This is a genomic window from Klebsiella sp. JN_Kp122, from assembly GCF_040062085.1.
Classification (GTDB): domain Bacteria; phylum Pseudomonadota; class Gammaproteobacteria; order Enterobacterales; family Enterobacteriaceae; genus Klebsiella; species Klebsiella aerogenes.
The window spans coordinates 1-56854 of sequence record NZ_JBEAHW010000020.1 but is presented as its reverse complement, the minus strand read 5'-3'; the positions used below and the strand labels follow the sequence as shown (position 1 = coordinate 56854).

58 protein-coding genes (1 of these 58 cut by a window edge) are annotated in these 56854 nt (G+C 55.7%); 22 read left to right on the top strand and 36 right to left on the bottom strand.

Annotated features, from left to right (window positions below; translation table 11 throughout):
- The 3 genes in view from panE to ABLU78_RS08920 are tightly spaced (at most 50 nt apart) and all read left to right on the top strand, a layout consistent with a single transcriptional unit that may run on beyond the window.
- Positions 1-251 carry the final stretch of a 2-dehydropantoate 2-reductase gene (gene panE / locus ABLU78_RS08930; protein WP_015704565.1) on the top strand. It extends 661 nt beyond the left edge of the window, so the window shows 251 of its 912 coding nt (coding positions 662-912); the start codon falls outside the window, past its left edge; its stop codon occupies positions 249-251.
- The gene (gene yajL, locus ABLU78_RS08925; protein WP_047058570.1) at positions 214-807 is read left to right on the top strand and encodes a protein deglycase YajL; all 594 of its coding nucleotides are present in this window, start codon (positions 214-216) and stop codon (positions 805-807) included. Before panE ends, yajL begins: the two co-directional genes overlap by 38 nt.
- 50 nt (positions 808-857) lie before the next feature.
- The gene (locus ABLU78_RS08920; protein ID WP_047064199.1) at positions 858-1334 is read left to right on the top strand and encodes an SRPBCC family protein; all 477 of its coding nucleotides are present in this window, start codon (positions 858-860) and stop codon (positions 1332-1334) included.
- A 56-nt stretch (positions 1335-1390) separates the two neighbouring features.
- Here the strand turns inward: ABLU78_RS08920 and thiI are convergent, their stop codons facing one another.
- Positions 1391-2839 carry a tRNA uracil 4-sulfurtransferase ThiI gene (gene thiI / locus ABLU78_RS08915; protein WP_015367986.1) on the bottom strand — a complete coding sequence of 483 codons (1449 nt, stop codon included), beginning with the start codon at positions 2837-2839 and terminating at the stop codon, positions 1391-1393.
- A gap of 234 nt (positions 2840-3073) precedes the next feature.
- Here thiI and xseB point away from each other — a divergent pair, with 234 nt between their 5' ends.
- The 4 genes from xseB to ABLU78_RS08895 are packed head-to-tail and all read left to right on the top strand — an operon-like array spanning position 3074 to position 7131.
- Positions 3074-3316 carry an exodeoxyribonuclease VII small subunit gene (gene xseB, locus ABLU78_RS08910; RefSeq protein WP_048228421.1) on the top strand — a complete coding sequence of 81 codons (243 nt, stop codon included), beginning with the start codon at positions 3074-3076 and terminating at the stop codon, positions 3314-3316.
- On the top strand, positions 3317-4216 hold the full coding sequence (gene ispA / locus ABLU78_RS08905) for a (2E,6E)-farnesyl diphosphate synthase (protein ID WP_015367988.1): 900 nt from the start codon (positions 3317-3319) through the stop codon (positions 4214-4216).
- 18 nt (positions 4217-4234) lie between these two features.
- A complete protein-coding gene (dxs, locus tag ABLU78_RS08900; RefSeq protein WP_015367989.1) occupies positions 4235-6097 on the top strand; it encodes a 1-deoxy-D-xylulose-5-phosphate synthase in 1863 nt (620 codons plus the stop codon).
- Between the two features lie 59 nt (positions 6098-6156).
- Complete coding sequence (locus ABLU78_RS08895) at positions 6157-7131, top strand: aldo/keto reductase (protein WP_020079496.1); 975 nt, start codon at positions 6157-6159, stop codon at positions 7129-7131.
- Positions 7132-7169: 38 nt separating this feature from the next.
- Here the strand turns inward: ABLU78_RS08895 and pgpA are convergent, their stop codons facing one another.
- The 6 genes from pgpA to nrdR form a co-directional block, all read right to left on the bottom strand.
- On the bottom strand, positions 7170-7682 hold the full coding sequence (gene pgpA / locus ABLU78_RS08890; protein WP_257393917.1) for a phosphatidylglycerophosphatase A: 513 nt from the start codon (positions 7680-7682) through the stop codon (positions 7170-7172).
- The gene (thiL, locus tag ABLU78_RS08885; protein ID WP_047053312.1) at positions 7663-8640 is read right to left on the bottom strand and encodes a thiamine-phosphate kinase; all 978 of its coding nucleotides are present in this window, start codon (positions 8638-8640) and stop codon (positions 7663-7665) included. The genes pgpA and thiL overlap by 20 nt, the downstream gene beginning before the upstream one ends.
- Before the next feature lie 73 nt (positions 8641-8713).
- Positions 8714-9133 carry a transcription antitermination factor NusB gene (gene nusB, locus ABLU78_RS08880; protein WP_015367993.1) on the bottom strand — a complete coding sequence of 140 codons (420 nt, stop codon included), beginning with the start codon at positions 9131-9133 and terminating at the stop codon, positions 8714-8716.
- Between the two features lie 20 nt (positions 9134-9153).
- Positions 9154-9624 (bottom strand): 6,7-dimethyl-8-ribityllumazine synthase, encoded by a 471-nt coding sequence (gene ribE, locus ABLU78_RS08875; protein ID WP_001021161.1) that lies wholly within the window; start codon positions 9622-9624, stop codon positions 9154-9156.
- 86 nt (positions 9625-9710) lie between these two features.
- Positions 9711-10814, bottom strand: coding sequence for a bifunctional diaminohydroxyphosphoribosylaminopyrimidine deaminase/5-amino-6-(5-phosphoribosylamino)uracil reductase RibD (gene ribD, locus ABLU78_RS08870; RefSeq protein ID WP_047053310.1), 1104 nt, complete (start codon positions 10812-10814; stop codon positions 9711-9713).
- Between the two features lie 3 nt (positions 10815-10817).
- Positions 10818-11267: a transcriptional regulator NrdR gene (gene nrdR / locus ABLU78_RS08865; protein ID WP_002890417.1), complete on the bottom strand. Its 450-nt coding sequence runs from the start codon at positions 11265-11267 to the stop codon at positions 10818-10820.
- A 147-nt stretch (positions 11268-11414) separates the two neighbouring features.
- Between nrdR and ABLU78_RS08860 the strand changes: the two genes are divergently transcribed.
- A complete protein-coding gene (locus ABLU78_RS08860) occupies positions 11415-11954 on the top strand; it encodes a DUF3251 domain-containing protein (protein ID WP_015367995.1) in 540 nt (179 codons plus the stop codon).
- 301 nt (positions 11955-12255) lie between these two features.
- The gene (locus tag ABLU78_RS08855; protein ID WP_015367996.1) at positions 12256-13140 is read left to right on the top strand and encodes a nucleoside-specific channel-forming protein Tsx; all 885 of its coding nucleotides are present in this window, start codon (positions 12256-12258) and stop codon (positions 13138-13140) included.
- Positions 13141-13196: 56 nt separating this feature from the next.
- Here ABLU78_RS08855 and ABLU78_RS08850 read toward each other — a convergent pair whose 3' ends face one another.
- The 7 genes from ABLU78_RS08850 to queA all read right to left on the bottom strand — a co-directional run bounded on the left by ABLU78_RS08850 (position 13197) and on the right by queA (position 19924).
- Positions 13197-13886, bottom strand: coding sequence for a YafY family protein (locus ABLU78_RS08850; RefSeq protein WP_020079501.1), 690 nt, complete (start codon positions 13884-13886; stop codon positions 13197-13199).
- A 24-nt stretch (positions 13887-13910) separates the two neighbouring features.
- A complete protein-coding gene (locus ABLU78_RS08845; RefSeq protein ID WP_015367998.1) occupies positions 13911-14276 on the bottom strand; it encodes a VOC family protein in 366 nt (121 codons plus the stop codon).
- Between the two features lie 136 nt (positions 14277-14412).
- Complete coding sequence (gene secF, locus ABLU78_RS08840) at positions 14413-15384, bottom strand: protein translocase subunit SecF (protein WP_015367999.1); 972 nt, start codon at positions 15382-15384, stop codon at positions 14413-14415.
- A 10-nt stretch (positions 15385-15394) separates the two neighbouring features.
- Positions 15395-17242 (bottom strand): protein translocase subunit SecD, encoded by a 1848-nt coding sequence (gene secD, locus ABLU78_RS08835; RefSeq protein ID WP_015704558.1) that lies wholly within the window; start codon positions 17240-17242, stop codon positions 15395-15397.
- A 26-nt stretch (positions 17243-17268) separates the two neighbouring features.
- Positions 17269-17601 carry a preprotein translocase subunit YajC gene (gene yajC / locus ABLU78_RS08830; protein WP_003859109.1) on the bottom strand — a complete coding sequence of 111 codons (333 nt, stop codon included), beginning with the start codon at positions 17599-17601 and terminating at the stop codon, positions 17269-17271.
- 22 nt (positions 17602-17623) lie between these two features.
- Positions 17624-18751 (bottom strand): tRNA guanosine(34) transglycosylase Tgt, encoded by a 1128-nt coding sequence (gene tgt / locus ABLU78_RS08825; protein WP_015368001.1) that lies wholly within the window; start codon positions 18749-18751, stop codon positions 17624-17626.
- Positions 18752-18859: 108 nt separating this feature from the next.
- A complete protein-coding gene (gene queA, locus ABLU78_RS08820; RefSeq protein WP_015368002.1) occupies positions 18860-19924 on the bottom strand; it encodes a tRNA preQ1(34) S-adenosylmethionine ribosyltransferase-isomerase QueA in 1065 nt (354 codons plus the stop codon).
- Between the two features lie 150 nt (positions 19925-20074).
- Between queA and acpH the strand changes: the two genes are divergently transcribed.
- Positions 20075-20656: an ACP phosphodiesterase gene (gene acpH / locus ABLU78_RS08815; RefSeq protein WP_015704556.1), complete on the top strand. Its 582-nt coding sequence runs from the start codon at positions 20075-20077 to the stop codon at positions 20654-20656.
- Positions 20657-20825: 169 nt separating this feature from the next.
- Positions 20826-21428 carry a peroxiredoxin gene (locus tag ABLU78_RS08810; protein WP_015368004.1) on the top strand — a complete coding sequence of 201 codons (603 nt, stop codon included), beginning with the start codon at positions 20826-20828 and terminating at the stop codon, positions 21426-21428.
- A gap of 102 nt (positions 21429-21530) precedes the next feature.
- Here the strand turns inward: ABLU78_RS08810 and ABLU78_RS08805 are convergent, their stop codons facing one another.
- The 3 genes from ABLU78_RS08805 to ABLU78_RS08795 form a co-directional block, all read right to left on the bottom strand.
- The gene (locus ABLU78_RS08805; protein WP_032712727.1) at positions 21531-23399 is read right to left on the bottom strand and encodes an amidohydrolase; all 1869 of its coding nucleotides are present in this window, start codon (positions 23397-23399) and stop codon (positions 21531-21533) included.
- A 25-nt stretch (positions 23400-23424) separates the two neighbouring features.
- Positions 23425-23970: an antibiotic biosynthesis monooxygenase gene (locus ABLU78_RS08800; RefSeq protein ID WP_048228418.1), complete on the bottom strand. Its 546-nt coding sequence runs from the start codon at positions 23968-23970 to the stop codon at positions 23425-23427.
- A gap of 184 nt (positions 23971-24154) precedes the next feature.
- The gene (locus tag ABLU78_RS08795) at positions 24155-24796 is read right to left on the bottom strand and encodes a hydrolase (protein ID WP_015368007.1); all 642 of its coding nucleotides are present in this window, start codon (positions 24794-24796) and stop codon (positions 24155-24157) included.
- Between the two features lie 278 nt (positions 24797-25074).
- Here ABLU78_RS08795 and ABLU78_RS08790 point away from each other — a divergent pair, with 278 nt between their 5' ends.
- The gene (locus ABLU78_RS08790; protein ID WP_015704553.1) at positions 25075-25977 is read left to right on the top strand and encodes a LysR family transcriptional regulator; all 903 of its coding nucleotides are present in this window, start codon (positions 25075-25077) and stop codon (positions 25975-25977) included.
- Here ABLU78_RS08790 and malZ read toward each other — a convergent pair.
- The 5 genes from malZ to phoB all read right to left on the bottom strand — a co-directional run bounded on the left by malZ (position 25974) and on the right by phoB (position 33175).
- The gene (malZ, locus tag ABLU78_RS08785) at positions 25974-27791 is read right to left on the bottom strand and encodes a maltodextrin glucosidase (RefSeq protein WP_048228417.1); all 1818 of its coding nucleotides are present in this window, start codon (positions 27789-27791) and stop codon (positions 25974-25976) included. The two genes, ABLU78_RS08790 and malZ, sit on opposite strands and share 4 nt — an antisense overlap.
- 147 nt (positions 27792-27938) lie before the next feature.
- Complete coding sequence (proY, locus tag ABLU78_RS08780; protein WP_015368010.1) at positions 27939-29312, bottom strand: proline-specific permease ProY; 1374 nt, start codon at positions 29310-29312, stop codon at positions 27939-27941.
- A 123-nt stretch (positions 29313-29435) separates the two neighbouring features.
- Positions 29436-30755, bottom strand: coding sequence for a branched-chain amino acid transporter carrier protein BrnQ (gene brnQ / locus ABLU78_RS08775; RefSeq protein WP_015368011.1), 1320 nt, complete (start codon positions 30753-30755; stop codon positions 29436-29438).
- Positions 30756-31168: 413 nt separating this feature from the next.
- Positions 31169-32464 carry a phosphate regulon sensor histidine kinase PhoR gene (gene phoR, locus ABLU78_RS08770; protein ID WP_047076830.1) on the bottom strand — a complete coding sequence of 432 codons (1296 nt, stop codon included), beginning with the start codon at positions 32462-32464 and terminating at the stop codon, positions 31169-31171.
- A 21-nt stretch (positions 32465-32485) separates the two neighbouring features.
- Positions 32486-33175, bottom strand: a complete 690-nt coding sequence (phoB, locus tag ABLU78_RS08765; protein WP_048228416.1) for a phosphate response regulator transcription factor PhoB — start codon at positions 33173-33175, stop codon at positions 32486-32488.
- 219 nt (positions 33176-33394) lie between these two features.
- On the opposite strand from phoB, the gene sbcD reads away from it, so the two are divergent.
- Together sbcD and sbcC are read left to right on the top strand one after the other, a co-directional pair.
- Complete coding sequence (sbcD, locus tag ABLU78_RS08760; RefSeq protein WP_048228415.1) at positions 33395-34597, top strand: exonuclease subunit SbcD; 1203 nt, start codon at positions 33395-33397, stop codon at positions 34595-34597.
- Entirely contained in the window at positions 34594-37728 is a 3135-nt protein-coding gene (gene sbcC, locus ABLU78_RS08755; RefSeq protein ID WP_116328457.1) for an exonuclease subunit SbcC, read from the top strand. The genes sbcD and sbcC overlap by 4 nt, the downstream gene beginning before the upstream one ends.
- A 36-nt stretch (positions 37729-37764) precedes the next feature.
- On the opposite strand, the gene mak is transcribed toward sbcC, so the two are convergent.
- The gene (gene mak, locus ABLU78_RS08750) at positions 37765-38670 is read right to left on the bottom strand and encodes a fructokinase (RefSeq protein ID WP_032712719.1); all 906 of its coding nucleotides are present in this window, start codon (positions 38668-38670) and stop codon (positions 37765-37767) included.
- Between the two features lie 91 nt (positions 38671-38761).
- Here mak and rdgC point away from each other — a divergent pair, with 91 nt between their 5' ends.
- Positions 38762-39673, top strand: coding sequence for a recombination-associated protein RdgC (rdgC, locus tag ABLU78_RS08745; RefSeq protein ID WP_015368016.1), 912 nt, complete (start codon positions 38762-38764; stop codon positions 39671-39673).
- Between the two features lie 54 nt (positions 39674-39727).
- Here rdgC and ppnP read toward each other — a convergent pair whose 3' ends face one another.
- The 4 genes from ppnP to aroL form a co-directional block, all read right to left on the bottom strand.
- Positions 39728-40012, bottom strand: a complete 285-nt coding sequence (ppnP, locus tag ABLU78_RS08740) for a pyrimidine/purine nucleoside phosphorylase (protein ID WP_015368017.1) — start codon at positions 40010-40012, stop codon at positions 39728-39730.
- A gap of 87 nt (positions 40013-40099) precedes the next feature.
- The gene (locus ABLU78_RS08735; protein ID WP_015704547.1) at positions 40100-40777 is read right to left on the bottom strand and encodes an AroM family protein; all 678 of its coding nucleotides are present in this window, start codon (positions 40775-40777) and stop codon (positions 40100-40102) included.
- Positions 40778-41028: 251 nt separating this feature from the next.
- Positions 41029-41220: a YaiA family protein gene (locus ABLU78_RS08730; RefSeq protein ID WP_015368019.1), complete on the bottom strand. Its 192-nt coding sequence runs from the start codon at positions 41218-41220 to the stop codon at positions 41029-41031.
- A gap of 71 nt (positions 41221-41291) precedes the next feature.
- Positions 41292-41816, bottom strand: coding sequence for a shikimate kinase AroL (gene aroL, locus ABLU78_RS08725; RefSeq protein ID WP_032707531.1), 525 nt, complete (start codon positions 41814-41816; stop codon positions 41292-41294).
- A gap of 334 nt (positions 41817-42150) precedes the next feature.
- Here aroL and ABLU78_RS08720 point away from each other — a divergent pair, with 334 nt between their 5' ends.
- Positions 42151-42858 carry a DUF2076 domain-containing protein gene (locus ABLU78_RS08720; protein WP_020079511.1) on the top strand — a complete coding sequence of 236 codons (708 nt, stop codon included), beginning with the start codon at positions 42151-42153 and terminating at the stop codon, positions 42856-42858.
- Here the strand turns inward: ABLU78_RS08720 and ABLU78_RS08715 are convergent.
- Positions 42855-43313, bottom strand: a complete 459-nt coding sequence (locus tag ABLU78_RS08715; protein WP_015368022.1) for a YaiI/YqxD family protein — start codon at positions 43311-43313, stop codon at positions 42855-42857. The two genes, ABLU78_RS08720 and ABLU78_RS08715, sit on opposite strands and share 4 nt — an antisense overlap.
- Before the next feature lie 115 nt (positions 43314-43428).
- On the opposite strand from ABLU78_RS08715, the gene proC reads away from it, so the two are divergent.
- Positions 43429-44238: a pyrroline-5-carboxylate reductase gene (gene proC, locus ABLU78_RS08710; protein ID WP_015704543.1), complete on the top strand. Its 810-nt coding sequence runs from the start codon at positions 43429-43431 to the stop codon at positions 44236-44238.
- A 49-nt stretch (positions 44239-44287) separates the two neighbouring features.
- Here proC and ABLU78_RS08705 read toward each other — a convergent pair whose 3' ends face one another.
- The 4 genes from ABLU78_RS08705 to ABLU78_RS08690 all read right to left on the bottom strand — a co-directional run bounded on the left by ABLU78_RS08705 (position 44288) and on the right by ABLU78_RS08690 (position 47977).
- The gene (locus ABLU78_RS08705) at positions 44288-44599 is read right to left on the bottom strand and encodes a PsiF family protein (RefSeq protein WP_020079512.1); all 312 of its coding nucleotides are present in this window, start codon (positions 44597-44599) and stop codon (positions 44288-44290) included.
- A 91-nt stretch (positions 44600-44690) separates the two neighbouring features.
- Positions 44691-46106 carry an alkaline phosphatase gene (gene phoA, locus ABLU78_RS08700; RefSeq protein WP_015368025.1) on the bottom strand — a complete coding sequence of 472 codons (1416 nt, stop codon included), beginning with the start codon at positions 46104-46106 and terminating at the stop codon, positions 44691-44693.
- Between the two features lie 100 nt (positions 46107-46206).
- Positions 46207-46467, bottom strand: coding sequence for an anti-adapter protein IraP (iraP, locus tag ABLU78_RS08695; protein ID WP_015368026.1), 261 nt, complete (start codon positions 46465-46467; stop codon positions 46207-46209).
- A gap of 310 nt (positions 46468-46777) precedes the next feature.
- The gene (locus ABLU78_RS08690) at positions 46778-47977 is read right to left on the bottom strand and encodes a multidrug efflux MFS transporter (RefSeq protein ID WP_020079514.1); all 1200 of its coding nucleotides are present in this window, start codon (positions 47975-47977) and stop codon (positions 46778-46780) included.
- A 302-nt stretch (positions 47978-48279) separates the two neighbouring features.
- Between ABLU78_RS08690 and ddlA the strand changes: the two genes are divergently transcribed.
- Positions 48280-49377, top strand: coding sequence for a D-alanine--D-alanine ligase (gene ddlA, locus ABLU78_RS08685; RefSeq protein ID WP_047080988.1), 1098 nt, complete (start codon positions 48280-48282; stop codon positions 49375-49377).
- A gap of 416 nt (positions 49378-49793) precedes the next feature.
- Here the strand turns inward: ddlA and ABLU78_RS08680 are convergent, their stop codons facing one another.
- On the bottom strand, positions 49794-49997 hold the full coding sequence (locus ABLU78_RS08680; RefSeq protein WP_015368030.1) for a DUF2754 family protein: 204 nt from the start codon (positions 49995-49997) through the stop codon (positions 49794-49796).
- Between the two features lie 242 nt (positions 49998-50239).
- Between ABLU78_RS08680 and ABLU78_RS08675 the strand changes: the two genes are divergently transcribed.
- Positions 50240-50545 carry a DUF2755 family protein gene (locus ABLU78_RS08675; RefSeq protein ID WP_015368031.1) on the top strand — a complete coding sequence of 102 codons (306 nt, stop codon included), beginning with the start codon at positions 50240-50242 and terminating at the stop codon, positions 50543-50545.
- Here the strand turns inward: ABLU78_RS08675 and ABLU78_RS08670 are convergent.
- The 3 genes from ABLU78_RS08670 to ABLU78_RS08660 form a co-directional block, all read right to left on the bottom strand.
- Positions 50542-51645 (bottom strand): DUF1615 domain-containing protein, encoded by a 1104-nt coding sequence (locus ABLU78_RS08670; protein ID WP_032712716.1) that lies wholly within the window; start codon positions 51643-51645, stop codon positions 50542-50544. The two genes, ABLU78_RS08675 and ABLU78_RS08670, sit on opposite strands and share 4 nt — an antisense overlap.
- Before the next feature lie 18 nt (positions 51646-51663).
- Positions 51664-52884: a peptide antibiotic transporter SbmA gene (gene sbmA / locus ABLU78_RS08665; protein WP_032712715.1), complete on the bottom strand. Its 1221-nt coding sequence runs from the start codon at positions 52882-52884 to the stop codon at positions 51664-51666.
- A gap of 116 nt (positions 52885-53000) precedes the next feature.
- Complete coding sequence (locus tag ABLU78_RS08660; protein ID WP_162866914.1) at positions 53001-53513, bottom strand: isochorismatase family protein; 513 nt, start codon at positions 53511-53513, stop codon at positions 53001-53003.
- A 220-nt stretch (positions 53514-53733) separates the two neighbouring features.
- On the opposite strand from ABLU78_RS08660, the gene ampH reads away from it, so the two are divergent.
- The 3 genes from ampH (at position 53734) to ABLU78_RS08645 (ending at position 56671) form a co-directional block, all read left to right on the top strand.
- Positions 53734-54894, top strand: coding sequence for a D-alanyl-D-alanine-carboxypeptidase/endopeptidase AmpH (ampH, locus tag ABLU78_RS08655; protein WP_020079517.1), 1161 nt, complete (start codon positions 53734-53736; stop codon positions 54892-54894).
- 107 nt (positions 54895-55001) lie between these two features.
- Positions 55002-55976, top strand: a complete 975-nt coding sequence (gene hemB / locus ABLU78_RS08650; protein ID WP_015704537.1) for a porphobilinogen synthase — start codon at positions 55002-55004, stop codon at positions 55974-55976.
- 203 nt (positions 55977-56179) lie between these two features.
- Complete coding sequence (locus ABLU78_RS08645) at positions 56180-56671, top strand: transposase (protein ID WP_072060192.1); 492 nt, start codon at positions 56180-56182, stop codon at positions 56669-56671.
- Positions 56672-56854 lie beyond the last annotated feature (183 nt).

Sequence of the window (56854 nt, the reverse complement as noted above, 5' to 3'; positions counted from 1 at the left end):
ATACATCTGCGGAAAACCTGTTATTGTATGTAAATCAGGTAATTGAAAGTACAGCAGACAATATCTCATCTATGTTGCAGGATATTCGCGCGCAGCGGCATACGGAAATCGACTACATCACCGGTTTTCTGCTTAATCGCGCCCGGGCCCACGGTCTGTCAGTGCCAGAAAATGCCCGTTTATTTGAACAGGTAAAGCGGAAGGAGAATACTTATGAGCGCGTCGGCACTGATTTGCCTCGCCCCTGGTAGTGAAGAGACCGAAGCGGTCACCACTATCGATTTATTAGCGCGCGGCGGCGTGAAAGTGACTACCGCCAGCGTCGCCAGTGATGGCAATCTGACCATCGTTTGCTCGCGCGGCGTGAAGCTACTTGCGGATGCGCCGCTGGTCGAAGTCGCTGATGGCGATTTTGATATCATTGTTTTACCTGGCGGTATTAAAGGTGCCGAGTGCTTTCGCGACAGCCCTTTGCTGGTAGAAACCGTAAGACAATTTCATTTATCCGGGCGCATCGTGGCGGCTATCTGCGCCGCGCCAGCGACCGTCCTGGTGCCACATAATCTGTTCCCCATCGGCAACATCACCGGTTTCCCGGCGCTGAAAGAGCAAATCCCCGCCGAACAGTGGCAGGATAAACGCGTCGTCTGGGACCCAAGGGTTAATCTGTTAACCAGCCAGGGTCCGGGAACCTCTATTGATTTCGCGCTAAAAATGATTGACCTGCTGATCGGTCGCGAAAAAGCATACGAGGTGGCTTCGCAGTTGGTCATGGCTGCTGGCATCTATAATTACTACGAATCCTGATAGCCGGTCCGCGCCGCGGGCTGGTTCCCCCCTTCTTGAGGAGCCGTAGCATGTCCCGTAGCGCAACCGATTCTCGTGATCTCGTCATCAGCCGCCTACTCAGCGCCCCCACGACAGCCCTCTGGCGCGCGTGGGCCGACCCGGCTTTACTCAAAACCTGGTGGTGTCCTAAGCCATGGTATACCGACGTTCTGGCCTTTGATTTGCGTCCCGGAGGGGCTTTTCACACCGTGATGCACGGCCCTGACGGTGAACGTAGCGATAATCCCGGCTGCTTTCTTGAGGTCATTCCGCAGCAAAAGTTAGTCATGACCTCAATGCTGACCGCAGACTTTCGCCCTGCCGTTTCCCCGTTTGCCATGACGGCTATTATCACCTTTGCGGATGAAAACGACGGCTGTCGCTATACGGCAACGGTACTGCATGCAGATAATGAAACCCGTGAGCAACACGAAAAGATGGGATTTTTTGAAGGCTGGAATATCGTTATCGATCAGTTGAATGCCCTGGCGATGACGCTACGCTAAACCCAGATGTAAAAAAGCCTTCCCTAAGGGAAGGCTTTTTCATCAGTACAGGTGAATTACGGACGATACACTTTCACGTTAGTAAAGCCCTGCTCACGCAGGTACAGCGCCTGCAGACGGCTCATTACGCCGCGCTCACACCACAACAGCCAGGTTTTACTCTGATCGAGGTTGCCAAATTGGGTGCTCAGTTTATAGAACGGCAGCGAAACAACATCGACGCCTTCCACTTTCAATGGCTTATCATCCTGCTCATCGACAGAACGAATATCGAGAATCACGTCATTCGCGCTGAAGCCGCTGACGGTTTCGACTTCCACCACGTCCTGCTGCGTTTGCTGAGCGATGTCGCGAATGTCGATGTTATTCGCTTCCTCAACCACTTTATCCAGAATGCTAAAATCGAAGTTTTCTTCTTCCGCTTCGATCTTCGCTTTTACCGCTTTTATGGTTGGGCTCTTCGAGATAACGCCGCAGTATTCCGGCATGGTGCGGGCAAAATCTTCAGTGCCGATTTCGCGCGCAAGATTGATAATGTGTTCTTTATCGTGAGAAATCAGCGGGCGCAGGATCAGCGTGTCTGAGACATTATCGATAAGACGCAGGTTAGTCAGCGTCTGGCTGGATACCTGGCCCAAGGCTTCGCCGGTCACCAGTGCCTGCACGCCATAACGCTCAGCGACTTTCGATGCCGCACGCACCATCATACGTTTGAGCACCACGCCCATCTGGCCATCCTCGACTTTCTCAAGGATTTCGCCAACCACCGGCTCGAAATTGATTGCCACGAAGCGAACGCGATGGGAGCTGCCGAAGCGGTTCCACAAATAGTGCGCCACCTGACGAACGCCAATTTCATGCGCGGCGCCGCCGAGGTTGAAGAAGCAGTAGTGTACGCGGCAGCCGCGACGCATCAGCATATAGCTGGAGACGCCGGAGTCGAAGCCGCCGGAAATAAGCGACAGCACATCTTCCTGAGTACCAATGGGGAAGCCGCCAATACCTTCATAGCGCCCTTTCACCAGCAACAGACGATCGTTTTCGATTTCCAGGTTAACCGTCACGTCCGGATCGGTGAGCTTCACGCGCGCCGATTCGATATGCTGGTTCAGGCCGCCGCCAACGTAGCGCTCAACCTCAATTGAGGTGAATTCATGTTTACCCCGGCGCTTCACACGCACGCAGAAGCTTTTGCCTTCGAGCTGTTCACGCCACAGCGGTAGCGTCTGTTCAAAAATGTTATGCAGAGAAGTGAAAGGTACGTCCTCCACTTCCAGAATATGGTGAATGCCAGGGATACGGGTCAGCGCATCGCGAATAACCGGCCGCTGGTTTTCGTCTTTCGCGCGAACTTCGATATGATCCCAATGACGAACGACGGCGAGCGTCTCATCATAGTTTTTGAGAACGTTACGAATGTTCCCGGTTAAGATTTTAATAAAGCGCAACCGCACAGATTGGCTTTTGATGGTGATTTCCGGGAACAATTTAATGATAAACTTCATGGCGACAATAGTTCGTTGGCAAGCCCGACGGGGCTTTAAGCAAAAAAGTTGTACAGGCGCGATACAGCGTCTGCATCCAGGGCGCGGAGTATACCATCATTGTTCGCTTTTCGCCTGGCATTGCGCATTTTCGCAAAAATGTATCCGTAGGGTGAATGCCGCGAGTTTGCTTAACCGCCCGACTCCGTTACCATACTGATAGCCATCGAGACATAACAAGAGTCTATATTCACTATGCCAAAGAAAAATGTGGCCCCGGCCAGCTTTGAGAGCGCTTTAGGCGAACTCGAGCAGATCGTTAATCGTCTGGAAAGCGGCTCACTACCGCTGGAAGAAGCGCTCAGCGAATTTGAACGCGGCGTGCAGCTCGCGCGCCAGGGCCAGACGAAACTGCAACAGGCCGAGCAGCGTGTCCAAATCCTGCTGGCCGATAGCGAAGATGCGCCGTTGACTCCCTTTACGCCGGACGCTGAATAAATGGACTTCCCGCAACAATTACAGACCTGTGTCACCCAGGCCAATGACGCGCTGCGCCGTTTTATCTCTCCGCTGCCATTTCAGAACACTCCGCTGGTTGAAGCCATGCACTATGGCGCATTATTAGGCGGCAAACGCCTGCGCCCTTTCCTGGTTTACGCCACCGGCGAGATGTTCGGCGTTAGCCGTTCCACGCTGGATGCCCCAGCCGCTGCCGTCGAATGCATTCATGCCTACTCGCTGATGCATGACGATCTGCCGGCGATGGACGACGACGATCTGCGCCGCGGTCAACCCACGTGCCACATCAAGTTTGGCGAAGCGAACGCTATTCTTGCCGGTGACGCCCTGCAAACGCTGGCATTTTCTATACTGAGTGATACGCCGATGCCGGAAGTACCGGATCGCGACCGTCTGGCGATGGTTTCCGAACTGGCTCAGGCCAGCGGCGTCGCCGGAATGTGCGGCGGTCAGGCGTTGGATCTCGAGGCGGAAGGCAAGCAGGTCGATCTACAGGCGCTGGAGCGAATTCACCGCCATAAGACCGGAGCGCTTATTCGCGCGGCGGTTCGTCTTGGCGCGCTGAGCGCCGGCGAGCGTGGCCGTCAGGCGCTACCAGCACTCGATCGCTTTGCGGAGAATATCGGTCTCGCCTTCCAGGTGCAGGATGACATTCTGGATGTGGTAGGTGATACTGCGACTCTTGGCAAACGTCAGGGTGCCGACCAACAGTTAGGCAAAAGTACCTATCCGGCGCTTTTGGGTCTTGAGCAAGCCCAGCAGAAAGCGCGCGATCTGATTGCCGACGCCCGCCAGGCTTTAGATGAACTGGCTGCGCAATCGCTGGATACCACGGCACTGGAAGCGCTCGCGAATTACATTATTCAGCGCGATAAATAAACAATAAATGAGTCTCTGATGAGTTTTGATATTGCCAAATACCCAACCCTGGCGCTGGTAGATTCCACCCAGGAGTTGCGACTGCTGCCAAAAGATAGCCTGCCTAAGCTTTGCGATGAGCTGCGCCGCTATCTTCTGGACAGCGTGAGCCGCTCAAGCGGCCATTTTGCCTCTGGCCTTGGCACGGTTGAACTGACCGTGGCGCTGCACTATGTCTACAACACGCCGTTCGACCGCTTAATTTGGGATGTCGGCCATCAGGCCTACCCGCACAAAATTCTCACCGGCCGCCGCGATAAAATCGGCACTATCCGCCAGAAAGGCGGCCTGCATCCGTTCCCGTGGCGCGGCGAAAGCGAATATGACGTACTGAGCGTTGGCCACTCTTCTACCTCTATCTCCGCAGGTATTGGGGTCGCTATTGCCGCCGAAAAAGAAGGCAAACAGCGGCGCACCGTTTGCGTCATCGGCGATGGGGCTATCACCGCCGGGATGGCGTTTGAGGCGATGAACCACGCGGGCGATATCAAACCAGACATGCTGGTCGTGCTGAACGACAATGAAATGTCGATTTCAGAAAACGTCGGGGCGCTGAATAATCACCTGGCGCAGCTGCTGTCCGGCAAGCTGTATTCCTCGCTGCGTGAAGGTGGCAAAAAAGTCTTCTCCGGCGTACCGCCGATTAAAGAACTGCTTAAGCGTACCGAAGAGCATATTAAAGGTATGGTGGTGCCCGGCACGCTGTTTGAAGAGATGGGCTTTAACTACATCGGCCCGGTAGATGGCCACGATGTGCTGGGTCTGGTTAATACGCTGAAGAATATGCGCGACCTGAAAGGGCCGCAGTTCCTGCATATCATGACCAAAAAAGGCCGTGGATATGAACCGGCGGAAAAAGATCCCATCACCTTCCACGCGGTACCGAAATTCGATCACACCAGCGGCGTGCTGCCGAAAAGCAGCGGCGGCCTGCCTTCCTATTCGAAAATATTTGGCGACTGGCTGTGCGAAACCGCGGCCAAAGACGACAAACTGATGGCCGTCACCCCGGCGATGCGTGAAGGATCCGGGATGGTCGAGTTCTCGAAAAAATTCCCCGATCGCTATTTCGATGTCGCGATTGCCGAACAGCACGCGGTGACCTTTGCCGCCGGGATGGCGATTGGCGGCTATAAGCCGATCGTGGCGATCTATTCCACCTTCCTGCAGCGCGCTTACGATCAGGTGATCCATGACGTCGCCATTCAAAAGCTGCCGGTGCTGTTTGCAATCGATCGTGCGGGCATCGTCGGCGCCGACGGTCAGACCCACCAGGGAGCGTTCGATCTCTCCTTCCTGCGCTGCATTCCGGAAATGGTGATCATGACCCCGAGCGACGAAAATGAATGTCGCCAGATGCTCTACACCGGATACCACTATAACGATGGCCCTAGCGCGGTACGCTATCCGCGCGGCACAGGTACCGGCGCGGAACTGGAACCACTGGCGCCGCTGCCGCTCGGGAAAGGCGTGGTGAAAAGAAACGGCGAGAAGCTGGCGATCCTTAACTTCGGGACTTTACTGCCGGAAGCCGCTCAGGTCGCGGAAAAACTCAATGCGACGCTGGTCGATATGCGCTTTGTGAAGCCGCTTGATGAGGCGCTTATCCTGCAGCTTGCCGCCGATCACGAGGTGCTGGTCACCCTTGAAGAGAACGCCATCATGGGCGGGGCAGGCAGCGGCGTAAACGAGCTGTTGATGGCCCACCGTCGCGCGGTGCCGGTGCTGAATATCGGTCTGCCGGACTTCTTTATCCCGCAGGGGACTCAGGAAGAAGTTCGCGCCGACCTCGGCCTGGATGCCGCCGGTATCGAAGCCAAAATCCGCGACTGGTTGGCATAATTGCCCATACCGCTCCTGCTATGCTTAAAGGATACCTTTTAAAGTAGCAGGAGCGTCTTATGCACTACATTCCTCTTGGCGATACCCATCTTCGCGTTTCCCGACTCTGTCTCGGCTGCATGACCTTCGGCGAACCTGACCGCGGCAATCATGCCTGGACGCTGCCAGAAGAGAGTAGCCGTCCGCTGATTAAACGTGCGCTGGAAGGCGGAATTAACTTCTTCGATACCTCGAACAACTACTCCGACGGCAGCAGCGAAGAGATCCTCGGCCGCGCGCTGCGGGAGTACGCTCGCCGCGATTCGGTGATCGTCGCCACCAAAGTTTATCATCAGGTCGGCGATCTGCCGCAGGGGCTGTCTCGCGCGCAAATCATGCGATCCATTGACGATAGCCTGCGCCGTCTGGGAATGGACTATGTCGACCTGTTGCAGATCCACCGCTGGGATTACTCCACGCCCATCGAAGAGACGCTGGAGGCGCTCAGCGACGTCGTACGCGCCGGGAAAGCGCGCTATATCGGCGCATCATCAATGCATGCCCGCCAGTTCGCCCAGGCGCTCGCTCTGCAGGAACAGAACAATTGGGCGCGCTTCGTCACCATGCAGGATCACTACAACCTGATTTATCGCGAAGAAGAAAACGAGATGCTGCCGCTATGCCAGCGCAAAGGGATTGCGGTCATGCCGTGGAGCCCGTTGGCGCGCGGCCGACTAACACGACCATGGGGAGAAACCACCGCGCGTCTCGTCTCCGATGAGTTCGGCAAATCGCTGTATAGCGCCACCGACGCTAATGATGAGCAGATAGCACAGAAGCTGGAGGAGGTGGCTGAAGAATTAGATGCCAACCGCGCGCAGGTGGCGCTGGCCTGGCTATTAAGCAAGCCCGGCGTGGCTGCGCCGATTATTGGCGCCTCGCGGCAGGAACAGCTGGATGAGCTCCTGCATGCCGTCGATTTAACCCTGACGCCAGAACAAATCGACAAGCTGGAGGCGCCCTATCGGCCCCACCCAATCGTCGGCTTCAAGTAACGCCGCAATTTAAACCCCGGCCGCGCCGGGGTGCAGATTTAGAGCAGACCTATCGGCCAGTGGTGGCCAATCAGATACAGTACGCCGGCGGAGATCACCCCGGCGACGATATCGTCGACCATGATCCCCATTCCACCATGGATGTTGCGGTCGAACCAACGAATTGGCCACGGCTTCCACATATCAAAGATGCGGAAAATAACGAAACCGGCGGCCACCCACTGCCAGTCCATCGTCGGTAACGCCATCAAAGTGATCCACATCCCGACAAACTCATCCCAAACGATGCTGCCGTGGTCATGAGTGCCCATATCCTTAGCCGTACGGTGACAAAGATAGACGCCGATACAGATGCTCATCATCACCACCAGCGAATAGAGCTGCCAGGGAAGAAAGGTCATCAGATACCAGAACGGAATCGCCGCCAGAGACCCCATCGTTCCCGGCACCACCGGGCTCAGCCCACTGCCGAACCCGGTCGCCAGCAGATGCCAGGGATTGCGCATATTGAGGCGGCTTTTCGCCTCGTCTCTACTGCGTGCCAAAATGATCGTACCCCTTTAAATCCAATTTAATCGGCTTACCCTCACGGGTAAACTGCAGTCCATCCGCTTCCGCCACGATCTGGCCGATACAGGTAAAGCGTGCGCCAAGCTGACCAATCGCGACATCCAACGCTCCGCGGTTCAGCTCGGGAACGGTAAAGCACAATTCATAATCTTCGCCGCCAGCGAGCGCCCAGCGTAGCGCCTGTTCAGGATCAACCTGGCGCAGCATGGCATCGGAATACGGCATCGCATCGAGATCGATACGCGCGCCGCAGGCGCTGGCCTTGAGAATATGACCAAGGTCAGAGATAAGACCGTCAGAGAGATCGATCGCTGAATTAGCCAGATCGCGCAGCGCCTGCCCCTGCAGCACGCGGGGCATTGGACGCAAATGGCGCGCCAGCAGATAATCGGCATCCGCTGGCGAATCAACCGTTAGCCGGTCCTGTAAAAGCGCCAGCCCGGCGGCGCTATCACCGGGCGTGCCGGTGACATAAATCCAGTCGCCAGGCCTGGCCCCGGAACGCTTCATCGCGCGGCCCGGCGGCACAAAGCCGTGGATACCCAGCGTCATCGACAGCGGCCCACGGGTGGTGTCGCCGCCGATCAGCTGCATATCGTAATAGTTAAGCTGGACAAACAGACTGTCGCTAAAGGCTTCAAGCCACGCTTCGTCTGCTTCCGGCAAAGTGAGCGCCAGCGTCAACCATGCCGGTTCCGCCCCCATCGCCGCCAAATCGCTCAGGTTCACCGCCAGTGCTTTATACGCCAGGTCGGCAGGGTCGATGTCGGCTAAAAAGTGGTTGCCCACCACCAGGGTGTCGGTGCTGATTGCCAGCGTTTTTTTCTCGGGGATATTCAGGAGCGCGCAGTCATCGCCGATGCCGGTTTCAACATCAAGGCGGGCGCTTTTAACGCGATCAAAATAACGGGCAATCAGGGAAAATTCGCCGCATGCCATACGTTATGCCTCAGCAAAGAAAAGAATAAGGCCGGGTTCGCAGGATCAGATCCTGCAAAGCCCGGCCTGCAGTTTACTTTTTGCGGGGACGGATTACCGGGGCCGCTTTATCCAGCACGCCGTTGACGAACTTGTGGCTATCTTCAGCGCCGAAGGTTTTCGCCAGCTCGATAGCTTCGTTGATAGCCACTTTGTACGGCACGTCGTCACGCTTCGACAGCTCAAACAGCGCAATACGCAGTACCGCTTTTTCTACCTGACCCAGCTCTTCCAGCTGACGTGACAGGTATGGCTTCATCAGACCGTCGAGATACGCGCTGTTAGTCGCCACTCCGGACAGCAGTTCACGGAAATACAGAACGTCTACATCTTTTACATCCTGTTCCGCCAGGAACTGGTATTCAACATCAGCGATGTCGTTCTGGGACAACTGCCAGGAGTAGAGCGCCTGGACGGCACACTCACGGGCGCGGCGACGAGCAGCAGGTTTCACGGAATTCCCCTTACAAAAAATCAGGCCTTGATGGCTTTCAATACGTTAATCATTTCCAGCGCGGTCAGCGCGGCTTCTGCGCCTTTGTTACCGGCTTTGGTGCCAGCGCGTTCGATGGCTTGTTCAATACTTTCAGTCGTCAGAACACCGAAGGCTACCGGGATTTCACTGTCCTGAGCGACGTGCGCCAGGCCATTGCTTGCACCGCCAGCCACATATTCAAAGTGGGCGGTACCGCCGCGAATCACCGTACCCAGCGCGATTACCGCGTCATATTTACCGGTTTTTGCCAGTGCGCCAGCCGCCAGCGGCAGCTCATACGCGCCTGGAACCCAAACAACGGTGATGTTTTCATCTTTTACCTGACCAATGCGCTTGAGGGCGTCAATCGCGCCTTCCAGCAGGCTGTCATTGATAAAGTTGTTGAAACGCGCAATGGTGATGGCGACGCGAGCGTCCGGGGTAGCAACGTTAGCTTCAATAATGTTCATACTCTTCCTTCGGGTTCATGTGCCCCGCAAGGGGGGCGGATTTTATCATAATATTCTGGGCGCTGCTTCCTAATATTAGGAATACATCACGCAGTCGTTAAATGCAGGCAGACATCGGGCCCGACCTGACGTATCTCGTTGAATTTGAAATGGGGGGCCTGGCTCAGTTTCTCAAGCCCCGGCAGCGCGCATAAACCGCGCGCGTCACTGCCTAACAGTTTAGGCGCAATATAGACGATAAGCTCATCCACCAGCCCGGCCTGTAGCAAAGCGCCGGCCAGCGTCGGCCCCGCTTCCACCCAAATGCTGTTCACCTGCTGTTTACCGAGCTGCATCATTAGCAACACGAGGTCGAGATGGCCGTTATGCTCCGGCACCAGCAGGGTACGCACGTTGTCAGGCCAGGCACGTTCATCGACATGGGTGCGAGCGAACAGGGTTTCACCTTGCTGCTGGATAATTCGATGCTCCGGCGTGACGCGGTTTTGGCTATCGATGACGATACGCAGCGGCTGACGCAGGTTCTCCTGCGGATAGAGCGCCTGCGTATCGGCGCTCAGCTCCTGCCAGCGCACGGTCAGCGCCGGATCGTCCGCCAGCACGGTCGCGCTGCTGGTGAGAATAGCGTGGCTCTGCGCGCGCAGGCGCTGCACGTCGCGTCGCGCCTGTGGCGAGGTGATCCACTGACTTTCACCGCTGGCCATCGCCGTACGGCCATCAAGCGAAGCGCCCATCTTCAGCTGGATCCACGGAAAACCGGTGCGCATCCGCTTCAGAAAACCTTTATTCAGCGCTTCCGCTTCATTCATCATCAGCCCATGGCTGACGTCAATGCCGGCCTGCTGCAGGCGGTACAGGCCGCGACCGGCCACCTGTGGATTCGGGTCCTGCATTGCCGCTACCACGCGAGCCACGCCTGCGGCGATCAGCGCGTCGCAGCACGGCGGCGTGCGACCATGGTGGCTACAGGGCTCCAGGGTGACGTAGGCGGTCGCGCCTTTGGCTTTATCGCCGGCCATACGCAGCGCGTGCACTTCGGCGTGCGGCTCGCCGGCCCGATAGTGGAAGCCCTCGCCGACGATCTCGCCGTCTTTTACAATCACACAGCCGACGTTGGGATTAGGATGGGTAGTAAAGCGTCCGCGCGCGGCAAGCTTCAGCGCTCGCGCCATGTACATTTCGTCCTGCATGGCTTAGTCCTGTAAACGGGCGATTTCTTCGCCGAACTCTTTAATATCTTCGAAACTGCGATAGACGGAAGCGAAGCGAATATAGGCGACCTTATCGAGCTTCTTCAGCTGCTCCATCACCAGATTACCGATCATTTTACTCGCGACTTCACGCTCACCGGTGCCGCGCAGATGGGTTTTAATGTGATTTACCGCCATTTCGACGTCATCGGCGCTGACCGGGCGCTTTTCAAGCGCTTTCAACATCCCGCTACGCAGCTTGTCTTCGTTGAAAGGTTCGCGCACGTCGTTGCTTTTTACCACCCGCGGCATTACCAGCTCAGCCACTTCAAAAGTGGTAAAGCGTTCATTGCAGACCAGACACTGCCGACGACGACGCACGGAGGAGCCTTCGCCGACCAGGCGAGAATCGATGACTTTGGTATCCACGGCGAAACAGAAAGGGCAATGCATGGCGCGTCCTGACAGGTAGTTAATCTGAAGGATAGTTTACCCTGAAGTCAGCGGACTACAAAGAAAGAGCTTTTGAGACAAAGGATCTATGGTAGGTCAATTCAGTTTAGCTACCATTAATCATCCTCTGTAAACGGAATCCTGACCATGACAAGACGTTACCTACAACTGGCTATCATCGGCAGCCTGTTCACCCTTACCGCCTGCGCCCAGCAAAGCGAAGTTCGTCAGATGAACGAGAGCGTCAGTACGCTGAGCAAAGAGATGACCCAGCTGAATCAGCAAACGATAAAAATCACCCAGCAAAACGCACTGAATGCTAAATCAACCCGCGGCGTTTATCTGCTGCCGGAGGCCAAAACCCCCGCGCGGCTGGAGAGCCAGATCGGCACCCTGCGCATGTCAGTGGGTAGCATTACGCCAGATGGCGACGGTTCGCGCCTGACCTTACGCATCCAGGGCGAGTCTAACGATCCGCTCCCGGCCTTCACCGCGACCGTCGCTTCCGGACAAATTACCGGCACCACCCACAGCTATCAGGAAGTCAACGTCCAGGATCAGCTGATTAGCGCCCCGGCCAGCATCCTGGCGCCCAGCGATGTGGATATCCCGCTGCGCCTGAATGTGACGCCTGATAAAGTCGGCTTTATTCGTATCCACGATATCCAACCCGCCAGCGCGCAGTAAGCGCTCACGCCGGGCAAAACGGCCCGGCGCCCCACTTTTCATCTATCGAAGTTATCCATTTACAACTTTTCATAAGAGTTCATTAGAAATCGCTCCTGAAGGCGATTTTCAGTAGCATTTTGTCAAGAAATGCATAGAATCGTGAACGCAATCGATTACTCATGTTCTGGTTATGTGAAACAACACGTATTTTTGTGAGCAATGATTTCTATAATAGACCCCCACAGAAAGACGAAATATTTAGCAACGCTTCGGCAATTTTCTTAACGCCTTTTGGCTTAATTTAAACAGTGGCATCAACATGAAAAAAACATTACTGGCAGCGAGCGCTGTTGTGGCGCTTTCCGCTTCTTTCACCGCTGGCGCGGCAGAAACTGAAAAACCGCAGTACCTGTCTGATTGGTGGCACCAGAGTGTGAACGTGGTCGGTAGCTACCACACTCGTTTTGGACCGCAGATCCGTAACGATACCTATCTGGAATACGAAGCGTTTGCTAAAAAAGATTGGTTTGATTTCTACGGCTATATTGATGCGCCGGTCTTCTTCGGCGGCAACAGCACGGCGAAAGGTATCTGGAACAAAGGCTCCCCGCTGTTTATGGAGATCGAACCGCGTTTCTCTATCGACAAGCTGACCAACACCGATCTGAGCTTCGGGCCGTTCAAAGAGTGGTACTTCGCGAACAACTATATCTACGATATGGGCCGCAACGACTCTCAGGAGCAGAGCACCTGGTATATGGGTCTGGGTACCGACATCGATACCGGTCTGCCGATGAGCCTGTCGCTGAATATCTATGCTAAATACCAGTGGCAGAACTACGGCGCCTCCAACGAAAACGAGTGGGACGGCTACCGCTTCAAGGTGAAATACTTCGTTCCGCTGACCGACCTGTGGGGCGGTTCGCTGAGCTATATTGGCTTCACCAACTTCGACTGGGGTTCTGACCTTGGCGACGACAACTTCTACGATATGAACGGTAAGCACGCGCGTACCAGCAACTCTATCGCGTCCAGCCACATCCTGGCGCTGAACTATGCGCACTGGCACTACTCTATCGTCGCGCGTTACTTCCATAACGGCGGCCAGTGGGCTGATGATGCTAAGCTGAACTTCGGCGACGGCGACTTCAGCGTTCGCTCTACCGGCTGGGGTGGCTACTTCGTTGTCGGTTACAACTTCTAATTGCTGATACAGCAAGACAGCGCCCGGGACGCGTTTTACGCTTACCGGGCGTTTTTTTATCGCTCCTCACATCTCACCTTACGTAAGAAATCGCTCAGTGAACGGTCGGCGCACTCGCTGAAACGACGTTCGATCACCTTCACCTCCAGACAACGATCGAGACGAAAGTTACGATAATCACTGCGCAGTTCGCACCAGGCCACCAGCAGCCAACGCTCCCCCCAGAAAAATAGCCCCAGCGGCAGCACTTCACGCCGCGTTACCTGACCGGATTCATCCTGATAGTGAAGCTGCAACACCTGCTGATTGGATACGGCCTGATGGATAACGTCAAAATGGGTTTTAGCATAACGATGCGCGCCAAAGTCAGGGGCAAACAGCCGGGTCTGCTCCGCTTTGCGCCGCCGGTCTTCCGGCAAAATCGCCAGCATTTTTTCCTGAGCTGACTCCAACGACTGCGAAAGCGCATCTCCGCCCCAGGTCTTCAGTAGTCGAATCGCGGCGATTAGCGCTTCGGATTCTTTGCTGGTCAGCATCAGCGGCGGCAGATCATAGCCCGCCAGCAGACGATAACCGCTCCCGGCCTCGCCCTCAACCGGTACACCGGAGAGCGAGAGGTCGCGGATATCGCGATAGACGGTTCGCTCCGACACGCCCAACCGCTCCGCCAGCAGCGCCGCGGTGGTTAGCCGCCTGCCGCGCAGGATCTGTACAATCTGAAATAAACGGTCGGCGCGTCGGGTCATTTCTCGTTTCGCTAAATAGTCAGGTTAAGCCGGTTGATGCAAACCTACGCGGTTACCTTCGCTGTCGGTAAACAGGGCGATGGTGCCAATATCATTCGGCAGCGCCAGCGGGCCAAATACGCACGCTCCTCCCGCCGAGGCGATACGATCCAGCGTGGCGGCCAGGTTGTCGGTATGCAGATAAATAATAGCGCCCTGCGGCGATGGCGCGATACCGTCAAATTTAGCCAACGCGCCGCCGGGGGCCGGATCCTGATGCGGGAAGACGGCCAGGTCCGCACAATCCATGGTTTCACGACGCAGCGTCACCTGCATTACCGGCTCATAAAACGCGACGGCGCGATCCATATCAGCGACCGGAATTTCAAACCAGTTAATCACGTTATTCATACTTCCTCCTGCTCGTTAGTGAGTTCAGAAGCAGTGTACGAGAGGGCTCCTGACAGCATACTGTCAGCAGGTTTCAGGCAGGCAAAAAAAATCCCGGCCATCGAGGCCGGGATTGCTTTATCTCAACTGAACTCTATTACGGCAGAATAGACGGCTGATCCGCCCCTTCTTTTTCGACCTTCTGCTGGATCAGATGCTCGCGCTTCATGCCCAGTTTCAACGCCAGTGCGGACGCGACGTAGATAGAAGAAGCCGTACCGATGGAAACACCGATCAGCATGGTCAGCGAGAAGCCTTCCAGAATCGGGCCGCCGAAGAGGAACAGCATCAGGATCACCATCAGGGTGGTACCGGAGGTGATCAAGGTACGATGCAGCGTCTGGGTCAACGACACGTTAAAGATTTCGTACGGCGTACCGCGACGGATCTTACGGAAGTTTTCACGGATACGGTCCGACACCACGATACTATCGTTCAACGAGTAACCAATTACCGACATCAGTGATGCGACGATGGTCAGGTCAATCTCGATGTGGAACAACGACAGTACGCCCATGGTAATCACCACGTCGTGCGCCAGTGCAATAACGACCCCTGCCGCCAGTCGCCATTCAAAGCGGAAGCCGACATAGATAAGGATACACACCAGCGCCGCAATCAGCGCCAGAGCGCCGGTTTGCGCAAGGTCCGCGCCCACGCTCGGGCCAACGAACTCAATACGTTTCACCGTCGCGCTTTGGCTGGTCGATTCGTTAATCACGTTAACGACTTTGCTGCCCAGCTCCTGGCTGCCGTTGGCATCGTGTACCGGCGGCATACGCACCATGATGTCGCGGCTGCTGCCGAAGTTCTGCAACTGCGGCTCCTCAAAGCCCGCTTTCTGCAGCGAATCGCGCAGCTGGTCCATATCAACCGGTTTTTCGAGGGTAATTTCAATCACCGTACCGCCGGTGAAATCGAGACCCCAGTTAAACCCGCGGACGCCGATGATGGCGATCGACACAATCAGCAGAAAACCTGAAATGCCGAAGGCCCAGTAGTCCCAGCGCATAAAGTCCCAGACTTTACGGCCGTGGTTCAATTGTTCAACAGTATATTCCTGTGCCACAACGCACTCCTCAGATAGACAGCTTTTTAACGCGCTTGCCGCCGTACAGCAGGTTCACGATGGCACGGGTGCCGACGATAGCGGTAAACATTGAGGTCGCGATACCGATACCGGTAGTAATCGCAAACCCTTTAATGGCACCGGTACCGACCGCGTACAGGATGATAACCTTAATTAGCGTCGTCACGTTGGCGTCGAAGATAGAGCTAAATGCGCCCTTATAACCTTCGTCAATCGCCTGCTGAACGGTACGTCCGTTGCTCAGCTCTTCTTTGATACGCTCGTTAATCAGTACGTTAGCATCGACCGCCACCGCAAGGGTTAAGACGATACCCGCGATACCCGGCATGGTCAGCGTTGCCCCAGGAATCAGGGACATAATGCCGACAATCAGCACCAGGTTAGCAATCAGCGCGGAAGTCGCAATCAGGCCGAACTTCTTATAGAAGAAGATCATGAACAGGATAGAGACCACCAGACCGGCCAGACACGCTTCCAGGCCCTGCTTGATGTTCTGCATACCCAGAGTTGGGCCGATAGTACGCTCTTCAACGATCTGAATCGGCGCAATCAGGGCGCCCGCACGCAGCAGCAGAGAAAGCTGACGCGCTTCGGTCGGGTTGCTGATACCGGTGATACGGAAGCTATTGCCAAGGCGAGACTGGATATTGGCGATGTTAATCACCTCTTCCTCTTTCGCAAGGATAGCGCGACCGTTGGCATCTTTCTTACCGCTGTCTTTGTACTCCACGAACAGGGTCGCCATCGGTTTACCGATATTGTCCTTGGTGAAGTTAGACATGATGTTGCCACCCGCGCTATCGAGCGAGATGTTAACCTGCGGCTGGTTGTACTCGTCCATGCTGGAAGTGGAGTCAGTGATATGGTCGCCGGTCAGGATCACGCGCTTATACAGCACCACCGGACGGCCTTCACGGGTATCTTTCACTTCCGAATCGCCCGGTACGCGGCCAGAAGCGGCTGCGGACTGATCGACGTTGGTGTTCACCAGACGGAATTCCAGCGTCGCGGTCGCGCCAAGGATTTCCTTCGCACGCGCGGTATCCTGGATACCCGGCAGTTCAACCACGATACGGTCGGAACCCTGACGCTGCACCAGCGGTTCGGCCACGCCGAGCTGGTTTACACGGTTACGCAGAATGTTGATGTTCTGCTGAACGGCGTATTCACGGGCTTCTTTCAGACGTTCGTCGGTCATCACCGCTTTCAGCGCATTGTTACCCTGGCTTGAAATAACCAGATCGCGATGGCGCGGGCTGAGATAAGAGATAGCCTGATCGCGCGCCGCGCTGTCGCGGAAGACGATGCTCAGACCGTAGTTGTCTTCCTTACGCACGGTGGAGTAAGGAATGCCTTTGTCACGTAGCTCGCTGCGCAGGCTATCGATGTTTTGTTCCTGCAGTTTGCCTAATGCGGTGTCCATGTCAACTTCCATCAGGAAGTGCACGCCGCCGCGTAGGTCAAGACCCAGCTTCATCGGCTCGGCATACATCGCCGCCAGCCAGCGCGGGGTAGCAGGAGCAAGGTTTAGCGCCACGACGTATTTGTCACCCAGCAGGTTAACCAGCGCTTCACGCGCCCGCAGCTGAGTGTCGGTGGTGTCGAAGCGCGCAAGAATTGCGCCCTCTTCCAGTGCCACAGACTTCGCGGTGATTTTTTCTTCTTGTAAAGTTTTCTGGACCTGGATCAGCGTTTGCTCACTGGCGGCGACGCCGCGCGCGCCAGTGATTTGAACAGCCGGATCCTCACCATACAGGTTGGGAAGCGCGTAAATCAGGCCGACGATAATCACGACGACCAGCATCACGTACTTCCACAAAGGATAACGGTTTAACACGGCAGTTCCCTTAGGGAAAATGGTAATTACAGCGCCTTCATGGTGCCTTTCGGCAGAACGGCAGCTACGAAGTCACGTTTGATAACCACTTCGGTGGTATCGTTCAGCGCGATAGCGATGTAGCCGTTTTCCGCGACTTTAGTCACACGACCAACCAGACCACCGTTAGTCAGGACTTCATCACCTTTGGCGATGGAGTTCATCAGATTCTTGTGCTCTTTAGTACGTTTCTGCTGTGGGCGCAGGATCATGAAGTAAAAAATCAGACCGAACACCACCAGCATCAGAATCAGAGACATTGGGCTGCCCTGCGCCGGCGCGCCGGTTGCTGCTACCGCATCAGAAATAAAAAAGCTCATTGAAATTCCCTCATTATTAAAATTAATCAACGTTCAAAGGAGGAACGGAACGCCCCTGACGTTGGTAAAAATCGGTCACGAAGCTCTCTAATTTACCCTCTTCGATAGCCTTGCGTAAACCAGCCATTAAACGCTGATAGTAGCGCAGGTTATGAATGGTATTGAGGCGCGCGCCCAATATTTCGTTGCAACGATCAAGATGATGCAAGTAAGCACGTGAATAATTGCGACACGTATAGCAATCGCACTCGGCATCCAGCGGCGATGTATCGCTTTTATGCTTCGCGTTGCGGATTTTCACTACGCCATCGGTCACAAACAGATGGCCGTTACGCGCGTTGCGCGTCGGCATAACGCAGTCAAACATATCGATGCCGCGACGTACCCCTTCCACCAGGTCTTCCGGTTTCCCGACGCCCATCAGGTATCGCGGTTTATCTGCCGGGATCTGCGGGCAAACGTGCTCCAGGATACGGTGCATGTCTTCCTTCGGCTCGCCGACAGCCAAACCGCCGACAGCGTAGCCATCAAAGCCAATCTCTACCAGACCTTTCACCGAGATATCTCGTAAATCTTCGTAAACGCTGCCCTGAATGATGCCAAAGAGCGCGTTTTTGTTGCCGAGGCCATCGAAACGGTCACGGCTGCGCTTGGCCCAGCGCAGAGACATTTCCATCGAACGCTTAGCGTAATCCCAGTCTGCCGGGTACGGCGTACATTCGTCGAAGATCATTACGATATCGGAACCGAGATCGTACTGAATCTCCATCGATTTTTCCGGATCGAGGAAAATCGGATCGCCGTTGATCGGATTGCGGAAGTGCACGCCCTGCTCGGTGATCTTACGGATATCGCCAAGGCTGAAGACCTGGAAGCCGCCGGAATCGGTGAGGATCGGCCCTTTCCACTGCATGAAATCATGCAGATCGCCGTGCAGCTTCATGATTTCCTGGCCCGGGCGCAGCCACAGGTGGAAGGTGTTGCCGAGGATGATTTGCGCGCCGGTGGCTTCAACTTCTTCCGGCGTCATCCCTTTGACGGTGCCGTAGGTACCCACGGGCATAAAGGCTGGCGTTTCAACTACGCCGCGATCAAACACCAAACGGCCGCGACGCGCGCGGCCATCGGTGGTATCAAGTTCAAATTTCATTATTGCTCCTGCGTCAGAAAAACAGTCCGACGTTTAAATACTCGCCACGGAATGATTCCGTGGCTAAAAAATGCGTCAAGGCGTCAGAAAGCCGGCGTGCCGGGCTTTTTAGGGACGCTCAGAAATAGCCTGCGGATTGTACGTGATAAACATCGCGTCCCCGTAGCTAAAAAAGCGATATTTTTGTTCTACCGCAGCCTTATAGGCGTTCATGGTGTGCTGATAGCCAGCGAAAGCGGAGACCAACATAATCAGTGTGGATTCAGGGAGATGGAAGTTAGTCACCAGCGCATCGATGACTTTGTACTGATATCCCGGATAGATAAAGATCTGCGTATCGGCAAAGAACGGCTCAATCAGGCCATTTTTAGCCGCCTGCGCCGCGCTTTCCAGCGAACGCACGGAAGTGGTGCCGACGGCGATGACGCGGTTACCGCGCGCTTTCGCCGCCAGAACCGCATCAACCACATCCTGCGGCACCTCCGCATATTCTGAGTGCATGATGTGCTCTTCGATGCTGTCGACGCGCACCGGCTGGAAGGTCCCCGCGCCAACGTGCAGCGTCACAAACGCCATCTCAATGCCTTTAGCGCGCAGTTTTTCCAGCAGCGGGTCGTCAAAATGCAAGCCGGCGGTCGGCGCGGCGACCGCGCCCGGCTTGGTGCCGTAAACTGTCTGGTACAGCTCGCGATCGGCGTCTTCGTCCGGGCGGTCGATATACGGCGGCAGCGGCATATGACCGATGCTGTTCAGGATATCGAGCACCGGGCGCTCATCGTTGAACTCAACTTCAAACAGTGCGCCGTGGCGCGCCAGCATTGTGGCGTTAATGCTTTCGTCATCGCCTAACAGCAGCTCCGCCCCCGGCTTCGGCGCTTTAGAGGCGCGAATATGTGCCAGAATACGTTTATCATCCAGCATTCGCTCGACCAGCACTTCAATCTTGCCGCCGCTGGCTTTACGGCCAAACAGACGCGCCGGGATCACCCGGGTGTTGTTAAAGACCAGCAGATCGCCAGGGTTGAGCTTATCGAGCAGATCGGTGAAAGTACCGTGCGTCAGCGCGCCCGTCGGCCCGTCCAGCGACAGCAAGCGGCAGCTACTGCGCTCCGGCTGCGGATAGTGAGCAATCAGGGATTCAGGTAATTCAAAGGAAAAATCGGTAACGCGCATGACGATGACTCAGACTAAATAAAGAGGCGGGTAGTCTAGTGCCGGGCGGGTCTTCCTGCAACCGTTACCCTATTCAACGCTGGATATAATAGCGGAATACCATGATTAACCAGCAAGAACGGCATGACCGTGTGAAGGATTGAAGTCGATATGAATTTTCTCGCGCATTTACATCTCGCCCATCTTGCGGATAGCTCGCTGCCGGGCAACCTGCTGGCCGATTTTGTCCGTGGTAACCCGCAGGGCGAGTATCCTGCGGATGTGGTTGACGGCATTTATATGCATCGGCGTATAGATGTAATGACCGACAATCTGGCGGAAGTTAAAACGGCGCGCGAATGGTTTCGCCCCGAGACCCGCCGCGTCGCGCCAATTTCCCTCGACGTCATGTGGGATCATTTCCTGTCGCATCACTGGGCGCAGCTGTCGCCGGATCTGCCGCTAAACGAGTTTGTGCGCTACGCCCACGCGCAGGTAGCGCAAATTCTGCCGGATTCGCCGCCGCGCTTTGTTAATCTCAATGAATATATGTGGTCCGAACGCTGGCTGGAACGTTATCAGGATATGGAATTCATTCAGCGCGTCCTGAACGGTATGGCCAGTCGCCGCCCGCGCCTCGATGCGCTGCGTGATTCATGGTACGACCTTGATAACCACTATGGGCAACTGGAGCAGCAATTCTGGCGTTTTTATCCGCGAATGATGGAGCAGGCGAAAAAGAGAACGCTGTAAAACCTTGCGCTTTCTCACAAAACGATTATTCTGAAAGCGCTATTGAATAATTATCAATAGGCAAAATCTATCTCATCGATTGTCAGTGCCGCATTGAGTTCCTGCCCGCCTCTGCCTATACTGGCCCGCGTTGCGTTCCAATTAACCTTAGTAATAACAGGAGAATCATATGGTTCTGGTTACTCGTCAGGCTCCGGACTTTACCGCTGCAGCAGTATTAGGTAACGGCGAAATCGTTGAGAAATTCAACTTCAAACAGCACACCAACGGTAAAGCTACCGTCCTGTTCTTCTGGCCAATGGATTTCACTTTCGTTTGCCCGTCTGAACTGATCGCTTTCGACAAGCGCTACGAAGAATTCCAGAAACGCGGCGTAGAAGTGGTTGGCGTTTCCTTTGACTCCGAGTTCGTTCACAACGCATGGCGTAACACCCCGGTAGACCAGGGCGGTATTGGCCCGGTTAAATACGCGATGGTTGCCGACATCAAACGTGAAATTCAGAAAGCTTACGGCATCGAGCATCCGGACGAAGGCGTTGCGCTGCGCGGTTCCTTCCTGATCGACGCTAACGGCATCGTTCGCCACCAGGTTGTTAACGACCTGCCGCTGGGCCGTAACATCGACGAAATGCTGCGTATGGTTGACGCGCTGCAGTTCCACGAAGAGCACGGTGAAGTTTGCCCGGCTCAGTGGGAAAAAGGAAAAGAAGGTATGGCCGCTTCTCCGGAAGGCGTAGCTAAATACCTGACCGAAAACGTATCCAGCCTGTAATCGGCTAGACGTTTCCATAAAAAGGCTCGCAAATGCGAGCCTTTTTTGTGCCTGTTATATTCGCTGTGAGCCCGGTAAGCGCAGCGCCACCGGGCAAAAGTATCAGAACGCGAAGCAAGAACAGCCTAATACGCCCCAGAAAGCCTGCTCATCCGCCACCGGAATCGACGACTTGCGCGCAATATCATGCTGATGTCCGTGCACGCCGCAGCTGCCGCAGCACTGGTGCATCTGCACCACCGCGCCAATCTTCGCGGCCGCAGGCGGCGCCGAGCGATAATGCCCTGGCACTTTTACCACCGGCGACCACTCCGGCAATACCGGAATTGGCGGCGGCGCCAGCGGCGAGAAATGGCCGGCCGCGTACACCACCTTGCCATCAACGATGGTCAATACCGACTCAATACCTTTAATTTCCTCTTCCGCAACGCTGAAGTAGTCTTTTGACAGCACCACCAGGTCAGCCAGTTGCCCTTTCTCAATGCGTCCTTTTTTACCCTGCTCGCTGGAGAACCATGCGCTACCGGCGGTCCATAGCTCAAGGGCGACGTCGCGCGGCAAACGGTTGTTATCGTCGTACATCGCCATGCCGCCGACGGTACGTCCGGAAACCAGCCAGTACAGCGCGGTCCACGGGTTATAACTGGCGACGCGGGTCGCATCGGTACCCAAGCCTACCGGTACGTCCAGTTCCAGCATTTTCGCCACCGGCGGCGTATGTTTCACCGCCTCTTTGCCGTAGCGATCGACGAAATACTCGCCCTGGAAAGCCATCCGGTGCTGCACCGCGATACCGCCGCCTAGCGCCTTCACGCGTTCAATATTACGTTCGGTGATGGTCTCGGCGTGATCGAAGAACCAGTGCAGGCCGTTAAACGGAATATCGCGGTTCACCTTCTCGAACACATCCAGCATTCGGCTAATCGACTCATCGTAGGTGGCATGCAGACGGAAAGGCCAGCGGTGTTCCACCAGATGACGCACCACCCGCTCCAGCTCATCTTCCATGCCTTGCGGCAGATCCGGCCGCGGCTGCAGGAAATCTTCAAAATCCGCCGCCGAGAAGACCAGCATTTCACCTGCGCCGTTGGCACGATAGAAATCGGTGCCCTGCCCCGGCTTCAGCATATCGGTCCAGCGCTCGAAATCGTCCAGCTCCTGCTTCGGCCGCTGGGTAAAGAGGTTGTAGGCGATACGAACGGTCATCTGCTCTTTGGCGTGCAGTTGCTCGATAATTTCGTAATCTTCCGGGTAGTTCTGGAAACCACCGCCGGCATCGATGGCGCTGGTTAATCCTAAACGGTTCAGTTCGCGCATAAACTGGCGCGTGGAGTTGACCTGCAGCTCAAGCGGCAGCTTCGGTCCTTTGGCCAGCGTCGCATACAAGATCATGGCATTAGGTTTGGCGATCAGCATCCCGGTCGGGTTGCCGTTGTTATCGCGAACGATCTCGCCGCCCGCCGGGTCCGGCGTCTCTTTGGTATAGCCAACGGCTTTCAGCGCCGCGCGGTTAAGCAGCGCGCGATCGTACAGATGCAGCACGAATACCGGCGTGTCAGGCGCCGCTTCATTCAGCTCTTCCAGCGTCGGCATGCGGCGTTCGGCAAACTGGAATTCGCTCCAGCCGCCGACCACCCTCACCCACTGCGGCGACGGTGTGCGATCGGCCTGATCTTTTAGCATACGCAGCGCATCCGCCAGCGATGGCACGCCTTCCCAGCGCAGCTCGAGGTTATAGTTCAGGCCGCCACGAATCAGGTGCAGGTGGGAGTCGTTAAGACCTGGGATCACCGTATGGCCTTTAAGATCGACAATTTGCGTCCCCTCGGCGGCGAACGTCATGATTCGATCGTGGCTTCCGGTCGCTAGAATTTTTCCATCGGCGATGGCCACGGCTTCCGCCAGTGGATTCGCGCGGTCGAGTGTATGAATCTGACCGTGGGTCAGAATCAGTGTGGCAGTTTGCGACATAACGCACTCCTTTAAGCTGGTTGAGCTAGTTTTTTTTCAACCAACCGGCAAACAGACGGGTCACGATAGGCATCCACAACCAGACCACCAACGCGACCACAAGGGCATCGTTAATCAGATGCAGTAACAAGCTTCCTCGTAACTCCGGTAGCGCCATGCCGGTCAGCCATGGTACCAGGTTGGTACTTGGGAAGATGACCAGCAGGGTTATCAGGAACTGTTTCCAGCGCAGCGGCTGGCGAATATTGGCCGCAGGCGGGGTAAACCAGAACGCCGGTTCGGTGCGGATTTCGGTACGATCGCCATCATTGAGAAACGGCGCGATTTCCGCGACTAATTCACGACGGATTTCCGACTGCGTCCAGGCGTAGAGATGTTCAATGGTGTCGAAGCGAATTATCACGCTCCAGAGATTTTGCCCGGCCGCCGGACGGATCACGTTGGCGCCAAGATGGCCGGGAAACTCCGCCGCAACCGGCATGATTTTGCCCAACCATGCTTCATACCGCTGGCCGTTTTGTGGATCGAGATGATGACTGATGACCAGCGTCACTGATTTCTGTTGCGCCATTAAGAGTTCCTTGCTTCAGGGGAATGACGGGATTTCTCCCGCCATCAGCCATAAATGACAATACACAAAATCATTCATGCCGCATTGAGGCGGCAAGATTGCCCGCCCTCGAGCGCTGACATCAGCCAGTGACCGGGGCGGGCAAGCGAAGCCAACAAAGAGGCAGCTTGTAGGATGAAGTGTTTTAGGCTTTACGTTCCGGCGCGCCGTGCACCATGGTATAAGCATAATCCACGCCCATACCGTAGGCGCCGCTATGTTCGCGAACCAGATCCATCACCGCGTCATAAGTCTCTTTACGTGACCAGTCGCGCTGGTACTCCAGCAGGACCTGCTGCCAGGTCACCGGTACCGCGCCGGCCTGCACCATACGGTCGATGGCGCGCTCGTGAGCGTCAACGGAGGTACCGCCGGAGGTATCGGTTACCACGTACACTTCATAACCTTCTTCCAGCGCCATCAGCGCCGGGAAGGTCAGGCACACTTCAGTCCACAGCGCGGAAATAATCAGTTTTTTACGTCCAGTGGCTTTCACCGCATTAACAAAACCGGTGTCTTCCCAGGAGTTCATAGAAGTACGTTCAATCGGTTTCACTTCAGGATGAACCGCCAGCAGTTCTGGCCAGATATAGCCGCTGAAGCTTTTGGTTTCGACAGAGGTATAAATAACCGGAACGTTAAAAATCTTGCCCGCTTTGGCCAACGCGACGGTGTTATTTTTCAGCGTCTGGCGATCAATATTGGCCACACCAAAAGCCATTTGCGGCTGGTGGTCAATAAAAATAAGGGTGGAATTAGACGGATCAATCAGTTCACGAATAGACATAACACATCCTATTAATCAATTAGTTAGGAAGATAATACACTGCCGTTGTGCTGTGCTGATTGTGGCCAATAACGCATGATGAGTATAGTCAGTAATTTCTAACGAGTTATTAAAGAAATCTTTCCGTTTTAATTCACTTGAGTAAAAATAGTGACCGTTTGAATAATTAAAAAAAGACTAATCAAAAAATTAATGGGAACTGTTCTAATTTATTCACTGGAATTGAACATCGGCCTTCGGTAAAACAACGTTATTATTAGACTGGCGGATCGAGACTAATGCGTTTAAACCTTGATGTACTTTTGATTCTTGATGCTCTGGATAGGCATGGCTCGTTCGCGCTGGCGGCGGAGTCGCTATTTAAAACCCCCGCCGCGCTGAGCTATATGATCCAAAAACTGGAAAACGATCTAAACATCAGTCTGCTGGATCGTTCCGGACACCGGGCGAAATTTACCGATACCGGTAAAATGATGCTGGAAAAGGGGCGCCTGTTGCTCAATGCCGCCAACGATCTGGAAAAACAGGCGCAGCTGCTGAGTTCCGGCTGGGAGCGGGATCTGGCGATTGCGCTGGACGACTCTTTTCCTTTCCAGGCCCTATTGCCGCTGATTGAAAAGTTTTACGCGCAATATCCGCAAACCCGGCTCAACTTTACCCACCATACCCTGGCGGGCTCATGGGAAGAGCTGACTCACAACGGCGCGGATATTATTCTTGGGGCGATTAACGAACCGCCGACTTCAGCGGAATGGTCGTGGAAAATGCTCGGCGCGATGGACAACGTGTTCGTTGTCGCGCCCGGCCACCCGCTGGCGGCAACGACCCAGCCGCTGACCAACAAACAACTCAGCCTGCATCGCGCGGTGGTTATTAGCGATAGCGCCCGCTACTGTCATCCACTGAACAGCAACCTGCTCGATGAGCAGGAGCAAATCCGGGTAGATGATTTCGCCACCAAAGTCGCGCTCCTGCGCGCCGGTTTGGGATGCGGATTCCTGCCCCGCCACATCGCCCTCCCGTGGCTGGAGAGCGGTGAGTTGCTGGAGAAACCGGTGATTTCGAGCCGTGAGAAAGATATAACCTATATGGCCTGGCGTAGCGGCAATAACGGTCTGGCTCAGCGCTGGTGGCGAGAGGCTATTCTCGAAGACAGCTGTCTGAGCCAGCTCTACCGTTAACGGCTACACCAGACGCTTGCGGAAATCGCGGGCAAACTCAGCACATCATCGTGCATGTCGCCCGCGCCTTCTTTTCGCTGCCACGTTTTCCCCTCCAGCAAAGGCGATGCGTCGATTACCACCTCGCAGGCATGACCGCGGTTTATCGCCACCAGCACCCGCTGCTGTTTGTAAACGCGAACAAAGATCACCACGTTATCTTCCGCATAGATGACCTGGCAGCCGCCATAGCGCAGCGCCTGATGCCCCTTACGCAAGATGGTCATACGCTTATATAACGCCAACAAGTTTTCATCCTGCAGCGCCGGATCCCATGGAAAGGGTTTACGGCAGAAGGGATCGTTGTTGCCATCGACGCCGACTTCGTCACCATAGTAAATACACGGAACGCCCGGCCAACAGAACAGCCAGACCACCGCCAGCGGCAGTCGCGCCACATCCTTACCCAGCAAGGATTTAAAACGCGCGGTATCGTGGCTGCCCAGTTGGTTAAACATCCGCAATTGCTGCTGATGCGACAGCCCGGCGCGATAGTTGTCCATCCACGCCATACAGGTTTGCGCATCGATGTGCTGCGGATCGTAGGAAATATCGGTATTGGCGAGGAACCCCCACAGCGGGAAGGTAAAACCGCGATAGTTCATCGCCGCGTCTTCGGCATCAGCCTGCAGCCACTGACGCGCATCGCCAAAATGTTCGCCGAATACAAAAGCCTCCGGCTGCTCCCGCTTCGCCGCCTGGGTAATGCCGGCAATATGGCGCAGGTTGTTGCGCGCCCCGCCCTCTTCGCCCAACATATGCACCACGTCCAGCCGCCAGCCGTCCATACTCCACGGCGCTTTTAACCAGTGGCGCACCACGCTGTCTTCACCCGCATAGATTTCGTTAACCAGGCTCGATGAACGGTAGTCAAGTTTTGGCAGACTGGCGTAACCCAGCCAGTTATGCGCCACCCCGTCCGGGGAAAAATTAAACCACTCACGCCACGGTGAATCCGGCTGATGGCAGGCGCCGTTGCTCGCCTGCTGGTGGCGATCGAACCACGGGTGCGAGTCACCGGTATGGTTAAACACGCCGTCGAGGATCAGGCGCATCCCTTCACGCTGCGTATTGTGGCGCAGGCGCAGCAGCGCGGCATCGCCACCGAACTGCGGATCGACACGGCGATAATCAGCGGTATCGTATTTATGTACGCTGGGCGCGACGAATACCGGATTGAGATACAGCGCGGTCACGCCAAGCTGCTTCAGATAAGGAAGCTTCTCGCTAATACCGTCGAGGTCGCCGCCATAAAAGGTCGAACCGCCCGCCTCGCCGGTTAACGGCTCATCCCACGCTTTTAGCACAATATCCTGACCGGCCGCATGGTGGTAATAAACCTCGTCCTGCCCGGCTTCTCGCGCCTCGCTACGGGCGAAACGATCGGGGAAAATTTGATAAAAGACCTGATCGGCGACCCACTGCGGGCCGCTATCCGGCACATCAACCGCAAACTGCTCCAGCCTCGCGGGCGGGAAACGCTGGAATCCCTGCGGCGTAAACCACAACTGACGGTCCGCCCACAGCAGCTTAAAGCTATAGCGGCGGCGCGGCTGGCCGTTCATCAGGTTTATCTCTCCACGCCAGGCGACGACATCGGCGTGTGGGGATTGGCGCAGGCGCTGCATGGGCAACGACAGCTCTTCATTGTCTTCTTCCGCGCGCAGCGTAATTCGCTGCGGCATTGTTTCGCCGCTTAGCCACAATGTGATAACGAGTCGTTCCTGCTGCTCTTTAATAAAAGGAGCAACCGGCAGGTGCCAGGCCTTCAACATCATCATTCCTCTTTTTGCGTAATGGCCACACCTTGCCACAGTGAACAGGCGTATAACTCATCATCAATAGAATAATTGGGGGAGGAGAAAGGAGGAGGATGTGATTTTTCCGGGCCGCGGCAAAGCCGGACCCGGAAGAGTGGAGAATTACTGCGCCTGCGCTAACTGGCGATCGCGGCGGGTCTTAATTTTCCAGCCAACCAGCAGCAGCACGATCCACGCAAAGCCGACGTACAGCGAAATGCGGGTATCCGGATGGTAGCCGATAAGCGCGATGATAAAGACCAGGAACAGCAGGCCGACCACGGTGGTGGCCACGCCGCCCGGTACTTTAAACTTCAGCGCTTTCACCTCTTCCGGCGACAGGCGGCGACGGAAAGCGATTTGCGACAGCAGGATCATAATCCACACCCACACCGTGGCGAAGGTCGCCAGCGAAGCAATTACCAGGAAGACGTTTTCCGGCATGATGTAGTTGAGATAGACCGCAAACAGCAGCGCCACGGTCATCACCAGCACCGTCACCCACGGCGTACCGCGACGCGACGTTTTGGCGAACACTTTCGGCGCGCTCCCCTGCTCGGCCATTCCGTGCAGCATACGGCCAACGCCGAATACGTCGCTGTTAATCGCCGATAGCGAGGCGGTTAACACCACGAAGTTCAGGATGCCGGCGGCAAAGGTAATTCCCATATGCTGGAAGGTCAACACGAACGGGCTGCCGTTAGTCCCCACCAGGTTCCAGGGATAGATAGACATAATGACGAACAGCGTCCCCACGTAGAACACCAGGATACGCATCGGCACCGAATTAATCGCCCGCGGAATGGATTTTTCCGGATCCTTCGCTTCACCGGCGGTGATACCGATAATCTCAATTCCGCCGTAGGCGAACATCACCATCTGCAGCGACATCACCATCCCCAGCCAGCCGTTACTGAAGAAGCCGCCGTTACTCCATAAGTTATGAATACCGGTTGGCTGACCGCCGTTGCCGATACCCCAGATGATGATGCCGAAACCGGCAAGGATCATGATGATAATCGTGGCGACTTTAAAGAATGAGAACCAGAACTCCAGTTCGCCGAACACCTTCACGCTCATCAGATTGACGGCGCAGATAATCAGCACCACGCTTAGTACCCATATCCAGTGCGGCACCGCCGGGAACCAGACGCCCATATAGATACCGAAGGCGGTCACGTCGGCAATCGCGACGATCAGGATTTCAAAACAATAGGTCCAGCCGGTGATATAGCCGGCCAGTCCGCCGAGGTTCTCCTGCGCATAACGCGAGAAAGAGCTGGCGGAAGGGTTATGCACCGACATTTCGCCCAGCGCGCGCATGATGATATACGCCGCCACGCCGCCGATAATGTATGCCAACAATACGCTCGGCCCCGCCATTTTAATGGCGTCTGCCGAACCATAGAACAGGCCGGTACCAATAGCGGAACCAAGGGCCATAAAGCGAATGTGCCGGGTACTTAGCCCGCGCTTAAGCTTGTTACTACTTTCCATCGTGTTCCATGCCGTTTTTCTCGTTTGTGCTTTGCGGGGGCAAAACGCAAAAGGGAATGACCAAAAAAACAAAAAACCACGGGACCTTAAGTCCCGTGGTTAAACACCTGCGTAAAGCGTCGGTTAGTGGGCTTTTGAGACCACCGGGCTACCCGCTGCGCGATCGATGATCGCGGCCAGCACAGCCATCACCGCGGTTGGCAGCAACCATGCCAGACCTTGCGCTGCCAGCGGCAGGCTCGCGGTCCATTGCGGCAGGATATCTGCGAACGCCGATGCTTTAACACCGTCAATGATACCAAACATCAGGCTGATAAACATTGCCGGCGCGATAACGCGGGAGGAATTATGCCACCAACCGCGGGTAAAGCTTAATACCACCAGTGCGATACACGGCGGATAAATAGCGGTTAACACCGGAATCGAGATCTGAATCAGATGGCTGAGCCCCAGGTTAGAAACCGCCATGGAGAACAGGCCGAGAATAAACACCAGCGAACGATACGACAGCGGCAGATACTGCGCGAAGAACTCAGCGCAGGCGCAGGTCAGGCCAACCGCGGTGACCAGACAGGCGATAAATATCAATGCCGCCAGCAGGAAGCTGCCCGCGCCGCCGAAGGTATGCTGCACGTAGGAGTGCAGAATAGCCGCGCCGTTTGCCGACTGATCGACCAGCGTCGCGCTATCGGAACCCAGGCGGAACAGCGCCAGGTACAGCAGCGTCAGGCCCACGCCGGCCATCAGACCAGCCCAGACGGTGTAGCGAGTCAGCAATCGGGCTTCGCTAACGCCGCGGGAACGCGCGGCATTGACGATAACGATACCGAAGACCATCGCCCCCAGCGTGTCCATGGTCAGATAGCCATTGACGAAACCATTAGAGAACGGCGCGGTACGATAGGCTTCCATCGCGTCGCTAATCGGGCCAGCCGGCCAGATAACCGCGGCCACCGCGAGCACGACCAGGGCGATAATTTTCAGCGGCGCCAGGAAATTGCCGACGGTATCCAGCAGTTTGCCCGGATAGAGGGAAACCAGGATCACCAGCGCGAAATAGATAACGCTATAGATAAGCAGCGGCAGCGCGCCGTCGCCGGTCAGCGGAGCAATCCCCACTTCAAATGAAACGGTGGCGGTACGCGGGGTCGCGAACAGCGGCCCAACCGCCAGGTAGCACACCACGGCCAGCAGAATGCCCGCAACTTTGCCGATTGGCGAGCTCAGACGCTCAACGCCGCCGCCGACTTTCGCCAGCGCGACTACCGTTAGCACCGGCAAACCCACGGCGGTAATCAGGAAGCCAATGGCTGCGGTCCAGACGTGTTCGCCGGCCTGTAAGCCAACCATCGGAGGGAAGATAATGTTGCCTGCGCCAACGAACAGCGCGAAGGTCATAAAGCCCAGCGCGATGATGTCGCGAGATTTTAACTGATGGGTCATAAATTCATTACTGCCTGTGGATGTGGTGTTGTAAAAAACGGAAAAATACCGTGCCTTCCTTTCGGGATGATACAGCGGCCATTGCCTGTAAACTCAGCGAGATATGCTCTCGAAGCGGCGTGGAAAAGAATTGTTTTTTGAATTACCACGCAAAAGCAGTCTTACCGGGACTGCATAGGGGGCAATTTAAACGCTTATAACGTTTTAAAGCAAGGTGGGATCGTAAAACCAGATGATTATGCTAACTATGATTTTGAACCTGGATTAATTGACCATAACGACGCAAAACGCGTGGCTAATCATGCGAACAATAAATAACCAGGCGTTCGTTTAATACGCAACGAAAAGTTGACTGCAAATGAAAATGACCGGCCGAAGCCGGTCATTGGCAAGGAAAGCTGACAAACGCCGCCTCAGGCGCCATTTTTGGCAATTAAACGTTCCGGCAGCAGGAAGCTAAAGCGTGTTCCCTTCCCGACCGTACTTTCGATTTCCAGCCGGCTTTCGTGATGGCTAACCGCATGTTTCACGATAGCCAGCCCTAAACCGCTGCCGCCGGTTTGCCGGGAGCGCGCCTTGTCGACGCGGTAGAACCGCTCGGTTAGCCGGGGTAAATGTTCAGGCGCAATGCCCGGACCGTTGTCTTCAACGCTGAACAGCGCGCCGTGCGGCGCCCGCTGCCAACTGACGTGAATCTCAGTTCCCGCTGGCGTATGGTTAACGGCGTTGTACACCAGATTGGAAATCGCGCTGCGCAACTGCTCTTCGTTGCCCATCACCTGGAGCGTTTCGTCGACGCTAAAGTGCAGCTGATGCTTACCCTGGCTTAGCGTTTGCGCCTCGCGCTCAACCACCCGCAGCATCATCGGAACATCGATTTTATCGTTCATCGCCAGCACCGGCGCGGCTTCAATACGCGAGAGCGTCAGCAACTGCTTCACCAACCCTTCCATCCGCTGCGTTTGCTCACGCATGGTGTGCAGCGCTTTTTCCCGCGTCGGCCCTTCCAGCACCTGCTCCTGCATCATCTCGAGATAACCCTGCAGTACGGTGAGCGGCGTGCGCAGCTCGTGGCTAACGTTGGCGAAAAAGTTGCGCCGCGCGCCTTCCAGCTGGTGCATTTGCGTGACATCGCGCGCCACCATCAACCACTGTTTATCGCTATAAGGCATCACGCGAATTTCCAGATGACGGGCGTTATTGAGCACCAGATTAAGGGGCTTGGTGAAATCACGGTTTTTCAGATAGTTAGCAAACTCTGGGTAGCGCAGCAGGTTGAGGATATTCTGCCCGCTATCGTCCGGCCAGCGTAGATTAAGGATTTGTTGCGCCAGGCCATTACACCAAAAGATGGCGCCCTCTTCGGTGGTCAGCACCACCGCATCGGGTAAGGACTCCGCCCCGCTGCGAAAGCGCTTGATGAGGCTTCCCAGTTCGCGACGACGTTTTTTATTACGCATCTGCATTTGATGCAGACCATACAGCAGCGGTTCCCAACTGCCGCTTCCCGGCGGCGGCGTCATACTGCGATCGACCCACAGCCACCACGACAGACGTAACAAATTCCAGAAATGCCAAATAAGCAATCCGGTCACCGCCGCCAGTAAAAACCACGGCAGATGACCGAAAAACGCCCCGAGGATCAGGGCCGGGATACAACATAAGAAAAGCTCAAGCGCCAGCCTTTTCCATGACAGCCGTTCCAGCACGGGTCACACTCCTGTCAAAATTCAGAAACGGGTGGAGAAACGATATCCCGTGCCGCGAACCGTCTGTACCATCCGGTCATGGCCGCTATGTTCCAGCGCTTTGCGCAGGCGGCGAATATGCACATCCACCGTCCGGTCTTCAACGTAAACGTTGGTTCCCCAAACGTGATTCAGCAGCTGTTCACGGCTGTATACGCGTTCCGGGTGGGTCATAAAGAAGTGTAATAATTTAAACTCGGTCGGCCCCATATCCAGCGGGTTTTCACCGGTCATGACGCGATGCGAGGAGGGATCCAGGCTCAGCCCCTGCATCTCAATCACCTCTTCGACCGCCATTGGCGAAATACGCCGCATCACCGCCTTAATTCGCGCCACCAGCTCCTTCGGCGAAAACGGTTTGGTAATGTAATCATCCGCACCGGTTTCCAGACCGCGAACGCGATCTTCTTCTTCGCCGCGCGCCGTCAGCATCACCACCGGAATATCGCGGGTCATCGCTTCGCGCTTAAGCTGTTTAATAAACTGTAGCCCCGATCCGCCCGGCAACATCCAGTCAAGGAGAATCAAATCGGGCCAGGGTTCATTGAGTTGATTCACCGCACTGTCAAAATCTTCCGCCTCGACGGGCTGAAAGCCGTTTTGCTCCAGAACAAAGCAGACCATTTCGCGGATTGGAGCTTCATCTTCAACGACCAGAATTCTTCTCGCCATTATTTACCCTGTGTTTTTTAGCCATCAGTATAGAAGTGCGCGGCCATTATGCGTCAGATTTGTGACAGATTTATGAAAAAATGACCGTCTGATGAATGCGGATTTTGAATGATGACACGCACTTAACGCATCCTGTCTCGCGGTAATATGGCAAAAGGAATACGGGCGGCGGGATCAACGTTATAATGGCCGCCTGGCTTTTATCGCAACGGAATTTTTATGCGCATCCTTCATACCTCCGACTGGCACCTCGGCCAGAACTTCTACAGCAAAAGCCGCGCGGACGAACACGCCGCCTTTCTCGACTGGCTGCTGGCGCGCGCGCAGGAACACGAGGTGGATGCCATTATCGTCGCTGGCGATATTTTTGATACCGGCTCTCCGCCGAGCTACGCCCGCGAACTGTATAACCGTTTTGTCGTTCAGCTGCAGCAAACCGGCTGCCAGTTGGTGGTGCTGGCGGGCAACCACGATTCGGTGGCGACGTTAAACGAGTCGCGCGAAATACTCGCCTTCCTGAAAACCACCGTGGTCGCCAACGCCGGCCACGCGCCCTTTATCTTGCCGCGGCGCGACGGCGCGCCCGGCGCAGTCTTCTGCCCTGTGCCGTTTTTGCGGCCGCGCGAACTGGTGGTCAGCCAGGCTGGCCACTCCAGCGGCGAAAAACAGCAGCAGTTGCTCACCGCCATCAGCGACTACTATCAGCAGCAATATCAGCAGGCCTGCGATCTGCGCGGCGAACGGGCACTACCGATTATTGCCAGCGGCCACCTCACCACCGTCGGCGCCAGCAAAAGCGACGCGGTCCGTGAAATCTATATCGGCACCCTCGACGCCTTCCCGGCCAACCGCTTCCCGCCCGCCGATTACATCGCGCTCGGTCATATTCATCGCGCCCAGTTGGTTGGCGGCTGCGAGCATATTCGCTACAGCGGTTCGCCGCTGCCGCTGAGTTTTGATGAAACCGGAAAAAACAAAAGCGTTAATCTGGTCTCATTCAGCGAGGGCAAGCTCAGTGAAGTCACCGCGCTAACGGTACCGATCACCCAGCCTCTGGCGGTACTGAAAGGCGATTTCGCCAGCATCACCGAACAACTTCAGCAGTGGCAGGATAGCGCGCAGCAGCCGCCGGTATGGCTGGATATCGAAATCACCAGCGATGAATACCTGCACGATATCCAAAGAAAAATTCAGCAGCAGACCGAATCGCTGCCGGTGGAAGTGCTGCTGGTGCGTCGCAGTCGCGCCCAGCGTGAACGCATTCTGGCCGGCGTTCAGATGGAAACGCTGAGCGAACTACAGGTCGAAGAGGTGTTTGCCCGCCGCCTGGCGCTGGAAACTCTTGATGCTCCACAGCAACAGCGGCTGGAGCAACTGTTTACGGAAACGCTGCATAGCCTGAACGGTGAGGAACGCCTGTGAGAATCCTGAGCCTACGCCTGAAAAACCTTAACTCGCTGAAAGGCGAATGGAAAATCGACTTTACCGCTGAACCGTTCGCCAGCAATGGGTTATTCGCGATTACCGGGCCGACCGGCGCCGGTAAAACCACCCTGTTAGATGCTATCTGTCTCGCGCTGTACCACGAAACGCCGCGCCTGAGCAGCGTATCGCAATCGCAAAACGATCTGATGACCCGCGACACCGCCGAGTGCCTGGCGGAAGTTGAATTTGAGGTCCGGGGCACCGCCTATCGCGCCTTCTGGAGCCAGAACCGCGCCCGCAACCAGCCGGATGGCAATCTACAGGCGCCGCGCGTTGAGCTGGCGCGCTGCGACGACGGGAAAATTCTTGCCGACAAGGTCAAAGACAAACTGGAGCTGACGGCATCAATTACCGGCCTCGACTATGGGCGCTTTACCCGCTCAATGCTGCTTTCGCAGGGGCAATTCGCCGCTTTCCTCAATGCCAAACCGAAAGAGCGCGCCGAGCTGCTGGAAGAGCTGACCGGGACTGAAATTTACGGGCAAATTTCCGCGCAGGTCTTTGAAAAACATAAACTCGCCCGCATTGAGCTGGAAAAGCTGCAGGCGCAGGCCTCCGGCGTCGTACTGTTAAATGATGAGCAGCAGCAGGCGTTACAGCAAAGTTTGCAAGTACTTACTGCTGAAGAACAGCAGCAGCTTGCCGAACAGACCCGCCAGCAAAATGGCCTACAGTGGCTGCGCCGCCGTCAGGAGCTAAACGCGGAAGCCACCCAGGCGCAGGCTGCTTTACAGCAGGCGCTGCTGGCGCAGGAAGCCGCCGCGCCGCAGCTGGCGGCTCTACAAACCGCGCAGCCGGCAGAGCAACTGCGTCCATTATGGTCGCGGCTGCAGGAACACAGTAGCGCGCTGGCGCAAACTCGCCGTCAGGTTGAGGAAGTAAATACTCGCTTACAGCACAACCTGCGCCGTCGCGCCGGGATCCGCCTGGCTGCCCAACAACGTCTGGCTCAACTAGAATCCAGCCAGCAATCGTTAAATGAGTGGCTTAAAGCGCACGAGCGATTCCACCAGTGGAGCACGGCGCTGGCAGGCTGGAAAGCCACCTTCCAGCAGCTTAACCGCGACGCTCAGCAAGAGTTGACGCTACAACAGCGCCTGCAGGATGCCAGCCGTAAGCTCGGCGAATTGCCGGCCACTGCGCTGACTCTGGATGGAGAACAGGTTAGTCGCGAGCTGACACAGCATGCTGCTGCCCGCCCGCTGCGTCAGCAGCTCTCAACCCTCCATCGCCAGCTGCAGCCGCTGTTCCTGCGTCTGCGGCAGCTACAGAGCGCGGAAAACGCCTCACAGCAGGAAAAAGAGAAGCTTGAAGCCGCGCTACAACAGCGTCGTCAGGCGTGGAAGGAAAAAAATCAACAGCTCAGCGATGTAAAAGCCATCTGCGAACTGGAAGCGCGTATCGCCGGGCTGGAAGCCGAGCGCGCCCGCCTGCAGCCGGGCGCGCCTTGTCCACTGTGCGGTTCTGAACATCATCCGGCGGTCGCGGAATACCAGGCGCTGGTGCCCGGCATCAACCAAACCCGCCGCGACGCGCTGGAGCGTGACGTGCGACAGCTGGCGGAAGAAGGCGCGCAGCTGCGCGGCCAGCTTGAAGCACTGCTTAAACAACAACAAAAAGACGCTGACGAGAAAACATCGCTTCTGCAGCAGGAGCAAGCGCTCACCTCTCAATGGCAAGCCACCCTCACGGAATTAGCGATTACGCTGACGCCGCAGGATGATATTGCTGGCTGGCTGGATAGCCAACAGCAGCATGAACAGCAGCTGTATCAGCATCAACAACGGCTGGCCTGGCAGGCGCAACAGCAGGAGAGCCAGCTGCAGCTGCAGCAGTTACAGCAGGATCTCGAACAGCGCCGTCGCACGCTGCAGGCGGAGCTGGACGTTTATACCCTGGCGCTGCCGCCTGCCGCGGAGGCTAACGACTGGCTGGCCCAGCGTGAAGCCGAAACCCGCGGCTGGCAGGCGAAACAAAATGAAGCCGCCGCGCTGCAGGAACAGCGCCAGCAGCTAACGCCGCTGCTGGAAACCCTGCCTGAGTCAACGGAAGCCGCGGATCCCGCGCCGCTGGAGGGCTGGCGGCAGGTGCATGATGATTGCCTGGCGCTACAGAGCCAGTGGCAAACGCTGGGCCAGCAGGAAAGCCAGCAGCAGGCGCAGGTGAAGGAAAGCGAAAAGCAGTTTACCGCCGCGCTGGCCGCCAGCCCGTTTGCCGACCAAACGGCCTTTCTTGCCGCTTTGCTTGACGAGGCAACCCGCCAGCGGCTGGAACATCTCAAGCAGACGCTGGAAAAAGAAGTTCAACAGAACCAAACGCTGGCCCTGCGGGCGCAGACGTCGCTTGAACGCCATCAGCAACAGCCGCCCGCCGATATTGATATTAACCAGCCGCTGGAGCAGCTAGAGAATAGGCTGGAGCAACTGGCACGCCAGTTGCGGGAAAACAGCGCCCGTCAGGGTGAGATCCGCCAGCAGTTGAAGCAAAACAGCGATAACCAACAGCGCCAGCAATCATTACGTCAGCAGATGGAACAAGCCGCGCAGCAGGTCGAAGACTGGGCCTGGCTGAATGCGCTCATCGGTTCAAAAGAAGGCGATAAGTTCCGTAAATTCGCCCAGGGGCTGACGCTGGATAATCTGGTGTGGCTGGCTAACCAGCAGCTCAACCGCCTGCATGGCCGCTATTTGTTGCAACGTAAAGCCAGCGAGGCGCTGGAGCTGGAAGTGGTGGACACCTGGCAGGCCGACGCGGTGCGCGATACCCGCACGCTTTCCGGCGGCGAAAGCTTCCTTGTGAGCCTCGCGCTGGCGCTGGCGCTATCTGACCTGGTGAGCCATAAAACGCGGATTGATTCGCTATTCCTTGATGAAGGATTCGGCACCCTCGATAGCGAAACGCTGGATACCGCGCTGGATGCGCTCGACGCGCTTAACGCCAGCGGCAAAGTGATTGGCGTGATTAGCCACGTCGAGGCGATGAAAGAGCGCATCCCGGTGCAGATTAAAGTGAAGAAGATAAACGGTCTGGGATACAGCCGGTTGGATAAAGCGTTTGCGGTAGAGTGAAGTCTTCCCTCTCCCCACAGGGGAGAGGGAATGAGATCACAGCGGCCACAGCCATGCCGCGCCGCGTACGCCGCTGGAATCGCCGTGCATCGCCTGGCGAATCGGCGTCTCGCATTCTCCACCGAACACCCACTGCTTCACCAGCCCCGGTACCGTTTGATACAGGCGTTCGACATTGCTCATCCCGCCGCCTAACACAATGACATCCGGGTCGAGGATATTCACCACATGCGCCAGCGATTTCGCCAGCCGCTGCTCGTAGCGGCTCAGCGCCAGTTCGGCCTTTTCGTCACCTTCACCCACCAGGCGCATAATCTCGCTGCCGGTTAACGGGTTTCCGCTCAGCCGCTGATAGTCGGTGGCGAAGCCGGTGCCGGAAATAAAGGTTTCAATACACCCCTGCTTGCCGCAGTAACAAGGCACTTGCTGACGATAGCGCAGCTCATCTTCATCCATCCACGGCAGCGGGTTGTGCCCCCATTCGCCGGCGGTGCCATTGCCGCCGATATGCGCGCGCCCGTTCAACGCCACCCCCGCGCCGCAGCCGGTACCGATAATTACCGCAAACACGGTTTGCGCCCCCGCGGCCGCGCCATCGACCGCCTCCGAAACCGCCAGGCAGTTGGCGTCGTTGGCAAGCCGGACCTCACGATTGAGGCGCAGGCTGAGATCTTTATCGAATGGCTGGCCGTTCAGCCAGGTCGAGTTGGCGTTTTTCACCACCCCGCTATACGGCGAAATCGAGCCGGGGATGCCCATACCGACGGTGCCGCGCTGCCCGGTCGCCTGCTCGGCCATCTCCACCAGCGAGGCAATCGTCTCGATGGTCTGGCGATAATCCTCCCTCGGGGTTGGCAAGCGGTGGCGAAATAACTGCTGGCCCAGCTCACTCAGGGCGATAACTTCTGTTTTTGTTCCACCTAAATCAATACCAATACGCACAGTCTGCTCCTCACCCCGATTAACAATGCAAGCATAGCGACAATTCGCTATCATGCCCGCCTGATTTAACGACAAAGCCGTGGAAATTATCATGCTGTGGTTCAAAAATTTAATGGTTTACCGTCTGAGCCGCGATATCGAATTGCGCGCCGAAGAGATGGAAAAACAGCTGGCCGAGCTGACATTTACCCCTTGTGGCAGCCAGGATATGGCGAAAACCGGTTGGGTATCGCCGATGGGATCGCACAGCGACGCGCTGACGCATACGGCAAACGGCCAGATCGTTATCTGCGCCCGTAAAGAAGAAAAGATCCTGCCGTCGCCGGTGATCAAACAGGCGCTGGAAGCAAAGATCCTCAAGCTCGAAGCCGATCAGGGCCGCAAGCTGAAGAAAACGGAAAAAGACTCGCTGAAAGATGAAGTTCTACACTCGCTGCTGCCGCGCGCCTTTAGCCGCTTCAGCCAGACGATGATGTGGATCGATACCGTCAACGGCCTGATTATGGTGGACTGCGCTAGCGCGAAGAAAGCGGAAGATACGCTGGCGCTGCTGCGTAAAACGCTGGGCTCGCTGCCTGTAGTGCCGCTGACGCTGGAAAATCCGATCGAGCTGACGCTGACCGAATGGGTGCGCTCCGGTAGCGTGGCTCAGGGCTTCCAGCTGCTTGACGAAGCCGAATTGAAAGCGATGCTGGAAGATGGCGGCGTGATCCGCGCGAAGAAACAGGATCTGGTGAGCGATGAGATCGCCGTACATATCGAAGCGGGTAAAGTGGTCACCAAACTGGCGCTCGACTGGCAGCAGCGTATCCAGTTTGTGATCTGCGACGACGCATCGATTAAACGTCTGAAGTTCTGCGACGAATTACGTGACCAGAATGAAGATATTGACCGCGAAGATTTTGCGCAGCGTTTTGACGCCGACTTTATCTTGATGACCGGCGAACTGGCGGCATTGATTCAAAGCCTGGTTGAAGGACTGGGCGGCGAAGCCCAGCGCTAACGCGCCACCTTCCTGCCGGGCCCGGAAAGTGGACGCGGCAGGAAGGCGCTTAAATTACAGATAACGGCACAGGTAGGAAGTCGGTTCCGCCACCTGCAGGTGGAATTCGCTATTACCCGGCACGTTAAACACTTCGCCTGCCGCGTAAACTTTCCATTCAGTTTCACCCGGCAACAGTACGTTCAGCGCACCGCTGACCACGGTCATCTCTTCCGGCTGGGCGGTGCCAAAGGCGTATTCACCCTCTGCCATCACCCCAACGCTGGCGCGGCCGGTACTGCTGCTGGTGAAGCCGATAGATTTCACTTTCCCTGAAAAATACTCATTGCTTTGAAGCATAAACAAGACCTTATCATCGTTGGTTGAAGCTTCAATATAGGGGGCGCTCCTTGCCCCTGTCACGCAAAATTAATCGATAACGTCGGGTTAAACTAATAGTTCTGCCGCCAGTCGCGAAACCAGCACATTTGACAATAATACCGGGACATCCAGCGCCTTTTGTAATACGTCGCGGTGATGCTGATGATAGCCAAGACAGTCGAGCACCAGTACATCCGCCCCCTGTTCGACTAAACCTCTTCCTGCATCCAGCAGATCGCTGTCGCTGCCGCCCATCGGGTTCGCCAGCGCATAATAAGGCGTATTTTCTAAAGTGAGCCACTTTTGCCGCTGTAGAGGCAAGACTTCTTCAACGGGTACAATCACGCCCACCTGATGGCCATCGACGATCGAGGCCACCAGCGGCGGAATAATCCGTTCAGGCTCAAGAAGGATAGCGTTGTGCGTCGCCAGGCCGCTCAACTGTTCGGAACTGAGAAGAAGAATGACATCATATTCCTGCCGATCCAGCATCTCGATAACGCAGCGCAGATCGCGCTCCACCTTTTGGCGGGAGACTTCCACCAGTTGGTTATCATTGAGTAAGGTCAGCAGCCCCTGGTCGCCGGATTCCACGGCATAATCTTCCATAACGTCTTCACGCGTCATTTTACCTAACAGGCTAATATGGGTGATCTGCTCTTCCCTGATATGTTCGGTTAACAGCGGCAAAACTTCCGCCACCGGCGCCACGCCAATGGTCAAAATTGCCATCGTTGCACTCATATCATGTACCTTTTCACTACCACTGCTTCAACACAGGCTTTTCACACACGACATCCGCCCCCCTGGTGAGTAAAAATCAACCGTCGAGAAGCGTAGCAGCTCAGCGCCGCTGCGGAATGTAAAGATTCCAGAAGCTTCAGAGTCGCTCCTGAAAAATCCGTGTGTTAGGTATTCATTAGTACCATTGATGAATTAAAAATGTGAGCTGGGCCCGGTATTGCCATCTTCATGACGCAAACCGGGCCGGGGGATTAGGTTTTTTCGGGATCTTCGTAACGCCGTTTGGCGTCTAACGCTTCCTGCTCGGAGGGATGCTCGCTGATCAGCGAATCGGGTGTCGGGTAATCCGCACGCAGCTGATACCAGGTGACCGTCTGACCCGCGGCGCCTTTTTCAACGGCGACAACGCGGGCTTGTCTCGGATAAGGAGGTCTGTTTGGCATTGTTCTTCCTTTTTCGGCTGTCAGAACAATTAAGTATAGGCCCCGCTTTCTTCCCTGACCCAGGTAAAATCCTAACTTACCGTCACATCGCACAGCATGGTCATAATCTGTTCAACCACCGCATCCGGCGTCGCGGTGGCGTCTACGGTATGATGGGCGGTTTCGCGGTACAGGGCCTCCCGTTGCGCCAGCACTTCGCCGACTTCCTCACGGACAGGCTTACCGGTCAGCGTTGGGCGTTGTTCCGCCTGCGGATAAGCTTCCAGCCGCTCAATCAAGGCGTTAACAGAAGCCTGCAGATAAATCACAATGCCGTTTTCACGCATAAACAGACGATTGCGTTCAGCGAGAATAATTCCTCCGCCGGTCGCAATCACCGTATCCGGCAGCGTAACGGCCTTCAGCGACAGCGTCTCCAGTTCACGAAAGCGCTCCCAGCCCTCTTTCTGCACGATTTCCGCTACCGTGCGTTTCTCATGGGCCTGTAAACGATGATCGGTATCGGAAAACTGGAAATGCAGCGCGCGCGCCAGGGCATGGCCGATCGTCGTTTTACCGCAGCCTCGCGGCCCGATGAGAAAAATTGGTTGTGTCATTACCGAAGACCCCCTGGTTCCGCGTGTCGCGGAGAAATAAAGGCGAAAAGTACGCCATGATACCTGCAAATGTCTGCCACGATAACCGTAAAATAATCGTTACATTTTTTAGGGAACCCTATTTACCACAGAGTTTGAATGGATTCCGCATGTAAACTTATCATTGCATTTAGTGTTATGCCAGCTTTACTTAAAGGCGAAGGATTATTTTTTATCCATCGTTTGCCGTAAACGGTAACACATTTCTGCACAGCTTTACGCTGCAATATATTTACAACACCGGCAGACCGTCGCACTCTGACGGTAAATGACCCGTGTGACAGAGGAATGTATCATGCAATCTGAAGAACAACGCCTTATTGATGGCCTGTTTTCCCGTTTAAAAGAGGCCGAGACGCACAGCGCATCGCGCGACGCCAGCGCCGAGGAGCGGATTGCCCAGCACGTAACCCAACAGCCGGCGGCCCCATACTATATGGCGCAAACTATCCTGATTCAGGAAGCGGCGATCAAACAGCTTAACGACCGCATTCAGGCGCTGGAGGCGCAGGTTAGCCAGCTGCAGGCGGCAAAACCGAGCAGCGGCGGTTTCCTGTCGGGCCTGTTCGGTGGCGGCCAGTCCCGCGGCGCCGATCCGATCCCAGGAGCCGAGCAATATGGCCGCCCGCAGACGAATAACGCGCAACCGCAGTATGCGCCACAGCAAAACTATGCCCCGCAGGCGGCAGGCCGCAGCGGCGGCGGCTTTATGGCGGGCGCACTACAAACCGCGGCCGGGGTGGCAGGCGGCGTGGTGCTGGGCAATATGCTGACCAATATGTTCAGTGGTTCACATCCGCAGGAGATTGTGAACATCATCGATGAACAGCAGCCGCAGCAGCAACAAGATGTCAGCCCGACGCTGGATAATAACGCCGCCGAGGATCCGTTCCGCCAGCAGGACGACCCTTTCCTGGCGGACAATAATACCTTCGACTCCGATTTCGACGCCGGCTTCGGCAATGACGATGATTTCGGTAGCGATGATGACAGCTGGGTTTAATCCTGCTGGCGTTTAACCGCAAGCAGCCACTTCTCCAGCTCGGCGGCGAATAACTGCCGATCGCGCTGCGATAAACTATCCGGGCCGCCGGTCTGTACGCCGCTGGCCCGCATCGTCTCCATAAAATCACGCATCGTCAGGCGCTCGCGAATGGTCGCCTCACTGTAGCGCTCGCCGCGCGGATTCAGCGCCGCACCTCCTTTCGCCAGCACTTCCGCCGCCAGCGGGATGTCAGCGGTGATCACCAAATCGCCCGGTTCACAGAGACGGACAATCTCGTTATCGGCAACATCAAAACCCTGCGCCACCCGTAGCGCGCGGACGTAGCGCGACGGCGGAACCCGCAGCGACTGGTTGGCGACCAGCGTCAGCGGCGTCTGCGTGCGTTCGGCGGCGCGGAACAAAATTTCTTTAATGACATTCGGACACGCGTCCGCATCTACCCAAATCGCCATTTCGGCTCCTGTCGTCGGCAAAGGTTGCGACATTGTCGCCTGCTTTTCTCCCCCAGAAAAGCGCCAGGATGATAAGCTAGTGAGATCGTAACGAAAAATGCAGAGGGGAAAGGTAATGGATAAGAAAATTGGCTTTATCGGCTGCGGCAACATGGGTAAAGCCATTCTCGGCGGCCTGATCGCCAGCGGACAAGTGCAACCGGCGCAAATTTGGGTCTATACCCCATCGCCGGACAAAGTTGCCGCCCTGCATGACCAGTACGGTATTAATGCGGCGGAAAGCGCGCAGGAAGTCGCTCAGGTCGCCGATATCGTCTTCGGCGCGGTGAAGCCGGGGATCATGACCAAGGTGTTAAGCGATATCGCTTCCAGTCTGAACAAAGATTCGCTGGTGGTCTCGATAGCCGCAGGCGTCACGCTGGATCAGCTGGCGCGCGCGTTGGGCCACGATCGCAAAATTATTCGCGCCATGCCGAACACCCCGTCGCTGGTGAACGCTGGGATGACCTCCGTGACGCCAAACGCGCTGGTCAGCACGGAAGAGATCGCCGAGGTGTTAACCATTTTCCGTTGCTTCGGCCAGGCGGAAACCATCGCCGAACCAATGATTCATCCGGTGGTTGGCGTCAGCGGTTCCGCGCCAGCTTACGTCTTTATGTTTATCGAAGCCATGGCCGATGCCGCCGTTCTCGGCGGTATGCCGCGCGCGCAGGCCTATAAATTCGCCGCGCAGGCGGTCATGGGGTCAGCGAAGATGGTACTGGAAAGCGGCGAACATCCGGGCGCGCTGAAAGATATGGTCTGCTCGCCAGGCGGCACCACCATTGAAGCGGTTCGCGTACTGGAAGAGAAAGGTTTCCGTTCCGCCGTTATCGAAGCGATGGCGAAGTGTATGGAAAAATCAGAGCAACTGAGTCGTTCCTGATAAGCCTGAAAGAGACTACGGGTGAGGCGCCACCGCCCCACCCGTCATCTTATTTCTTCAGGCAGGTACTCATAAACTTATTACGATCGTCACCCTTCAGCGATTTCGACGACGCTTCTTTGCTACAAGCGCTCATCTTCTGCTGTTGAGGCGTCAGCGTCTTGCCGGCCGCTGGCGCATCTTTCTTCAGGCAATTGCTCATAAAGGTTTTACGTTCATCCCCCTTCAGCGACTTTGACGCCGCTTCGGTATTACATGCGCTCATTTTCTGCTGCTGAGGCGTTAACGTTTTATCTGCGGCACTCACCGCGGCAACAAAGACCAAACCAAAAAGTAGGGTTACCAGAAATGTTATTTTCATCACACCATCCCTCTGTTAGTGGATCCCTGTAAGTCTGGTCGCTATCAGCAAAAAAACCAGCCGGTAACGTAAATTCATTACCGGCCGCGGGTTATTTCAGGCCCAGCGCGTCTTTCATGGTGTAAAACAGATCGGTCTGGTCGGTGAGACCCACCACGTTGCCCGCATGCGGGCCATAGGCGGCAATTCGCAGTTGGGTGCCGGTGTGTTCCATCGACTCTTCTTCAGAGTTGCCATAGCTCATCACCATTACCGCGCCATCTTTGGTCGTCAGCGCCTGGGTCAGGCCCGGCGCTTTCGTGTCTGCCGGGATAATCTGGCTGGAGTGGGCGTGATCTGCGGTGACGATCACCAGGGTATTACCCTCTTTTTTGGCAAACTCCAGCGCTTTCTGTACCGCTTCATCGAGGTCGACGGTTTCGCCAATCTGGCCGCAAGGGTTTGCCGCGTGGTCCTGTTTATCGATAGACGCCCCCTCAACCTGCAGGAAGAAACCTTTCTCGTTGCGGCTAAGGAGATCAATCGCTTTTTCGGTCATCTGCGCCAGCGTCGGTACGGAAGCATCGCGTTTCGGATTTGGGGTACAGGTTACCGGCGGTTTGTCGATATTGCCGTGATAAGAGGCTTTCGGGCCTTCCCACCGCACCGGCATATTGCCGTCGGAGAACAGACCGAGCAGTGGTTTACCCTGATTTGCTTCGCTGATAGCGGCGAGTGAAGCGGCGTCGGTCACAATCTGATAGCCGCGAGCGACCGCCTGCTCATGCAGGGTTTTCCCCTGCCACTCCCCTGCGGTCGCCGTTTCAGCAAAGGTCTTCGCCCCGCCGCCTAAAGAGACATCCGGACGGGCATTCAGCAGTTGTTCGGTGATAGAGCCCTTGCCGCCTTTTTCCAGCGCGTTGCTGGCGCATTTTTCGCTGGTCACGCTAGGGCCATAGCATTTACGCGAGGTCACATGGGCCACCTGCGCCGCCGGCGTCGCATCCTGCAGTTCAGCCGTCGAGACATTGCCGGTGGCAAGACCCGCGGCTTTCGCCAGCTCAAGGATGGTCTGATGATCTTTTTCGTGGATATCAACGCCCAGCGCGCCGTTATAGCTTTTCACGCCGGTGGTCCACGCGGTTGCCGAAGCGGCGGAATCCGTCACGTAATCCGGCTTGCCGGTTTTTTTATCCAGAGAATAATGGGTGTATTGGCCCGTCAGCGGCAGGGCATCAATACCTTTAAAGAAACCGCCGGCGCCTTCGGCATAATTTCGTGCGGCGGTAATTTCTGAATCACCCATGCCATCGCCAATGAGCAAAATAATATTTTTCGCCGGCTTATTGATTAACGAAGCGCGCAGCGCTTCGGTCTGATCGCCCGTTAAACGGCGCGCCCCGCCTGGGGTCGTGATATCGCCCTGCGCCGCGCGATTTTCCAGCACCGGCGAAGAAGTTGTTTGTGCATGAATAACCGGGGGAGCCAGCAGCGGTAACAGGGCAATAAAGAGGGCAGATAATTTCACTTTGTCGTCTCCATGTAAAAAATACTTAAAAAACAAAACGAGGGAGACTTTATAAAAGTGGTGTGACAGAAAAATGACAGCATCCTTACTGGTCACATGATTAGTTACGAGGATGCCGGAGCAGCTTTTTTATATATTGCTGCAGAAGCTGGGTGTCACGGTCGTCCACCAGCGGCCCGGGCTTGACCTGCTCCATGGCGGTTTCGATATCCTGAATCAAACGTTGCTGCGCATCCTCAGCCATATGGCGCAGCAACGCGGTGACGACAATTTCCAGCGCCTCAACCTGTACCGTCAGCTCTTTTGCCTCTTCTTCTTTTTGCGCCAGATTGACCAACAGCTCAGCAATGAGATTTTTCATTACGCATTATCCTTAAGCAACATCCATAATGGCCTAGTTATGTCATACATCGGCATATCGATACCAGAATTATTTTCAAATAATAGGGTTATTCCTGCAATAATATTCAGCGAAACGTTTTTATTACCGCCAGGCAACAAAGGGAATGCTCCTATAATTAATAGCTAAAAGATAATTCTATAACCAAATTTAATAGTAAATAATAAAATGGAATATACGTCGCACTATTTAAGGATAACTAAAGGTAATGGTTAATAGCTATATCAGCTGATTAATATAAGGCGCTCTTATGAGCGCCCAATATTTTTATTTAAACGGCCGCGCGGCGGCTTCGGCGTAACATAATCGCCAGTTGCCAGATATTAATCAGGACAATCAACGCAGTGGCAATAAACACCCAACGGAAACCCGCCATTGCCGAGACCGAAGCGCCAATGAGCGGCCCGGCGACATTACCCAGATACATAAATGACTGGTTATAACCGAAAATACGCCCGGTGACGTTATCGCTGCAGTATTTCAAGAGCAGCGTCTGGACCGCCGGTAACATCGCACCGTCGGCAAAGCCCAGCAGGAAGCGCAATACCCCGAGCTGCAGCGGCGAAGTCACGAACGACATCGCAAAGAACATCACCACCGCGCAACATAACGTCGCCAGCAGAATACGCGACGTCCCGATACGATCGCCGAGTTTCCCCAGCCGAGGCGCGGAAATCAACGCCGAAATCCCCGGTACGGCGGCAATCATCCCCGCAAGAAACGCGATGTTGTTACTATCCGGCGCCATCGACTTGATAAATAACGCCAGAATCGGCCCGATAGAGCCGTTACACAACTGGATAACCAGGGTGGTGAAAAACAGGCTAATCACCAGCCCCGGATGGGTCAATGAAGCAAAGACTGCTTTACCGCTCAGGCGTTCAGCTTTGCTCATTTGCGGCCGGGCGCCCTCTTTAATCAGAAACAAGGTCACGAGGAAGCTGACCGTCAGTAAAATCGCGGTAATGAAAAATACCGCCCGCAGGCCGACGTGGTCGGCAAGAAAACCGCCAAGCAGCGGGCCGCCGATCACACCGCTTATCTGCGCCGTCGAGAGCGTACTTAGCGCCCAACCGCTGCGTTCACGCGGCACCTGCGAGGCCACCAGCGCCATGGCGTTGGGTATATAGCCTGAGGTTAGCCCCATTACCGCACGCAAAATAAAAAGCTGCCAAACGTTGGTCGCAAAAGCCTGTAGCAAAATCGCTATCGCCATGCCAAGGGAGGCGCGCAGCAGCATCAGTTTGCGCCCTTTGCGGTCTGCCAGGCTCCCCCACATCGGCGAGACAATCGCCGACACCAGGAAGGTGACGCTAAAGGTCAAGCCCGACCACATCGACAGCGCTTCATGTGAGGTAACGCCCAACTGAGAGACATACAGCGGTAAGAAGGGCAGAATTTGACTGATGGCGAGTCCGGTGAAAAAACAGCCGAACCAGACAGAAATGAGATTAACCTTCCAGGATTCCATAACTACGCGTATTCATTAGTGTTTCGTTAATTATTACCTAGCTTAGCAATTTCCGTCTCCGCACGTAGCACCAGAGATGCGCATGCCGCGAGTTTGGTGTTTTATCGCACTGACCGCGGAGTAGACAAACATAATCGAAGATAACCGCATTGTCGTCAGTGGGATGTGCTGAGGCACATCGTCGAATAGTGGCGAATGCGCAGCATTTAACCCTCTGCTGTAAAGGGTAAAGATTCAGGCAGCCATCTCGCTAAAACACATGCTATGTTATGTGTTTTGATGTAATCAGGATGGAAGTTGAAATGGCTAAAATGAGGGTTGGGATCGTTTTTGGCGGTAAGTCGGCAGAACATGAAGTGTCGCTGCAGTCAGCCAAAAATATCGTCGAAGCAATTGATAAAACGCGCTTTGATGTTGTGCTGATGGGAATCGATAAACAGGGGCTTTGGCATATCAACGATGCCAGCAACTATCTGCTGAACCCGCAGGATCCCGCCCATATCGCGCTGCGCCCATCGGACGTGACGCTGGCGCAAATTCCCGGTCGCGATGCCCATCAGTTGATCAACGCCGATAGCGGCCAGCCGCTGGCGGCCATCGACGTTATCTTCCCGATTGTTCACGGCACCCTTGGCGAAGATGGTTCGCTGCAGGGGATGCTGCGGATGGCGAATTTGCCGTTCGTCGGATCCGATGTGCTGGGCTCCGCCGCCTGCATGGATAAAGACGTTACTAAACGCCTGCTACGCGATGCCGGTCTGTCGATTGCGCCGTTCATCACCCTGACTCGCGCCAACCGCCAGCAGTTCAGCTTTGCCGATGTCAAAGCGAAGCTGGGGTTACCGCTGTTCGTGAAGCCCGCGAACCAGGGTTCTTCCGTCGGCGTCAGCAAAGTGAAGAGCGAAGAAGAGTACCTGCAGGCCGTCGCGTTAGCCTTTGAATTCGACCATAAAGTGGTAGTTGAACAAGGGATTAAGGGCCGTGAAATCGAGTGCGCGGTGCTGGGCAATGATTATCCTCAGGCCAGCACCTGCGGGGAGATCGTACTCAATAGCGAATTCTATGCCTACGATACCAAGTACATTGATGACAAAGGCGCGCAGGTGGTGGTTCCGGCAGCCATCGCCCCGGAGATCAACGACAAAATCCGCGATATCGCCGTCCGTGCTTACCAAACGCTCGGCTGCAGCGGAATGGCCCGCGTGGACGTCTTCCTGACGGAAGATAACGAGGTGGTGATCAACGAAATCAACACGCTGCCTGGCTTTACCAACATCAGCATGTATCCGAAGCTGTGGCAGGCCAGCGGCCTGGATTACACCAGCCTGATAAGCCGCCTGATCGAGCTGGCGCTGGAGCGCCACGCCGCCGACCGCGCGCTGAAAACCTCAATGAACTAAGCCTCTTTCCCGGGTAGCGGCGTACCGCCTTACCCGGGCTACCTCTTTATCCGTGGCTGCTGAAACTGCCGCCGTTGGTGGCCTCAAAATCGCTGAGACGTTCCCGGAAGGCCGGGGCAGCCCGCATGGATGCGGGCTGAGGGCCGTGTTTTGCACGGACGCTGCCTCGGCCCGACCCGAAGCCTGCCGGGATAAGTCGAAGGAACCACGAAGTGGCGATTTTGGCGGCCAGAGCCCGGGAGTACAGAGGGCGGCGGCGACTGGCCGCCCTCTGTGCGCTCCCTGCGCCATGAGAGACATAACGCAGAAGAATTATCAGGAGCGCAATGTGCCTGGAAACAGCACAGAACAACCGTTTTTCCAGGTCGAAACGATCGCAAACCGATAATAATAACTACCACGTCTTGCCGGGGATATTACGCCTCTTCTGCCGGACGGCGGCGAATAACAAATCCCGCCAGCCAGAAGCTCACGACCCACGTCGCCAGACCGACGGCATATGATTGCCACCCCTGCGCGTCAAACCCCAACAGCCCCACCACGCCATTCAAAATAAAAATTAACCCCAGCGCGAACGCGTAGTAGTGCCAGTCACGGCGGATTTTGTCGGTCAGCTTCATAACGACTCCTGCAGAAAAAAAACATCATCGCATAGCCGCCCGCCGCGCCAACAAGATTGTTCGCACAATGCGAAGCCGCTCTCCCTTTTGTGCAATGCGGGCCCGCCGACAGTTTTGTCAAAACAGGATTATTCCTGGCAGAAATTACCAGCAATCTGATACAGGGAAACGCCCGCCGCTGCCAGAATTCCTGTCTATAGAGCTGGGGGAAAACCAGCGGAACAGGTGTTGCGGAGGTTTATATGGCTGAATTTACGTTTTCAAAGACGCTGATGGGGAGCAACAAAAAGAAGGTATCGGTCACCAGCGGTAACATTGCCTACGCGCTTTTTGTTCTGCTGTGCATCTGGGCCGGCGCGCAAATGTTGAGCATGCTGGTACACGCGCCTGGCGTATTCGAACATCTCATTCAGATTCAGGATACCAACCGCCCGCGTATTGAAATTGGGCTCGGCGTCGGTACCCTGTTCGGTTTAATTCCGTTCCTGTTTGGTAGCCTGCTGGTCGGCGCGCTGGGGCTTATCCTGCGCTGGTACCATAACCGTTAACGACGCGCCATACAGCTGGCGCGGCGATCGTCGACCCGCTTAGCAAACCACGCGGTGGTGAGATTGCGGGTGATTTTCGGGCTTTCCAGTTGGATCCCTGGCAACATCTCGCGCGGAAGTGTTTTCCCGGCCTTTTTCTCGGCGATTTTGAATATTTTCTTATACAAATCGCTCTCTTCAAACGCCAGGCTGTCACCCTTCTTCAGTTGACGATGGATATCGCTATCGCTCATCCCCAACTGCCCGGCTAAACGGCGCACCGCCAGCTCAGTCGTTCCGGGTTCATCGCTGTCATAACGAATAAGATCGCCATCGAGCGCCAGCTTAACGCCGGTGGCTTTAACCACCGCATTCTGGAAGGCGGCATTACGGCTGGCATACCAACCGGCATTGAAATCAGCAAAGCGGTACAGCGGCACGCTGTAGTTAGCCGGGTAGTTGAGCAGATGATAGGTGCCGAACCACAACCCGCCACGTAGACTGAAAACCTCCTGGCGCACGGTGCCGTCCATTTTCCACGGATAACCATCGGTGTGCTGCTGGGCAAAGGCGATGCTTACCTGCATTGGCCCACCGGTATGCACCGGGTTGAGAGAGCCGAACAGCTTCTGGCCCATCGGCACCATGCCAATGAAGTCATCAAAAATCGCGCTCAGCTGTTTTTCCGTTTTGACGTTATCCAGGCGATCGCTGTAGCTTTTACCGTTTGGTGAGGTGATTTTCAGCGCGGTATGCACCAGAAATAACGGGATATGCATTTTTTCCGCCCGGCGGTCAATTTCCTGCCAGGCGATTTTATTCAGGCCCGGCACCGCCGGATCGGCCTGATAGTTTGATTCCTGCTGCGCGACCGCCAGCACCGAACAGACGTTTTCTTCCGTCGGCGCCAGCTTCTGGCTGTCAAAGGTTTTGGCAATCGCCTGGGCCCAGGCCTCGCGGTCTTTGACGCTGGCGGGCATTTTTTGCCGCACCACGGCGGCAACATCCACCGGCTTCTCGCCTTCTTTCAACTTAGGCGCCTGCTGGCTGGTACAGGCGCTCAGCACCAACCCGGCCAGCAGCGTAAAAGAGAGTGAAACACCGCGAGAAACCTGCGCCATAAACCTTCCTTGCATTCATTAATTAACGGTTGAAGAGACTTCCTGCAGCCCTTTGTTATCCAGTTCGCGCTCAAAGCTGCGCAAACGTTTATAGATGGACATCAGTTCCACCAACGTGGTCCACGAACTTATCAGATACTGGAACGAGCCGCGTACCTGGCCGAACACGTTGGTGATCTGGGTCATCAGGCCGAGCGTAATCGTACCGGCGACAATCGACGGAAACAGCAGGAACAAGCCGAAAACGTTATCCACCTGCAGGTAAAGAATACGGGCGATATTGAAATACATATAGTGGAAATAGAGACGGAAGTAGTTGTGGCGCACCGCGTTGAACAGTTCGCGCACGGTCGGCGGCGTGGCGCGGTTGGCGTCATCCTCGCCATACACCAGCTCTTTACGATAGGCGGCTTCTACCCGCTGGTTTTTAAATTGCAGGCCCGGCAGCTTGATCCCGACCACCGCCAGCAGCCCGGTTCCCATTAGCGACCACACAATAGCGGCGATCACCAGTCCATACGGTAAATGACCAACGATCGGCAGGTCCGGCACATGCGCCGACAGCGAAACCAGCACCGGCAGGAAGGCGATCAGCGTCATGACCGCATTAATAAAGCTTACGCCCATGTCTTCAAGCGTCGCGGCGAAGCGCATGGTGTCTTCCTGCACACGCTGAGCTGCACCTTCAATATGGCGCAGATGCTGCCAGTGTTCCATATAGTGTTCGTTCATCGCGGTACGCCAGCGGAACACATAGTGGCTGACGAAGAAGTTATTCAGCACGCCAATCACCACCGCAATCAGCGCGATGCCGAGAAAAATGCCAATCTCGTTGTAGAACTGACTGATGCTGACCTTGTGCGGCGTGGCCAGCGCGCTCTGAATCAAATCATAGAACGGCGCATACCAGGCGTTGATCGCCACCCCAACTTCCACCAAAAACCAGGTGACAAAAATAATCAACGAGGTGCCGAGAATCGACCAGTATTGCCAGCGATGCGGGCTATAGATAAACCAGAACAGCGCAAAGGCGCCGACGCAGAACAGGTAATACGCGTAAAATACCAAATAGTTGAGCGACCAGAACCGCGCCGCGCTGATGGCGACATCTTGCGATGCGCCGGTTATCCGCAGCAGCCAGTCGCCGCCGCCCGCCTGCCAAAAGATCACCGCCAGCAGCGACCAGATAAAGGCAGAAATAAAAAACGGCCCCGGTTTGGGGAAAAAAGCTTTAAACATCGTACTCTCCTGCTAACTTCTTATCGTTCTGTTTTTGCTGTGTACCACACGTACGCCCGCCGCAACGCGCGGCGGCGAAGTAAAGCGGACCCATGATGAGACCGGATATCAGCGACTTAGTTCGTCTGCCATTCGGCAAGAATTGTTTCTACGGGTTTCACGCGTAATGGATTATCGGGAAGGGTGAAAGTCCGCCACACCTCGTTATAGTGAGCGATCAGCGTTTTGGCCTCGGCGGCGGCGCGGTTGGCGGTGGTATGGGCATCTTCGGCGATGGTGATAGCGTAGCCGCGGCTGGCGCCGTTTTTGATGGTGGTATCGACGCAATAATCGGTCGCGCAGCCGCAGATAACAAAAGCGTGAGTTCCGCTCTCGCGCAGCACCTGTTCAAGTTCGGTTTTATAAAACGCATCGCAGGCCGTTTTGGTGACGTAGCGCGCCCCGGTGGGTTGCGCCAGTTCAGGCAGCAGCGCAAACCCCTCGCTTCCCTCTTCCAGCCCACCCGCTTCAGCGTGCTGAATGAAAATAACGCTATCGGCGGCGTGAATCAGGCGATTGATTTGCGCCACGCAGCGTTCGCGATCGACACGCGGCGTCTCGAATACGCCGTTTTGCATATCCACTACCATCAGAACCCGTTGAGATGCCATCACCACTCTCTTTTATAAGATGAATAAGAGCTTAATCATACGCGTCAGGCGGAAAAGCAGATATCTGAAAGCGGAAAAAAGTCATTTTTACGCACCGTTACGCTTTTCTGTGAATATTGTCGTTATTCCCACTTTGTTCGCTGCGACTTCGTAGTATAAATACAGTGTATATTCCCCTAATAAACGATGGATGCCTCCGTTGAAACGTAGTTTGCTCATTTTTGCTGCGCTGTGCGCGGCGTCGTGGACCTCAGCCCAGGCGGTTCAGCCGAGCGTTGATCCGGTATTTACTTCTGATGTGGTCGACCGCTTCGCCGAACATATCTATTACGGCAGCGGCGCCACCGGCATGGCAATGGTGGTTATCGACGGCAATCAGCGCGTATTCCGCAGCTTCGGCGAAACGCGCCCCGGTAACAATCAGCATCCACAATTGGATTCCGTTATCCGTATCGCCTCTCTGAGTAAGCTGATGACCAGTGAAATGCTGGTGAAACTCCTCGATCAGGGCGTGGTTAAGCTTGACGATCCGTTGAGCAAATACGCGCCGCCTGGCGCACGGGTACCAACCTACCAGGGCGTACCGATTACGCTGGTCAACCTCGCGACCCACACCAGCGCCCTGCCGCGCGAGCAGCCCGGCGGCGCGGCGCATCGCCCGGTTTTCGTCTGGCCGACCCGCCAGCAGCGCTGGAACTGGCTGTCGACGGCTACGCTTAAAACCACGCCGGGTTCGCAGGCGGCCTATTCCAACCTGGCCTTCGACCTGCTGGCCGATGCGCTATCGACCGCCGCCGGTAAGCCTTACCCGCAGCTGTTTGAGGAACAAATCACCCGTCCGCTCGGCATGAAGGACACCACCTTCACCCCATCGCCGGACCAGTGTCAGCGCCTGATGGTGGCGGAGAAAGGCGCCAGCCCGTGTAATAACACCCTCGCGGCCATCGGCAGCGGCGGCGTGTATTCGACGCCGGGCGATATGATGCGCTGGATGCAGCAGTTCCTCTCTTCAGATTTCTATACCCGCGGCCAGCAGGCCGATCGCATGCAGACGCTGATTTATCAACGTACCCAGCTCACCAGAGTGATCGGCATGGATGTACCGGGTAAAGCCGATGCGCTGGGTCTGGGCTGGGTGTACATGAAGCCGAAAAACGGCCATCCGGGCATTATTCAGAAAACCGGCGGCGGCGGCGGATTTATTACCTATATGGCGATGAACCCGCAGGCAAACGTCGGGGTCTTCGTGGTGGTGACCCGTTCCGCGTTAACCCGTTTCAGCGCCATGAGCGACGGCGTCAACGATCTCGTCAGCGCCTTAAGCGGCGTGCAGCCGAATATGGAAACCGCCAGCCAGTAATCGTTGCGGGATGTTTTGCCACTGATTGTTAAGGATCGTTTTGGCGAAACATCCCGCTGTCGTTTGCGGTACACTACCTTCTTTCATTTCACAAAATCAGGCAAACCATGACAGATTTAATCACTCGCCCACGCCGCCTGCGTCAATCCGCCTCGCTGCGCGCCATGTTTGAAGAGACAACACTGAGTTTGAACGACCTGGTGTTGCCGATCTTTGTTGAAGAAGAAATTGACGATTACAAAGCCATCGAAGCGATGCCTGGCGTCATGCGTATTCCGGAAAAACATCTGGCGCGCGAAATTGAGCGCATCGCCAACGCCGGTATTCGTTCAGTGATGACTTTTGGCATCTCCCATCATACCGACGCGACCGGTAGCGATACCTGGAACGAAAACGGTCTGGTGGCGCGGATGACCCGTATCGCCAAACAGGCGGTGCCGGAAATGATCGTCATGTCCGATACCTGCTTCTGCGAATACACCTCGCACGGCCACTGCGGCGTGCTGTGCGAGCACGGCGTCGATAACGATGCGACTCTGGAAAATCTCGGTAAGCAGGCGGTGGTCGCCGCGGCCGCCGGCGCTGATTTCATCGCGCCATCCGCCGCGATGGACGGTCAGGTGCAAGCGATCCGCCGTTCGCTCGATGCCGCGGGCTTTACCAATACCGCGATTATGTCTTACTCGACCAAATTCGCGTCATCGTTCTACGGCCCGTTCCGTGAAGCCGCCGGTACCGCGCTGAAAGGCGATCGTAAGACCTACCAGATGAGCCCAATGAACCGTCGCGAAGCAATTCGCGAGTCGCTGCTCGATGAAGCCCAGGGCGCGGACTGCCTGATGGTGAAACCGGCCGGCGCCTATCTGGATATCCTGCGTGATATCCGCGAGCGCACCGACCTGCCGCTCGGCGCTTATCAGGTCAGCGGCGAGTACGCGATGATCAAATTTGCCGCGCAGGCTGGCGCAATCGACGAAGAGAAAGTGGTGCTGGAAAGCCTTGGCGCAATTAAACGCGCGGGCGCGGACCTGATCTTCAGCTATTTCGCCCTCGATCTGGCCGAGAAAAAAATCCTGCGTTAAACCTTCCCTCTCCCCGGTAGCGCTGACGCTTACCGGGGCTACCAACCAAATGCCAAATCGTAGACCGGATAAGGCGCAAGCCGCTATCCGGGAATCAGATTTTGCGTGCCGTTTTCCATCTTCCGTGATGGCTCCTTGGCGAACCTTCTCTTCTCCTTTAACGTCTTAAATCACATTATAAACGCTGCCTACCCGAAGAAGCTGTGGTTGCTTATCGACGCTATTACATCAAGGGGGGAACCTGGTTCTTTACCGTTAATTTGAAAGACCGTAGAAGCAGGCTTCTGACTGAAAGAATTGAATTATTTCGCTACTCCATCTCCGTTGTAAAACAACGTCGCCCTTTTATCATTAATGCCTGGGTGGTATTGCCTGAACATCTCCACTATATCTGGACACTTCCCAATAATGATGACGATTTTTCTTCACGCTGGCGCGATATCAAAGGCTGCTTTAGCAGAACACTAAAACGACAACATATCTGGCAGCCTCGCTTCTGGGAGCATGCTATACGTGATGAAGAAGATTATCGCCGTCATGTAGACTACATCCATATCAATCCACTCAAGCATGGCTGGGTTACGCAGGTTATTGATTGGCCATTTTCAACCTTTCATCGAGATGTCCAACGCGGGTTATATCCTGCAAACTGGGCTGGCGAAAGCTTTGAGCTTAGCTGCGGCGAACGCCGATAGCCCCTCCCCGGTGGCGCTGACGCTTACCGGGGCTACCAACCGAATGCCAAATCGTAGCCGGATAAGGCGTTAGCCGCTATCCGGGGATCCTCCCCGGTGGCGCTTACGCTTACCGGGGCTCCCGACCGAATGCCAAACCGTAGCCCGGATAAGGCGTAAGCCGCTATCCGGAGATCCTCCCCG

Coding starts and splice junctions, on each gene's coding strand:
- malZ (WP_048228417.1), bottom strand. CDS start 27,791: ATGTTGAAGGCCTGGCACCTGCCGGTTGCTCCTTTTATTAAAGAGCAG.
- yajL (WP_047058570.1), top strand. CDS start 214: ATGAGCGCGTCGGCACTGATTTGCCTCGCCCCTGGTAGTGAAGAGACC.
- ABLU78_RS08805 (WP_032712727.1), bottom strand. CDS start 23,399: ATGTCGCAAACTGCCACACTGATTCTGACCCACGGTCAGATTCATACA.
- iraP (WP_015368026.1), bottom strand. CDS start 46,467: ATGAAAAATCTCATTGCTGAGCTGTTGGTCAATCTGGCGCAAAAAGAA.
- ABLU78_RS08680 (WP_015368030.1), bottom strand. CDS start 49,997: ATGAAGCTGACCGACAAAATCCGCCGTGACTGGCACTACTACGCGTTC.
- yajC (WP_003859109.1), bottom strand. CDS start 17,601: ATGAGCTTTTTTATTTCTGATGCGGTAGCAGCAACCGGCGCGCCGGCG.
- ABLU78_RS08730 (WP_015368019.1), bottom strand. CDS start 41,220: ATGCCAAACAGACCTCCTTATCCGAGACAAGCCCGCGTTGTCGCCGTT.
- ABLU78_RS08810 (WP_015368004.1), top strand. CDS start 20,826: ATGGTTCTGGTTACTCGTCAGGCTCCGGACTTTACCGCTGCAGCAGTA.
- xseB (WP_048228421.1), top strand. CDS start 3,074: ATGCCAAAGAAAAATGTGGCCCCGGCCAGCTTTGAGAGCGCTTTAGGC.
- ABLU78_RS08845 (WP_015367998.1), bottom strand. CDS start 14,276: ATGAATAACGTGATTAACTGGTTTGAAATTCCGGTCGCTGATATGGAT.
- aroL (WP_032707531.1), bottom strand. CDS start 41,816: ATGACACAACCAATTTTTCTCATCGGGCCGCGAGGCTGCGGTAAAACG.
- ribD (WP_047053310.1), bottom strand. CDS start 10,814: ATGCAGGACGAAATGTACATGGCGCGAGCGCTGAAGCTTGCCGCGCGC.
- ABLU78_RS08850 (WP_020079501.1), bottom strand. CDS start 13,886: ATGACCCGACGCGCCGACCGTTTATTTCAGATTGTACAGATCCTGCGC.
- ABLU78_RS08895 (WP_020079496.1), top strand. CDS start 6,157: ATGCACTACATTCCTCTTGGCGATACCCATCTTCGCGTTTCCCGACTC.
- ABLU78_RS08795 (WP_015368007.1), bottom strand. CDS start 24,796: ATGTCTATTCGTGAACTGATTGATCCGTCTAATTCCACCCTTATTTTT.
- sbmA (WP_032712715.1), bottom strand. CDS start 52,884: ATGTTTAAAGCTTTTTTCCCCAAACCGGGGCCGTTTTTTATTTCTGCC.
- ABLU78_RS08720 (WP_020079511.1), top strand. CDS start 42,151: ATGCAATCTGAAGAACAACGCCTTATTGATGGCCTGTTTTCCCGTTTA.
- sbcD (WP_048228415.1), top strand. CDS start 33,395: ATGCGCATCCTTCATACCTCCGACTGGCACCTCGGCCAGAACTTCTAC.
- ABLU78_RS08690 (WP_020079514.1), bottom strand. CDS start 47,977: ATGGAATCCTGGAAGGTTAATCTCATTTCTGTCTGGTTCGGCTGTTTT.
- ddlA (WP_047080988.1), top strand. CDS start 48,280: ATGGCTAAAATGAGGGTTGGGATCGTTTTTGGCGGTAAGTCGGCAGAA.
- thiL (WP_047053312.1), bottom strand. CDS start 8,640: ATGGCATGCGGCGAATTTTCCCTGATTGCCCGTTATTTTGATCGCGTT.
- ppnP (WP_015368017.1), bottom strand. CDS start 40,012: ATGCTTCAAAGCAATGAGTATTTTTCAGGGAAAGTGAAATCTATCGGC.
- ABLU78_RS08670 (WP_032712716.1), bottom strand. CDS start 51,645: ATGGCGCAGGTTTCTCGCGGTGTTTCACTCTCTTTTACGCTGCTGGCC.
- nrdR (WP_002890417.1), bottom strand. CDS start 11,267: ATGCATTGCCCTTTCTGTTTCGCCGTGGATACCAAAGTCATCGATTCT.
- hemB (WP_015704537.1), top strand. CDS start 55,002: ATGACAGATTTAATCACTCGCCCACGCCGCCTGCGTCAATCCGCCTCG.
- ABLU78_RS08800 (WP_048228418.1), bottom strand. CDS start 23,970: ATGGCGCAACAGAAATCAGTGACGCTGGTCATCAGTCATCATCTCGAT.
- ABLU78_RS08715 (WP_015368022.1), bottom strand. CDS start 43,313: ATGGCGATTTGGGTAGATGCGGACGCGTGTCCGAATGTCATTAAAGAA.
- queA (WP_015368002.1), bottom strand. CDS start 19,924: ATGCGCGTTACCGATTTTTCCTTTGAATTACCTGAATCCCTGATTGCT.
- ABLU78_RS08705 (WP_020079512.1), bottom strand. CDS start 44,599: ATGAAAATAACATTTCTGGTAACCCTACTTTTTGGTTTGGTCTTTGTT.
- brnQ (WP_015368011.1), bottom strand. CDS start 30,755: ATGACCCATCAGTTAAAATCTCGCGACATCATCGCGCTGGGCTTTATG.
- dxs (WP_015367989.1), top strand. CDS start 4,235: ATGAGTTTTGATATTGCCAAATACCCAACCCTGGCGCTGGTAGATTCC.
- ABLU78_RS08855 (WP_015367996.1), top strand. CDS start 12,256: ATGAAAAAAACATTACTGGCAGCGAGCGCTGTTGTGGCGCTTTCCGCT.
- ABLU78_RS08675 (WP_015368031.1), top strand. CDS start 50,240: ATGGCTGAATTTACGTTTTCAAAGACGCTGATGGGGAGCAACAAAAAG.
- ABLU78_RS08860 (WP_015367995.1), top strand. CDS start 11,415: ATGACAAGACGTTACCTACAACTGGCTATCATCGGCAGCCTGTTCACC.
- ABLU78_RS08790 (WP_015704553.1), top strand. CDS start 25,075: ATGCGTTTAAACCTTGATGTACTTTTGATTCTTGATGCTCTGGATAGG.
- thiI (WP_015367986.1), bottom strand. CDS start 2,839: ATGAAGTTTATCATTAAATTGTTCCCGGAAATCACCATCAAAAGCCAA.
- tgt (WP_015368001.1), bottom strand. CDS start 18,751: ATGAAATTTGAACTTGATACCACCGATGGCCGCGCGCGTCGCGGCCGT.
- acpH (WP_015704556.1), top strand. CDS start 20,075: ATGAATTTTCTCGCGCATTTACATCTCGCCCATCTTGCGGATAGCTCG.
- ABLU78_RS08735 (WP_015704547.1), bottom strand. CDS start 40,777: ATGAGTGCAACGATGGCAATTTTGACCATTGGCGTGGCGCCGGTGGCG.
- proC (WP_015704543.1), top strand. CDS start 43,429: ATGGATAAGAAAATTGGCTTTATCGGCTGCGGCAACATGGGTAAAGCC.
- ispA (WP_015367988.1), top strand. CDS start 3,317: ATGGACTTCCCGCAACAATTACAGACCTGTGTCACCCAGGCCAATGAC.
- ABLU78_RS08660 (WP_162866914.1), bottom strand. CDS start 53,513: ATGGTAGTGGATATGCAAAACGGCGTATTCGAGACGCCGCGTGTCGAT.
- ribE (WP_001021161.1), bottom strand. CDS start 9,624: ATGAACATTATTGAAGCTAACGTTGCTACCCCGGACGCTCGCGTCGCC.
- ABLU78_RS08920 (WP_047064199.1), top strand. CDS start 858: ATGTCCCGTAGCGCAACCGATTCTCGTGATCTCGTCATCAGCCGCCTA.
- rdgC (WP_015368016.1), top strand. CDS start 38,762: ATGCTGTGGTTCAAAAATTTAATGGTTTACCGTCTGAGCCGCGATATC.
- phoB (WP_048228416.1), bottom strand. CDS start 33,175: ATGGCGAGAAGAATTCTGGTCGTTGAAGATGAAGCTCCAATCCGCGAA.
- proY (WP_015368010.1), bottom strand. CDS start 29,312: ATGGAAAGTAGTAACAAGCTTAAGCGCGGGCTAAGTACCCGGCACATT.